This is a genomic window from Shinella sp. CPCC 101442, assembly GCF_024704725.1.
In the GTDB taxonomy this organism is placed as follows: Bacteria; Pseudomonadota; Alphaproteobacteria; order Rhizobiales; family Rhizobiaceae; genus Shinella.
Genome location: NZ_JALIQS010000001.1, coordinates 570,310 through 627,980, shown reverse-complemented (window position 1 = coordinate 627,980; position 57,671 = coordinate 570,310). Strand labels below are relative to the sequence as shown.

General features: G+C 64.6%; 49 protein-coding genes (2 of these 49 only partly in view). 27 read left to right on the top strand and 22 right to left on the bottom strand.

Going from position 1 to position 57,671, the window contains the following annotated elements:
- From MUO32_RS02880 to MUO32_RS02840, 9 genes are all read right to left on the bottom strand, one after another.
- Positions 1-970, bottom strand: the 5' portion of a protein-coding gene (locus MUO32_RS02880; RefSeq protein WP_257946720.1) for an extracellular solute-binding protein. It extends 47 nt beyond the left edge of the window; 970 of the gene's 1,017 nt are visible here — the first part of the coding sequence; it begins with the start codon at positions 968-970; the stop codon falls past the left edge of the window.
- A 19-nt stretch (positions 971-989) separates the two neighbouring features.
- On the bottom strand, positions 990-1,799 hold the full coding sequence (locus MUO32_RS02875) for an ABC transporter permease (RefSeq protein ID WP_257946719.1): 810 nt from the start codon (positions 1,797-1,799) through the stop codon (positions 990-992).
- Positions 1,796-2,725 (bottom strand): ABC transporter permease, encoded by a 930-nt coding sequence (locus MUO32_RS02870; RefSeq protein ID WP_257946718.1) that lies wholly within the window; start codon positions 2,723-2,725, stop codon positions 1,796-1,798. Before MUO32_RS02870 ends, MUO32_RS02875 begins: the two co-directional genes overlap by 4 nt.
- Positions 2,722-3,801, bottom strand: a complete 1,080-nt coding sequence (locus MUO32_RS02865) for an ABC transporter ATP-binding protein (protein ID WP_257946717.1) — start codon at positions 3,799-3,801, stop codon at positions 2,722-2,724. The genes MUO32_RS02870 and MUO32_RS02865 overlap by 4 nt, the downstream gene beginning before the upstream one ends.
- A 10-nt stretch (positions 3,802-3,811) precedes the next feature.
- A complete protein-coding gene (locus MUO32_RS02860) occupies positions 3,812-5,893 on the bottom strand; it encodes an FAD-dependent oxidoreductase (RefSeq protein ID WP_257946716.1) in 2,082 nt (693 codons plus the stop codon).
- 298 nt (positions 5,894-6,191) lie between these two features.
- The gene (locus MUO32_RS02855) at positions 6,192-7,673 is read right to left on the bottom strand and encodes an aldehyde dehydrogenase (protein ID WP_257946715.1); all 1,482 of its coding nucleotides are present in this window, start codon (positions 7,671-7,673) and stop codon (positions 6,192-6,194) included.
- A complete protein-coding gene (locus MUO32_RS02850; protein WP_257946714.1) occupies positions 7,670-8,629 on the bottom strand; it encodes a LysR family transcriptional regulator in 960 nt (319 codons plus the stop codon). The genes MUO32_RS02855 and MUO32_RS02850 overlap by 4 nt, the downstream gene beginning before the upstream one ends.
- A 153-nt stretch (positions 8,630-8,782) precedes the next feature.
- Positions 8,783-10,039 carry an NAD(P)/FAD-dependent oxidoreductase gene (locus MUO32_RS02845; RefSeq protein ID WP_257946713.1) on the bottom strand — a complete coding sequence of 419 codons (1,257 nt, stop codon included), beginning with the start codon at positions 10,037-10,039 and terminating at the stop codon, positions 8,783-8,785.
- 172 nt (positions 10,040-10,211) lie between these two features.
- Positions 10,212-10,796 (bottom strand): tyrosine phosphatase family protein, encoded by a 585-nt coding sequence (locus MUO32_RS02840; protein WP_257946712.1) that lies wholly within the window; start codon positions 10,794-10,796, stop codon positions 10,212-10,214.
- A 140-nt stretch (positions 10,797-10,936) separates the two neighbouring features.
- Here MUO32_RS02840 and MUO32_RS02835 point away from each other — a divergent pair, with 140 nt between their 5' ends.
- From MUO32_RS02835 to MUO32_RS02810, 6 genes are all read left to right on the top strand, one after another.
- Complete coding sequence (locus tag MUO32_RS02835; protein ID WP_257946711.1) at positions 10,937-11,842, top strand: SMP-30/gluconolactonase/LRE family protein; 906 nt, start codon at positions 10,937-10,939, stop codon at positions 11,840-11,842.
- A gap of 129 nt (positions 11,843-11,971) precedes the next feature.
- On the top strand, positions 11,972-13,228 hold the full coding sequence (locus MUO32_RS02830) for an efflux RND transporter periplasmic adaptor subunit (RefSeq protein WP_257946710.1): 1,257 nt from the start codon (positions 11,972-11,974) through the stop codon (positions 13,226-13,228).
- A 7-nt stretch (positions 13,229-13,235) separates the two neighbouring features.
- Positions 13,236-15,176 (top strand): MacB family efflux pump subunit, encoded by a 1,941-nt coding sequence (locus tag MUO32_RS02825; RefSeq protein ID WP_257946709.1) that lies wholly within the window; start codon positions 13,236-13,238, stop codon positions 15,174-15,176.
- Positions 15,177-15,245: 69 nt separating this feature from the next.
- Positions 15,246-17,117: a sigma-54-dependent Fis family transcriptional regulator gene (locus MUO32_RS02820; protein ID WP_257946708.1), complete on the top strand. Its 1,872-nt coding sequence runs from the start codon at positions 15,246-15,248 to the stop codon at positions 17,115-17,117.
- Between the two features lie 166 nt (positions 17,118-17,283).
- The gene (locus MUO32_RS02815) at positions 17,284-18,357 is read left to right on the top strand and encodes a 2,3-butanediol dehydrogenase (protein ID WP_257946707.1); all 1,074 of its coding nucleotides are present in this window, start codon (positions 17,284-17,286) and stop codon (positions 18,355-18,357) included.
- A 65-nt stretch (positions 18,358-18,422) separates the two neighbouring features.
- The gene (locus MUO32_RS02810; protein ID WP_257946706.1) at positions 18,423-20,222 is read left to right on the top strand and encodes an NAD(P)/FAD-dependent oxidoreductase; all 1,800 of its coding nucleotides are present in this window, start codon (positions 18,423-18,425) and stop codon (positions 20,220-20,222) included.
- A 51-nt stretch (positions 20,223-20,273) separates the two neighbouring features.
- On the opposite strand, the gene MUO32_RS02805 is transcribed toward MUO32_RS02810, so the two are convergent.
- The 4 genes from MUO32_RS02805 to MUO32_RS02790 all read right to left on the bottom strand — a co-directional run bounded on the left by MUO32_RS02805 (position 20,274) and on the right by MUO32_RS02790 (position 24,883).
- A complete protein-coding gene (locus MUO32_RS02805; protein WP_257946705.1) occupies positions 20,274-21,257 on the bottom strand; it encodes an ABC transporter permease in 984 nt (327 codons plus the stop codon).
- 11 nt (positions 21,258-21,268) lie between these two features.
- A complete protein-coding gene (locus MUO32_RS02800; RefSeq protein WP_257946704.1) occupies positions 21,269-22,279 on the bottom strand; it encodes an ABC transporter permease in 1,011 nt (336 codons plus the stop codon).
- A 1-nt stretch (position 22,280) separates the two neighbouring features.
- A complete protein-coding gene (locus tag MUO32_RS02795; RefSeq protein WP_257946703.1) occupies positions 22,281-23,771 on the bottom strand; it encodes a sugar ABC transporter ATP-binding protein in 1,491 nt (496 codons plus the stop codon).
- Between the two features lie 131 nt (positions 23,772-23,902).
- Entirely contained in the window at positions 23,903-24,883 is a 981-nt protein-coding gene (locus MUO32_RS02790) for an ABC transporter substrate-binding protein (RefSeq protein ID WP_257946702.1), read from the bottom strand.
- Positions 24,884-25,058: 175 nt separating this feature from the next.
- Between MUO32_RS02790 and MUO32_RS02785 the strand changes: the two genes are divergently transcribed.
- From MUO32_RS02785 to MUO32_RS02750, 8 genes are all read left to right on the top strand, one after another.
- Positions 25,059-26,138 (top strand): LacI family DNA-binding transcriptional regulator, encoded by a 1,080-nt coding sequence (locus tag MUO32_RS02785; RefSeq protein ID WP_308311242.1) that lies wholly within the window; start codon positions 25,059-25,061, stop codon positions 26,136-26,138.
- 162 nt (positions 26,139-26,300) lie between these two features.
- Entirely contained in the window at positions 26,301-26,810 is a 510-nt protein-coding gene (locus tag MUO32_RS02780) for an NUDIX hydrolase (protein ID WP_257946700.1), read from the top strand.
- Between the two features lie 336 nt (positions 26,811-27,146).
- Positions 27,147-28,106 carry a 3-oxoacyl-ACP synthase III family protein gene (locus tag MUO32_RS02775; RefSeq protein WP_257946699.1) on the top strand — a complete coding sequence of 320 codons (960 nt, stop codon included), beginning with the start codon at positions 27,147-27,149 and terminating at the stop codon, positions 28,104-28,106.
- A gap of 5 nt (positions 28,107-28,111) precedes the next feature.
- On the top strand, positions 28,112-29,092 hold the full coding sequence (locus tag MUO32_RS02770; protein ID WP_257946698.1) for an NAD(P)-dependent oxidoreductase: 981 nt from the start codon (positions 28,112-28,114) through the stop codon (positions 29,090-29,092).
- The gene (locus tag MUO32_RS02765; protein ID WP_257946697.1) at positions 29,089-29,910 is read left to right on the top strand and encodes an MBL fold metallo-hydrolase; all 822 of its coding nucleotides are present in this window, start codon (positions 29,089-29,091) and stop codon (positions 29,908-29,910) included. Before MUO32_RS02770 ends, MUO32_RS02765 begins: the two co-directional genes overlap by 4 nt.
- The gene (locus tag MUO32_RS02760; RefSeq protein WP_257946696.1) at positions 29,907-31,178 is read left to right on the top strand and encodes a CoF synthetase; all 1,272 of its coding nucleotides are present in this window, start codon (positions 29,907-29,909) and stop codon (positions 31,176-31,178) included. Before MUO32_RS02765 ends, MUO32_RS02760 begins: the two co-directional genes overlap by 4 nt.
- Entirely contained in the window at positions 31,175-32,296 is a 1,122-nt protein-coding gene (locus MUO32_RS02755; protein WP_257946695.1) for a GNAT family N-acetyltransferase, read from the top strand. Before MUO32_RS02760 ends, MUO32_RS02755 begins: the two co-directional genes overlap by 4 nt.
- On the top strand, positions 32,293-33,282 hold the full coding sequence (locus tag MUO32_RS02750) for a Rieske (2Fe-2S) protein (protein WP_257946694.1): 990 nt from the start codon (positions 32,293-32,295) through the stop codon (positions 33,280-33,282). Before MUO32_RS02755 ends, MUO32_RS02750 begins: the two co-directional genes overlap by 4 nt.
- Here the strand turns inward: MUO32_RS02750 and MUO32_RS02745 are convergent.
- Entirely contained in the window at positions 33,267-34,442 is a 1,176-nt protein-coding gene (locus MUO32_RS02745) for an ATP-grasp domain-containing protein (protein WP_257946693.1), read from the bottom strand. The two genes, MUO32_RS02750 and MUO32_RS02745, sit on opposite strands and share 16 nt — an antisense overlap.
- A gap of 51 nt (positions 34,443-34,493) precedes the next feature.
- Complete coding sequence (locus tag MUO32_RS02740; protein ID WP_257946692.1) at positions 34,494-35,396, bottom strand: LysR family transcriptional regulator; 903 nt, start codon at positions 35,394-35,396, stop codon at positions 34,494-34,496.
- Between the two features lie 180 nt (positions 35,397-35,576).
- Here MUO32_RS02740 and MUO32_RS02735 point away from each other — a divergent pair, with 180 nt between their 5' ends.
- The 3 genes from MUO32_RS02735 to MUO32_RS02725 all read left to right on the top strand — a co-directional run bounded on the left by MUO32_RS02735 (position 35,577) and on the right by MUO32_RS02725 (position 39,536).
- Positions 35,577-37,316, top strand: coding sequence for an amidohydrolase family protein (locus MUO32_RS02735; RefSeq protein WP_257946691.1), 1,740 nt, complete (start codon positions 35,577-35,579; stop codon positions 37,314-37,316).
- Positions 37,317-37,475: 159 nt separating this feature from the next.
- A complete protein-coding gene (locus MUO32_RS02730) occupies positions 37,476-38,186 on the top strand; it encodes a YitT family protein (RefSeq protein ID WP_257946690.1) in 711 nt (236 codons plus the stop codon).
- 153 nt (positions 38,187-38,339) lie between these two features.
- Positions 38,340-39,536, top strand: a complete 1,197-nt coding sequence (locus MUO32_RS02725) for an ROK family transcriptional regulator (RefSeq protein ID WP_257946689.1) — start codon at positions 38,340-38,342, stop codon at positions 39,534-39,536.
- A gap of 8 nt (positions 39,537-39,544) precedes the next feature.
- Here MUO32_RS02725 and MUO32_RS02720 read toward each other — a convergent pair whose 3' ends face one another.
- From MUO32_RS02720 to MUO32_RS02690, 7 genes are all read right to left on the bottom strand, one after another.
- Entirely contained in the window at positions 39,545-41,557 is a 2,013-nt protein-coding gene (locus tag MUO32_RS02720) for a beta-N-acetylhexosaminidase (RefSeq protein ID WP_374708595.1), read from the bottom strand.
- A 96-nt stretch (positions 41,558-41,653) separates the two neighbouring features.
- Positions 41,654-42,127: a GNAT family N-acetyltransferase gene (locus MUO32_RS02715; protein WP_257946688.1), complete on the bottom strand. Its 474-nt coding sequence runs from the start codon at positions 42,125-42,127 to the stop codon at positions 41,654-41,656.
- A gap of 11 nt (positions 42,128-42,138) precedes the next feature.
- Complete coding sequence (locus MUO32_RS02710) at positions 42,139-43,071, bottom strand: ABC transporter ATP-binding protein (protein WP_257946687.1); 933 nt, start codon at positions 43,069-43,071, stop codon at positions 42,139-42,141.
- Complete coding sequence (locus MUO32_RS02705) at positions 43,068-43,883, bottom strand: ABC transporter ATP-binding protein (RefSeq protein WP_257946686.1); 816 nt, start codon at positions 43,881-43,883, stop codon at positions 43,068-43,070. Before MUO32_RS02705 ends, MUO32_RS02710 begins: the two co-directional genes overlap by 4 nt.
- Positions 43,883-44,782, bottom strand: a complete 900-nt coding sequence (locus MUO32_RS02700; protein WP_257946685.1) for an ABC transporter permease — start codon at positions 44,780-44,782, stop codon at positions 43,883-43,885. Before MUO32_RS02700 ends, MUO32_RS02705 begins: the two co-directional genes overlap by 1 nt.
- Positions 44,779-45,762, bottom strand: coding sequence for an ABC transporter permease (locus MUO32_RS02695; protein ID WP_257946684.1), 984 nt, complete (start codon positions 45,760-45,762; stop codon positions 44,779-44,781). The genes MUO32_RS02700 and MUO32_RS02695 overlap by 4 nt, the downstream gene beginning before the upstream one ends.
- Positions 45,763-45,776: 14 nt before the next feature.
- Positions 45,777-47,477 carry an ABC transporter substrate-binding protein gene (locus tag MUO32_RS02690; RefSeq protein ID WP_374708580.1) on the bottom strand — a complete coding sequence of 567 codons (1,701 nt, stop codon included), beginning with the start codon at positions 47,475-47,477 and terminating at the stop codon, positions 45,777-45,779.
- Between the two features lie 310 nt (positions 47,478-47,787).
- On the opposite strand from MUO32_RS02690, the gene MUO32_RS02685 reads away from it, so the two are divergent.
- The 10 genes from MUO32_RS02685 to MUO32_RS02640 all read left to right on the top strand — a co-directional run.
- Positions 47,788-49,002 (top strand): ROK family transcriptional regulator, encoded by a 1,215-nt coding sequence (locus tag MUO32_RS02685; RefSeq protein WP_257946683.1) that lies wholly within the window; start codon positions 47,788-47,790, stop codon positions 49,000-49,002.
- Positions 48,999-50,252 (top strand): M20 family metallopeptidase, encoded by a 1,254-nt coding sequence (locus MUO32_RS02680; RefSeq protein ID WP_257946682.1) that lies wholly within the window; start codon positions 48,999-49,001, stop codon positions 50,250-50,252. The genes MUO32_RS02685 and MUO32_RS02680 overlap by 4 nt, the downstream gene beginning before the upstream one ends.
- A 38-nt stretch (positions 50,253-50,290) precedes the next feature.
- Entirely contained in the window at positions 50,291-51,346 is a 1,056-nt protein-coding gene (locus MUO32_RS02675) for a substrate-binding domain-containing protein (RefSeq protein WP_374708579.1), read from the top strand.
- A gap of 60 nt (positions 51,347-51,406) precedes the next feature.
- Positions 51,407-52,471: a substrate-binding domain-containing protein gene (locus MUO32_RS02670; RefSeq protein WP_257946680.1), complete on the top strand. Its 1,065-nt coding sequence runs from the start codon at positions 51,407-51,409 to the stop codon at positions 52,469-52,471.
- A gap of 59 nt (positions 52,472-52,530) precedes the next feature.
- Positions 52,531-53,523 (top strand): ABC transporter permease, encoded by a 993-nt coding sequence (locus tag MUO32_RS02665; protein ID WP_257946679.1) that lies wholly within the window; start codon positions 52,531-52,533, stop codon positions 53,521-53,523.
- A gap of 10 nt (positions 53,524-53,533) precedes the next feature.
- Entirely contained in the window at positions 53,534-54,733 is a 1,200-nt protein-coding gene (locus MUO32_RS02660) for an alanine racemase (protein ID WP_257946678.1), read from the top strand.
- A gap of 9 nt (positions 54,734-54,742) precedes the next feature.
- Positions 54,743-55,486: an ATP-binding cassette domain-containing protein gene (locus MUO32_RS02655; RefSeq protein ID WP_257946677.1), complete on the top strand. Its 744-nt coding sequence runs from the start codon at positions 54,743-54,745 to the stop codon at positions 55,484-55,486.
- Positions 55,487-55,545: 59 nt separating this feature from the next.
- A complete protein-coding gene (locus MUO32_RS02650) occupies positions 55,546-56,241 on the top strand; it encodes a YafY family protein (RefSeq protein WP_257946676.1) in 696 nt (231 codons plus the stop codon).
- A 65-nt stretch (positions 56,242-56,306) separates the two neighbouring features.
- The gene (locus MUO32_RS02645; RefSeq protein WP_257946675.1) at positions 56,307-56,675 is read left to right on the top strand and encodes a VOC family protein; all 369 of its coding nucleotides are present in this window, start codon (positions 56,307-56,309) and stop codon (positions 56,673-56,675) included.
- A gap of 84 nt (positions 56,676-56,759) precedes the next feature.
- Positions 56,760-57,671: the beginning of an FdhF/YdeP family oxidoreductase gene (locus MUO32_RS02640; RefSeq protein WP_257946674.1), read on the top strand. 1,383 nt of this gene lie beyond the right edge of the window; 912 of the gene's 2,295 nt are visible here — the first part of the coding sequence; the start codon lies at positions 56,760-56,762; its stop codon lies beyond the right edge, outside the window.

Genomic DNA, 57,671 nt, shown 5'->3' with positions numbered 1-57,671 from the left:
CGGCCGAGCAGGTGCGCGAGAAGGTGATCGGCACCTCTGGGTAGAGTTCCGGTGCCGTTTCCTTGGTGTTGACGACCTTCTCCTGGATCACCTTCATCGGCGAGGAGTGGGAATAGAAGTTCATCTGTTCCGTGGCGTTTTCCAGCGTCGACATGAACTCGACGAACTTCACCGCATTGTCGCGGTTCGGCGCGCCCTTCGGGACGACATAGCTGTCCATCCAGCCGACGAGACCCTCCTTGGTCATGGCGAGGCTGACAGGGGAGCCGGCCTTGCGGGCCCTGAGCGAGTCACCGTCCCACCAGAAATGCGCCGAGACCTCGCCGGAGGCGAGGCGGCTTGCGATATTGTCGGAAGAATAGGCGGCAACCGACGGCTTCTGCGCCATCAGGAGGTCCAGAACCTTCTTCATCTCCGCCTGGTCTTCCGAGCAGAAGGGCACGCCGAGATAGAGCTGGGCGGCGCCGATCACCTCGTCGGGGTAGGAGAGAAGAGCGATCTTGCCCTTCAGCTCGCCTTCCGGCTCGAAGAAATATTTGAAGCTGTCGGTCGGACCCTTGTACTGGTCGGTGTTCACCACGAAACCGGCGGTGCCATAGGCGAGCGGGATCGAATAGTCCTGCGTCTCGTCCCACCACTGATTGCGCCACTTCTCCTCGATGTTTTCATAGGCCTTCAGCTTGCTGGCCCCGAAGTTCTCGATGATGCCCTGGTCGATCATCACGCGCAGGAAGTGCTGCGAGGGGGTGGCGATGTCATAGCCGGAGGAGCCGGCCTGCAGCTTGGTCAGCAGGTCCTCGTTGGAGGTGAAGCTGTCGACGTTCACCTTGACGTCGTTCTCCTTGGAGAACTTTTCGATGAGGGCGGGCGAGATGGATTCGGCCCAGGCGTAGATATTCAGGTCTCCCGCGGCCTGCGCCCCGGTGGCGAAGCAGAGTGCGAGGGCCGTGGCTGCAAAATACGTCTTCATTTTATGTTCCTCTCTTTGATTATGGTTCGGCATTTTCACGGGTGCCACGCGCCGCAACGAGCAATGCTGCGGTGGCGAGGACGAGCGAGGCAAGGATCAGCAGCGTCGCGATGGCGTTCAGCTCTGGCGAGGTGCCGGCGCGGATCAGCGAGTAGATATAGACGGGCAGCGTCGTCGAGCCGCCGGTTGCCAGGAGATTCGACGTGATGAAGTCGTCCATCGAGATCAGGAAGGCGAGCATGGCGCCGGAGAAGACGCCGGGGAAGATCAATGGCAATGTCACGCGGCGGAACGTCGTCCAGCGGTCGGCATAGAGATCGGCACTCGCCTCTTCGAGGTCGAGCGACATGCCCTGCAGACGGGCACGGATCGGCAGGAAGGCGAAGGGTGTGCAGAAGGCCGAATGGGCGATGGTGAGCCGTACCATGCCGTTCTGGATGTCGATGAGCGAGAACAGGATGAGGGTCGCCACGGCCAGCACGATCTCCGGCAGCAACAGCGGCAGGTTGACCACCGTTTCGGAGAGTTTGCGGAAGCGGACATTCTTGCCGCGGATGATGGCAAGGGCGGCCGAGAGCGCGATGAGGGTGGAGACGGTGGTTGCGATCGCGGCGATGATCAGCGACGTCTCGAGCGCGTTCATCAGCGCCGCATTGTTCAGCGCCGAACCGTACCATTTCAGCGAAAAGCCGGTCCAGACGCCCGCGACCCGGTTGGCGTTGAAGGAATAGATGACGATGACGGCAAGCGGTGCGTAGAGATAGAGGAAGAAGAAGGCAGTCAGCGGCCCGAGGCCCGGATAGCGCTTGACGTCGTGGCGGATGCTCATGACATGGCCTCCCGGCGGGCGGCGCGCAGTGCCGTGGCGATCAGGAAGATCATGACGAGCGCCATCAGAGTCATGGCGATGGCTGCGCCGAAGGGCCAGTTGCGGCCGCCGCCGAATTGTAGCTGGATCAGCGAGCCCATCATCATCTGCTTGCCGCCGCCCATCAATGTCGGCTCAAGCACCGCGCCGAGTGCCGGCACGAAGACGAGGATGGCGCCGGCGGTGATGCCGGGCGCCGTCAGCGGCAGGATGACCCGGCGCAGCGTTACCCACCGATTGCCGTAAAGATCGTGCGAGGCTTCGATCAGCGTGCCGTCGAGCTTTTCGATGGAGGCGAAGACCGGCAGCACCATCAGCGGCATGGCGGTATAGACCATCGCCGTCAGCGTCGCCCCGTCGTTGAACATGAAGCTCATGCCAGGCTGAAAACCGAGGATTTCCAGCAGGTTCGGCAGGGTGCCGTCCTTGCCGAGAATGATCATCCAGGCATAGACACGCAGGATCATCGAGACCCAGAAGGGAAGCGTTACGAGATAGACGAGGATCGCCTTGCGGCCCGGCGGCTGGCGGGAGATGAAATAGGCGACCGGTACGGCGAAGGCGAGGCAGATCAGCGTCGTCGCGCCGGCAAGCAGGAAGGTCCTGATGATGATCAGCAGATATTGCGGGGTGAACTCCAGCTCGCCCGTCCAGCCCTCGTTGAAGAGGATCTGGGTGTAGCCGGCGAGGTTGAAATCCCAGGTGAAACCGCCGTAAGCGCCGCGGGTCGCCACCGAGACGGCGGCGATGATGAAGATCGGCAGGATCAGCGCGAAGCCCATCAGCAGCCGCGACGGCAGCAGGCCCCAGAAGGCGAGGTCATGCCAGAAGCGAGTGCGCGGGCGTCGCTCCGTTTCGGCGGTGGTGGGGAGGGCGCTCTCCGTCATGCGGCCAGAACCCGAGCCGAACCCGCGACGAAACCGACCGGAACGGTCGCACCGACCGGGATCGTATCCCCCTCGCGCGAGGCATTGCGGCGCGAGGCGCGCAACTGCGTGCCCGCGACATCGAGCGTATAGTGGGTGTAGCCGCCCATGTAGTTCTTGCTGGTGACGTGACCCTCGAAGGTGATACCATTGGCAATCCCCTGGGCCTGATTGCCGAGATTGATCTTTTCCGGACGGACGGACAGCGTCGCCCGGCCCTTCGCAGCGCTGCCGGTCGCCGGCACGGTGATGTCAAGGCCGAAGGGCGTGCGCACGGTCGCCTGGCCGCCAAGGGTTTCCAGCACCTCGACATCCAGAAAGTTCGTTTCGCCGACGAAATCGGCGACGAAGCGGTTGACCGGCTCCTCGTAAATTTCCGTCGGCGTGCCGATCTGCTGTACGTCGCCACCGCCGAGCACGGCGATGCGGTCCGACATGTCGAGCGCCTCTTCCTGGTCGTGCGTGACGAAGACGAAGGTGATGCCGGTGTCGCGCTGGAGCGTGCGTAGCTCGTCGCGCATCGCCTGCCGCAGCTTCAGGTCGAGGGCCGAGAGCGGCTCGTCGAGCAGCAGCACCTCCGGCTCGGGTGCGAGCGCGCGGGCGAGCGCGATGCGCTGGCGCTGGCCGCCGGAGAGCTGGGCGGGCTTGCGCGCCGCCATCGCCGACATGTGGACGCGTTCCAGCATTTCGCCGACTCGGTTCCTGATGCGCGCCTTCTCCCAGCCGAGGTTTTCGAGGCCATAGGCGACGTTCTGCTCCAGCGTCATGTGCGGGAAGAGCGCATAGCTCTGGAACACGGTGTTGACGCGGCGCTTGTGCGGCGGGATCGAAACCACCTCCTTGCCATTGAGCAGGAGGGAGCCCGTATCCGGGCTTTCGAAGCCGGCGAGCATGCGCAGCAGCGTGGTCTTGCCGCAGCCCGACGGGCCGAGCATCGTGAAGAACTCGTTGTTGCCGATGTCGAAGCTGACGGATTTCAGCGCCTGATAGGCCCCGAAGCTCTTCGAGACCGATTTCACTTCGATGGCCTTGTTCATCCGTCTCTCCTCACGCCGGCTCGAGTTGGGTGACTTCGCGGCGGAAGGGCAGGGCATCGCCGATATCCGGCGTGTCGAGTTCCCGTGCGTAGCGGTGGCCGGCATAGGTCGCCCAGGCGATCGGCGCGGGGGCTGCCGCATCGCCGATGATTTTTACGCTTTTGATCCCCGCATCCGCCCAGTCGGCCTGCCTGGCGAGAAGATCATTGTAGAGCGCATCCTCGGAGAGGCGCGAGGCAACCATGACAACCGCGTCGCAGCCGATGGCGCTGCGGCGGCCGGTATAGGTGCAGTTGGTCTCGACCTCGCCGGCGCGGATCGCGGTGACGCCGCGGTTGAGGCGGATGTCGACGCCGAGATCGTCGAGGCGCACATGGATCGCGCCCTGCTCCAGCGTGTTGCGCGTCCAGTCGGACACGTAGGCCGATGGCGTGACGAGGATGACCTTGGCGCCGGCTTTTGCCATCACCTCGGCCATGACGCCGCCCATGTAATAGTGGTCGTCGTCATAGACCACGACGGTTTTGCCGGCGAGGGTTTCGCCGTGCGCCTTCGCCATGATGTCGTCCGGCGTGAAGACGGTCATCGTCGGATCGATCGGCATGGGCACGACATGCTGGCGGGCGACGCCATCGCGGCGCCAGTGCGAGCCGGTGGCGATGGCGACATGCTCGAAACCGAAGGCCAGCACGTCTTCGGCGGTCAGCCGGCTGTCGAAATAGGTTTCCACATTGGTGCGCTGGGAAATCTGGTACTGGCGGTAATCGACCACGCGGCCCCAGGCCGAAAGACCGGGCAGCAGGCGTTCGCGCGCCACGCGGCCGCCGAGCGTCGTGGTGGCCTCGGCGAGCGTCACGTCATAACCACGCACGGAGAGCGCACGGGTGGCCTCCAGCCCGGCCGGACCGGCGCCGACGACGAGAACCGTCTGGCTGTCGCCCTTCGCATTCATGCGTTCCGGGTGCCAGCCCTTGCGCCACTCTTCCATGAAGGTTGGGTTCTGCGTGCAGCGGCTGATCGACATCGTCATGTCGCCGGTAATGCACATGTTGCAGCCGATGCACTCGCGGATGTCCTCGATACGGCCTTCCTCGATCTTCTTGGGCAGGAAGGGATCGGCAATCGAGGGGCGGGCGCAGCCGATGAAATCGAGCACGCCCTGGCGGATCATGCGCGCCATCACGTCCGGCGAGGTGAAACGGCCGACGCCGACGACGGGCCGGGTGGAGAGTTCGCGGATACCCTTGACCAGCAGCTCCTGCGCGCCTTCCTCCTTGAAGCGCGAGGGGCCGGAACAGTCTTCCCAGGCGCCGTGCGCCAGGTCCCAGAGGTCCGGCAGGTCGGCGTTCATCTCGACGAATTCGCGCACTTCGGCATTGGAGAAGCCGAGTTCGCCGATCGTCTCGTCGAGGCTGACGCGCATGGTGATCGCCGTCGTGTCGCCAACGGCGTCGCGGATATCGGCGACGACTTCACGGGCGAAGCGCGAGCGGTTTTCGAGGCTGCCACCGTATTCGTCGGTGCGCTGGTTGGTGGCGCGCGACAGGAAGTGCTGGAAGATCCCGAACCCGTGCGCGCCGTAAAGACAGATCAGGTCGAAGCCGGCGATCTTTGAGCGTTTCGCCGCGTTGACGAACCAGCGGCGCAGATCCTTGATCTCCGCCTTGTCGAGCGCGCGGGCCTGCACCGGATCGTTGGTGAAAGTGCGGATCGGCAGCGCCGAGGGCGCGAGCGGCACCTCCTTGGTATAAAAGTTCGGGCCGTTGATGCCGGAGTAGGCAAGCTGGATGCCGGCAAGTGCGCCATGCACCTTCATGGCATCAGACATGCGGCGAAGGCCGGGAATGTCCTTGTCTTCCCACAGGCGCAACTCGATGAAGGGGGTGATTTCCGAGGTGTGGTGCATCTCGGTCTGCTCGGTAAAGATGACCCCCCAGCCGCCTTCGGACTTGATGCCGCGCATGGCGGCAGCCGCGGATGGATCGCGATAGCCGCCGCCATTGCAATGCGGCACCTGGTAGAACCGGTTCTTCGCGACGTGCGGGCCGATCGCTACGGGTTCGAACAGGATATCGTATTTGGCGTCACGCATGGCAGTCCTCGGAGTTTCTGGGTCTATAGGATTGGGCAACGGGCTTCCGGTAAATGACGCGTTCCGGAAACATGGATTAGGTTCAGACTAATCAGAGTTCGCCGTGTGGTGGCGCGTGATTTCAATCTGGACGCGAAGGTGCGACCGGCATCCGACGGTCGAGAAATTCTCGTTTATTTTCAGCCGGTTGTGAAGGGTCAAACACCGATCCCCGTTCGCGCAAGAGGACGCATTAGGGGACCGGCGCTGTCGATGGTCGAAATCCGGGCGATGCGGTGTCGCCGGAGCGGGCAGGTGCCTAGTATTTCACCCACACGGTTTTGAGCGCGCAGTACTTGTCGAAGCTGTGAATCGACAGGTCGCGGCCGAAACCGGACTGTTTCATGCCGCCGAATGGCGTCATGGCCGACAGCGCATCGACCGTGTTGACCGAGACCGTGCCGGCATTCAGCCGGTCGGAAACGGAGAGCGCCCGCGACAGATCCCGCGTCCAGACCGAGGCGGCGAGGCCGTATTCGCTGTCATTGGCGATCCTCAACGCCTCCTCGTCGCTGTCGAACGGCGTGATGGCGAGCACGGGGCCGAAGATCTCTTCCCGCGCGATGCGGGCATTCGGCGCGACCTCGTTGAAGATCGTCGGCTGGATGTAGCAATCCGACCCGTCCCGCGTCTCGCGCGCGCCGCCATGCGCCAGCCGGGCTTCCGAGCGGCCGATCTCGATGTAATCAGCCACGCGGTCGGCATGCGCTTTCTCGACCAGCGGACCCATGCGGGTGGCAGGGTCGAGCGGATCGCCAAGCGGCCAGGCGGCCGTTGCCGCGATCAGCTTTGCGGTGAATTCCTCCTGCACGGAGCGGTGCACGAGCAAGCGGGAATTGGCGGAACAAACCTCGCCGGAGTTGAACAGGATGCCGAAGGCCGCCATCTCGGCCGCCTTGTCGAGGTCGGCATCGGCAAAGACGAGACTCGGCGACTTGCCGCCGGTCTCCAGCCAAACCTGCTTCATGTTGCTCTGCCCAGCATAGGTCATGAAGAGTTTGCCGACCTTGGTCGAGCCGGTAAACACCAGCGCATCGACATCCGGATGCAGGCCGAGCGCCCGGCCGGCATCCTCGCCAAAGCCGGGCACGACGTTGAGCACACCGTCCGGCAGCCCGGCCTCGGAGGCGAGTTCCGCCAGCATGAGGGCGGAGAGCGGCGATTGCTCCGCCGGCTTCAGCACGACGGAATTGCCGGTGGCGAGCGCCGGTGCGAGTTTCCACGTCGCCATGTCGAGGGGGAAATTCCACGGCACGACGGCGCCGATGACGCCGAGCGGCACGCGGCGGATCAAGGCGAGGTCACCACGCCCGGTGGGGGCGATTTCGTCATAGAGCTTGTCGATCGCCTCGGCATGCCACTGGAAGAAGTGGGCCGAGCCGGGCGCATCGATGGTCGAGCTGTCGCTGATCGGCTTGCCGACGTCGAGGGTTTCGAGAAGCGCCAGTTCCGGGATATTTTCGCGGATGAGGGTTGCGAGGCGCAGCAGCACCTCCTTGCGTTCGGCCGGTGACTTGCCCGACCAGCGGCCGTCGTTGAAGGCGCGGCGGGCGGAGGCGACGGCGGCGTCGATGTCTTCCGCGGTGCCGCGGGCCACGTCCGTCAACACCTGCGCATTGGCAGGGTTGATGGTTTCGAACCGCCCGCCCTTCGCCGCATCGCGGAACCGGCCGTCGATATAGACGCCGCTGCGAAATTTCAGGTTTTTGGCGCGGGCGCGCCAGTCGATGGTCGTGGTCATGAACTGCCTTTCCGTTCTGAATGGGCGTCGACGGAAACCGGCAGGTCCATGACCATGTCGCCGATCTTTTCGCCGCAGAAATCGATGAAGCGCCGCACGGTGAGCGCCGGGCTGGCGCCGCCCATGGCGAGGATGCCCATGCGCATGGGGCGCAGGTTGCCGGTCAGCGGCACGAAGGAGAGCCGGCCACCATCCAGCGCATAGGTGGAGACGGGGCGGATATTGGCGATGGAATAGCCGAAGCGATTGGCGACCATGGCGCGCATGACTGACATATCCCGCGTGCGCTCGACGATATGCGGCGTGAGACCTGCATCGCGGAAGAGCGAGAGGAAATAGGCGGAACTGTGCGGCAGGTCGAGCAGGATCATCGGGTGGCGCGCGAGGTCCTCCATCGTCACCTCCCGGCGCCCTGCGAGCGGGTGCTCCTCGTGCAGCACGGCATAGGGCGGCAGGACAGCGAGCTCATGGAAGGCGATGTCGGCGGGAATGTCGAGGTCGTAGGAAAGCGCGATGTCGAAGCGCGCCATGCGCAGCCCTTCGAGGATGCGCGCCTGATCACGCTCGTACTGGAAGAAATCGACATCCGGGTATTCATCGGAAAAGGCGCGGCGCAGCGCCGGGATGACGGCCTGCGCGAAGGTGACGAGACAGGCGACATGCAGCGGGCCGCGCACCTGTCCGGTGAGCTCGTTGGAGAGCGCATTGAGCTTGGCGGCTTCACCGAGAATCTGGCGCGCCTGATCGACGAAGGTATGGCCGGCCTGCGTCAGCGACAGTCCATGCGCATGGCGGCGCACGAAGAGCGTGATGCCGAATTCCTTTTCCAGCTGCGAGATCGCCGCCGAGACCGAGGGGGCGGAAACGTTCACCCGTTCGGCAGCCTCGGTGACGGAACCGTATTCCCCGACCGCGACGAGATATTCCAGTTGCCGGAGTGTGAAGCGCAAGGCCATGTCTGTTCCCCTGTTCAGGCCCCAATTAAGGAACAGATTTTCGCGCGCGGGAAGGGTGTGGCTCTCCGGGCTGTGGACGAGTTCGCTACCGCCGGGAATTTGGTCTCGCATCATGGCATGCTCGCCTCCTCCCACGCCTTGCGGTCTATGGCCTCAGGAGGCCGCGGCTGCGGCCTCGGCCTTTCCGCCGCTGCGGTGTTCGGCGATGTGGCCGGCGAGGTAGTCCGCATCGTGCCAGCAACCCCAGATGAAGGAGGAGGCGCGGCGCGAAAGCCAGGGCAGGCCGACGAAGAACAGGCCCGGCACCTTGGAGACGCCGCGCTCATGCACTGGCCGCCCCTTTTCGTCGAGCGCGTCGAGCTTCAGCCAGCCGTAATCGACCGCATAACCCGTCGCCCAGATGATGGAGGTAATGCCGGCCTCCTTGAGGTTCAGCTGGAGGATCGGGTCGGTGACGCAGGCCGGGTCCGGCTCCTTGCGGCGGGCCTCCGGCTCTTCCGGCAGGTCGAGATTGTTTTCTGCGGCATAGGCGTCGGCGCGGTCGAGCAGCGAAAGCTGGTTGGCATCGCCCCGCGCGATGTTGTCGGCGAGGTCGGGCGCGATCTGCAGCACGCCGTCCTTGAAGGTTTCCGCCCGGCCGAGCAGCACCATGCCGCGGTTGCCGAGGCGGCGGAAATCGACGGTGTTGCCGCCATAGGCGCCGCTGACGGCGATGGTGACATGCTCGGTGTTCGGGGCGGGCACCTTGAGGTCCCAGATGCCGAGAACGCCGAGCCACCAGCAGAAGTCCTTGCCGCGATAGCGCCGGGGCGGCCGATCATGCGGGCCGATGGAGAGATAGACACGTTTTCCCGTACGCAAAAGCTCGTCGGCGATCTGCGTGCCGGAGGATCCGGCGCCGACCACCAGCACCGCGCCTTCAGGCATCTGGGCAGGATTGCGGTAGGTGTTGGAATGGATCTGCGTGAGGCCCGCTTCCGCCGGCACGAGGGCCGGCATGACGGGGCGCTGGAAGGCGCCGGTGGCGGAAACGACATTCCTCGCCTCGATCACGCCTTCGGATGTTTCGACGCGAAAGCTGTCACCCTGCTTTGATACGCTCTCGACCGCGACGCCGGTGCGGATCGGCGCCTTGATCTTCTGCGCATAGGCGACGAAATAGTCGGCAACCTGTTCCTTCGGGGCGAAAGCGTCGTCCTCGAGGCCCGGAAAGGTCATGCCGGGGAAACGGTCGTGCCAGGCGGGGCCGTTGGCGACGAGGCTGTCCCAGCGCGCAGTGCGCCAGCTCTCGGCGATACGGTTCTTTTCCAGCACCAGATGGGGCACGCCGCGCTTGCCGAGATGCTCGCTCATGGCGACGCCGGCCTGGCCGGCGCCGATGACGAGCGTGTCCACTTTTTCCACTGACATGCCGGCTTCCTCTTGCTCTCCGGTGCTGCGGCCCTTGCGGCCGCGACATGGGAAAGGTGTAGAGGAAGCCCGTTTTACCCGACATAAGAGTTTGGTTCAGCGCTGATTAGGTGGCCGCTAAGCCGGACATGCTCCAGGGTTTTGTCTTGCCGCATTCTCCGGCTGGAGATGCTTAGTCGAGGATCGCCATATCGAGCTCTGCCTGGCGGCCGAGCTTGGTCATCCATTCGGTATATTGCGGCTGCTTGCGGATCTGCCTGCCGTAGTGGCGGCGCAGCGCTGCGGTGAGGTCGCCCTTGCGGCCGAGCTGCTCGTCGGCAAAGCCGATCATCTGCGAGTTCGGCCAGGCTTGCGGACGAATGACGGCGAGGCGGGTGAAGAGGTTCTCGGCCTCCTCGTCCGGATTGCCCTGCGCCATAAGGGTCAGCATGGCGGCCGTCGAGCGGGAGATGCCCATATGGCAGTGGACGAGCAGATGGCTCGGCGCTTCCCGCTCCTGGCGGTTCAGGAAATCCTGACCGAAGGCGAGGATCGATTCGACGTGATCGGGCCGCGGCCGCACGCGTTCGGGCAGGTCGGCGATGATGTCATGGAAACGCAGCGTCGTGCGCAGGTGCTTGCCGTAGCTTTGAAAAGCCTCGAGCTCGGGCAGTTCCGGATCGAGCAGCGAGAGCACGTGGGTTACGTTCCGGGCGCTCTGGCCGGGCAGCTCCTCGATGCCGCAAATGGTGAGCTCCGGAGAAAATACGACGTCCATTTCCAAATCCTTCAAATCAGCTGATACGCGGCACGATACAGTCAGCCTGTGGGGAAACGAAGGCGTTTCTTGGCCGATCTTGCCCGGCGCGTTTCGATCGTTATCCTGCGGCGGTCCGGTTTTAAAATGGGAGTAACGGGATGTCGTTTTTTGCTGCGGAAGAGCCCGAATTCTCGACCTTCGTGCTCGGCAATGCGCCGCTCAAGAAACTGGCCGGCGGCTTCGACTGGGTCGAGGGGCCGGTCTGGTTCGGCGATCACGATTGCCTCTTGTTTTCCGACATTCCCAACGACCGCATGCTGCGCTGGAGCCCCGCGTCGGGCATCACCACGTTCCGCGAGCCGTCGAACTTCTCGAACGGCAACACGCGCGACCGGGAAGGCCGGCTGGTGACCTGCGAGCACGGCACGCGCCGCGTCACCCGCACGGAACATGACGGCACGATCACCGTGATCGCCGACGGTTTCGAGGGCAAGCGGCTCAATTCGCCGAACGACGTGATTGTCGCGTCGGACGGCGCGGTCTGGTTCACCGACCCGCATTACGGCATCGCCTCCGATTACGAGGGTACGCGCGCAGAGCAGGAGTTGCCCTGCAACGTCTATCGCGTCGATGCCCTCTCGGGTGAAATCCGTGCTGTGCTCACCGATTTCAACTGCCCGAACGGCCTGGCCTTCAGTCCCGATGAAAGACGCCTCTACGTGGCGGATACGGGCCGCATGTTCCATGACGATCCACGCCATATCCGCGCCTTCGACGTCGGGGACGACGGGAGGCTGACGGGCGGCAAGGTCTTCCACACGATCTCGCCCGGCTGCGCGGATGGCATGCGGATCGATGCGGCGGGCAATCTCTGGTCTTCGGCGGGCGACGGCGTGCATTGCATTGCGCCGGACGGGCGGCCTCTCGGCCGCATTCTCGTGCCGGAAACCGTTTCCAACATCTGCTTCGGCGGCCGCCATGGCCATCGCCTGTTCATCACGGCGACGACGTCGCTTTATGCCGTCTCGCTGGCTGTTCGCGGTGCAATCCGGCCCGTTCTGTAAAGTCGCTCGGTTCGCAAAACGCAAACATTACAAAAATATAAGGAGGCGTTGGGCTTTCCCTCCGCTATGTGTGGCTCCACATGTGATGGAATGGGACGGATGAGGCATGGCCTCGCTACGGGAATGCCGATGACCAAAACCGTACGACCGAAAATGGATGAAAAGCCCGCCGATCAGGCCGGGCACACGAATGTCACCTTCATGCCCGGTGCGGTGCCACCCGCGCGCAGAAAGCGCCGCTCGCGCGCCTGGTTCTGGCTGCCGGTCATCGCCGTGCTCGCCGGCGCGGGCTATTACGGCTGGCGCGCCTATGCCCCGGCGGAGACCTCGACGGCTGTCATCACGCAGGCCGTCATGCGCGGCGATATCGAAAATGCAGTGACGGCGGTGGGCACGCTCGAGGCGGTGAAATCCGTCGATGCCGGCGCGCAGGTTTCCGGTCAGCTGAAGACGCTGCATGTGGTGATCGGCGATACCGTTAAGAAGGATCAGCTGCTCGCCGAGATGGACCCGGCGACCATCGAGAACCGTATCGAGATCAACCGCGCGGAACTGGCGAACCTCCAGGCGCAGCTCGACTCCAAGAAGGCGCAGCTTGCGCTGAAACAGGCCAACATTGCCCGTCAGCGCAACCTCGTGGCCGGCAATGCCGCCGCCAAGCAGGCGCTCGACCAGGCCATCGCGGACCTCGCCGCAGCAGAAGCCGATGTCAACGCCACGGAGGCGCAGATCCGCAAGCAGCAGGCGACGCTCGCCGGTGACGAGGTGGATCTCGGCTACACGAAAATCTATGCGCCGATGGCGGGCACGGTCGTCTCCAATCCCGTCAAGGAAGGCCAGACGCTGAATGCCGTGCAGAGCGCGCCGACCATCGTCACCATCGCCGACCTCTCGACGATGACCGTGCGGGCCGAGGTGTCGGAGGCCGATGTCAGCCGGCTGAAGGTGGGCATGGAAGCCTATTTCACCCTACTCGGCCAGCCGGGAAAACGCTTCACGGGAACGCTCCGGCAGATCGAGCCGACGCCGACGGTCGAGAACAATGTCGTTCTCTACAATGCGCTGTTCGACGTTCCGAACCCGGACGGCGAACTGATGATGTCGATGAGCGCGCAGGTCTTCTTCGTGCAGGCCGCCGCGCGCGACGTGCTGCTTGTGCCGGCCGGCGCGGTCGCGAGCAAGCAGGATGGGGCGGAAGTCACGGTCGTCACCGCTTCGGGCGCGACGGAAGTGCGCAAGGTCGAGACCGGTATCCGCAATCGCGTCAGCGTCGAGGTGAAGAGCGGGCTTGCGGAAGGCGACAAGGTCGTCGTCACCGCCGGTTCGGCGGGCGATGCGTCGGCGCGCAATTCGCGGCGCAACAACCGCATGCCGCCGATGTTCTGAGGCCGCCATGACCGCGCTCATTTCGCTCAAGGATGTGACAAAGACCTTTTTCAACGACGGGTTTGCCGTCGAGGTCCTGCATGGCGTGTCGCTCGACATCGAGGCGGGCGAGTTCGTCGCGATCATCGGCCAGTCCGGTTCCGGCAAGTCGACGCTGATGAACATCCTCGGCTGCCTCGACCAGCCGACCTCGGGCGAATATCGCATCGACGGCGAGCCGGTCTCGGATTTCGAGACGGACGAGCTGGCGGCGCTGCGCCGGCGCACCTTCGGTTTCGTCTTCCAGAGCTACAATCTCATCCCGACGGCGAGTGCCCGCGAAAATGTCGAGGTACCCGCGATCTATGCCGGTCTTTCGGCGCGCGACCGGCAGGAACGGGCGGAAATGCTGCTGTCCTCGCTGAAGCTCGGCGACAGGCTCGATCACCGGCCGAACCAGCTTTCCGGCGGCCAGCAGCAGCGTGTTTCCATCGCCCGCGCGCTGATGAATGGCGGCCGCGTCATCCTCGCCGACGAGCCGACGGGTGCGCTCGACAGCCAGAGCGGCGAGGAGGTGATGGCGCTTTTGCGCCGGATGCATGAGGATGGCCACACGATCATCCTCATCACCCATTCACGCGAGGTGGCGGAAGCCGCCGACCGGCTGATCGAGATTCGCGACGGCCGCATCATCTCCGACCGCTCCAAAAAGGCGCGTGCGCCTTCCGAGGCTGCGGCCGGGTTGCAGAAGGCGGTGAAGGAAGGCTCTGCGGCCATCGCCGATGTCTCCGAAGCCGTGAAGATGGCCATTCGCGCGCTGCACGCCAATCTCTTCCGCACCGTGCTGACGCTGCTCGGCATCGTCATCGGCGTCGGCTCCGTGGTGGCCATGCTGGCGATAGGCACGGGTGCGCAGAATTCCGTGCTCGACCGCATTTCCGCTATGGGTTCGAACGTTCTCCTGGTGCGGCCGAGCATGGCGAATTTCCGTGGTGGCGGCAGTGCCCCGGTGACGCTGATCCCGTCCGATGCCGACGCGATCCTCGAATTGCCGAACGTTTCCTTCGCGGTGCCGGAAATGACCAGCTCCGTGACACTGCGCTATGGCAACATAGACTATCAGACGACGGCGAACGGCACGGTTCCGGCCTTCACGCGGGCAAAGAACTGGAAAGTCGCCTCGGGTGAATTCATCAATGCCGACGACATGGACACCTACGCGCCCGTCGCCGTGCTCGGCCAGACGGTGGCGAAGACGCTGTTTCCCGATGGCGAAAGTCCGCTCGGCCACTATGTGCTGGTCAACAAGATCCCCTTCCAGGTCATCGGCGTGATGGCCGAGATGGGCGCGAGTGCCGGCGGCAACGACCAGGACGATATCATGCTGGTGCCGCTCACCACGGGCAGCATGCGGCTGTTCGGCCAGCGCAACGTGCGCACGATCACCGTGCAGGTCGAGGACGCCTCGGCAATCGATCTCACGCAGGATGCCATCCAGACCCTGCTCGACACGCGCCACAAGGCCGAGGACACGCAGATCACCAACATGTCCTCCGTGCGCGAGGCGTTCACCGAGACCTCCAACACGATGAAGCTCTTCCTGGGCTCGGTCGCCGCGATCTCGCTGCTGGTCGGCGGTATCGGGGTGATGAACATCATGCTGGTTTCCGTGCGCGAGCGCACCCGCGAGATCGGCGTGCGGATGGCGACGGGCGCACGGCGTCGCGATATTCTGCTGCAGTTTCTCATCGAGGCGCTGGTCGTCTCGGCGATCGGCGGGGCCATCGGCGTCGGGCTGGGTCTGTCCGTGGGCGCGCTGGCGAAGGTTTTTGGCATGCCGGTCAGCTTCACCCTCGGTCCCGTCGCACTCGCCTTCGCCTGTTCGTTCCTGACCGGTCTCGTCTTCGGCTACCTGCCGGCACGCAACGCCTCCCATCTGCAGCCGGCCGTCGCGCTCGGCGCGGACTGAGGTCTACGACTTCAGGACGATTGTCGCAGACCCCTTCCTGTGCGACCATGCCTGCGGGAGGATGACTGGATGGTGTCGACGCTGTCGCACATACGGGAGATCGAGCGCGTCGGCATGGGCGCGGTCAGTCCGCGCGATGCGCCCGTCGTCCAGTCCTGGCTGCGCTGCCTCAACGACTACAAGCTCGACCCGACAGTGGCGCAGGAAGCCTATATCGTCCCGGAACTGAAACTGCGCGAACACCGCGAGCAGGCGGAAGAACTGATCCGCATCGGCCGTTCGGGCCTGGAAACACTGTTCAACCAGATCGCCGAGCAGAACTATGTGCTGCTCCTGTCGGATGCGCGCGGCGTCACCGTCGATTTCATGGGCGACCCGACCTTCGACAACCAGCTGCGCCGCGCCGGCCTCTATCTCGGCTCCGAGTGGTCGGAGAACCGGGCGGGCACCTGCGCGGTCGGGGCCTGCCTCGTCTCGGGCGAGCCGGTCATTATCCATCAGGACGATCATTTCGATACCAGCCATATCGGCCTCACCTGCACCGCAGCCCCCGTCTTCGATACGCTTGGCGATCTGACGGCAGTGCTCGATATCTCCCAGCTTCGGTCGCCGACCGCCAAGGCCAGCCAGCAGCTGGCGCTGCATCTCGTCGCCTCCACCGCGCGGCGCATCGAGCTTGCCAATCTGATGACGCGCACCCGCAATGACTGGGTGCTGCGCCTTGCCCGCTCGCCGGAGTTTCTCGACGTGGACCCCGACGCGGCGATAGCGCTCGACGGCAGCGGTCGTATCACCGGCATGACCCATGGCGGCTTCGGCGCGCTCGCCCGCGCGATGAACCTGCGCGAGCTTTCGACACGGGATTTCCTCGGCCAGCCGATCTCGCAGGTCTTTGACATCGATATTGACGATTTGCCGCGCTTCATGCGCGGCCGGCCGAATGGCGAACGGCTGATCCAGGCCAAGAACGGACTGGTGCTCTTTGCCAGCGCCATCGCGCCGGCCGTCAATCTGCGCGCGCCTCCGATGCCGGAGCCGCGCCTGCCGCGCGCGCTGCGAGACCTGAGCGGGGGTGATGCCGCGATGGAGCGGGTGCAGGCACGCGCGGCAAAACTCGCCGCCCGCGATATCCCGATCCTCATTCAGGGCGAGACGGGCAGCGGCAAGGAGTTTCTTGCCCGCGCGATCCATGACAGCTGCGAAAGCCCGGGCAATTTCGTTGCGGTCAATTGCGCGGCGATCCCCGAACATCTCATCGAATCCGAGCTTTTCGGCTACGCGCCCGGCGCCTTCACCGGTGCCAGCCAGAAGGGCAAGCGCGGCCTGATCGAGGAGGCGAGCGGCGGCACGCTGTTCCTCGACGAGATCGGCGACATGCCGCTTTCCCTGCAAAGCCGGCTCTTGCGCGTGCTCTCGGAAAACGAGGTTCAGCCGGTTGGCGCGCTGAAGGCACGGCCGGTGCGCCTGCGCGTCCTTTCCGCCTCGCACCGCGACCTTGGGGAACTGGTGCAGGAAGGCCGCTTCCGGCAGGACCTCTATTATCGCCTCAACGCCGCAACGCTCAGCCTGCCGGCACTGCGCGAGCGGCAGGACCTCGGTTGGCTGATCGGCCAACTCCTCGGCCGCATCGAGACGGAAAACGGTGAGGCCTACCGCATCGACAAGGCGGCACGTGGCGCCCTGCTGACGCATGGCTGGCCGGGCAATCTGCGCGAGCTTTCCAATGCGCTGCGCGTCTCTGCCGCCCTTTCGGAGGGCGGTCTCATCACGCCGGACTGCCTGCCGGATCACCTTTTTGCCGAACCCGTTCTGGCGGCCTCCGGCGATGACGATGCCTTGCGTCAGGCGCTCAGCGAGTGCGGAGACAATGTCTCGGCGCTTGCCCGCAAACTCGGCGTCAACCGCTCCACCGTCCACCGCCGCCTCAAGCGCCTCAACTGACGCAACGCCTGCAACACCTGTTGCGGGCCACCTGTTGCATCTCTCGGGCCTTCTCAGCTCGGCGCTCTCTAATTGATTGACGAAATTGAACAAATTGATCCGGCGTCATTCTGGCACGACGCTTGCTGTCCTTCCTGTGCAAGAACAACACGAGGAGGAAATGCCAATGAAGGCTTTGCGCTTTCACGCTGCCAAGGATCTGCGCATCGAAACCGTCGACGCGCCGCCGTCGCCCGGGCCGGGTCAAGTGCTGGTCGAAAACCGCTTCTGCGGCATATGCGGAACGGACCTGCACGAATATGCCTATGGCCCGATCTTCGTGCCGAAGGAGCCGCACCCTTTTACCGGCGCATACGGGCCGCAAATCCTCGGCCATGAGTTCGGCGGCGTCGTCAAGGCTGTCGGCGAAGGCGTCAACCATGTGAAGCCGGGCGACCGGGTGTCGATCCAGCCGCTCATCATGCCCCGCCATGGCGACTACTATGCCGACCGCGGCCTGTTTCACCTGAGCGGCAACCTCGCGCTTGCCGGCCTTTCCTGGCATTCCGGCGGCATGGCTGAGGCGGCCCTTCTCAACGACTACAACGTCCAACCCATTCCCGATGAACTCAGCGACCAGGAGGCGGCGCTGATCGAGCCGACGGCGGTCGCGGTCTATGCCTGCGATCGCGGCGGCGTGACGGCGGGCAACAGCGTGCTCGTCACCGGCGCGGGGCCGATCGGCATTCTCGTCGCGATGGCGGCGCGGGCTGCCGGTGCCTCGCAGATCTTTCTCTCCGATCCCAACGATACAAGGCTTTCGCTGGCGCGCGAGGCGCTGGGCGAGGTGCGCACCATCAATCCGAAAACGGAAAAGGTCGGCGACGTCGTGCGCGCCGAGACGGAAGGCGGCGTCGGCTGCGACGTCGCCATCGAGTGCGTCGGCAACGAACATGCCTTGAAAAGCTGCGCGGATGCGGTTCGCAAGCAGGGCGTCGTCGTGCAGACGGGACTTCATCCCGGCGAGAACCCGCTCAACTGGTTCGACGTCACCTTCAAGGACATCGATATCCGCGGCTCCTGGGCCTATCCGACGCATTACTGGCCCCGCGTCGCCCGGCTGATCGCCAGCGGCCAGATCCCGGCGAGCCGGATCGTCACGAAATATGTCTCGCTTGGCGAGGCCGTTCCGGAGGGGTTCGACCAGTTGCTCGATCCCGCCGGAAAGCACCTGAAGATTCTGATCGACCTGTCCCGATAGGCCGATCCGTTCTGCGGGGCGGTTGAGGAGCCGCCCCGTTTCCAACTGAGCAGGAGGAGAAAACGATGCTCGACAAGACCCCCACAACCCGCGTCCAGGCGCTTCTCGATACGCTGGGCGCCGCCCTTGAATCCGGCCGCATCGAGGATGCCGTCCATCTCTTTGCCGAGGACTGCTACTGGCGCGACCTCGTCGCCTTCACCTGGAACCTCAAGACCGTCGAGGGCCGCGATCAGGTGCGCGACATGCTCCAGGCGCAGCTTGCCACGGCCAAACCGTCCAACTGGCGCGTCGCCGCCGGCGAGGAGGCGACGGAGGCCGATGGCGTGCTTGAGAGCTGGATTTCGTTCGAAACGGCGACCGGGCGCGGCTACGGCCTCGTGCGCTTCAAGAACGGCCTCGTCTGGACGCTGCTGACGGCGCTCGCCGAACTCAAGGGGCACGAGGAGAAATCCGGCTTCACGCGTCCGCTCGGCGCCAAACATGGCCAGAATCTCGGCGCGAAAACCTGGAAGGAGGAGCGCGAGCACGAGGAACGCACGCTCGGCTATGAAAAGCAGCCCTATGTCGTGATCATCGGCGGCGGGCAGGGCGGCATCGCGCTTGGTGCGCGGCTGCGCCAGCTCGGCGTGCCCGCCATCATCCTCGAAAAGAACGACCGGCCGGGCGACAGCTGGCGCAAGCGCTACAAGTCGCTCTGCCTGCACGATCCCGTCTGGTACGATCACCTGCCCTATATCGATTTCCCGAAGAACTGGCCGGTCTTCGCGCCGAAGGACAAGATCGGCGACTGGCTGGAATTCTACACCAAGGTCATGGAGCTGAACTACTGGACGCGCTCCACCGCAAGGTCGGCGAAGTGGGATGAGGCAACGAAGGAATGGACCATCGTCGTCGACCGCGACGGCGAGGAGGTGGTGCTGAAGCCGAAGCAGCTCGTCTTTGCGACGGGCATGTCCGGCAAGGCGAATATTCCTGATTTCAAGGGCCGCGCGCGCTTCCAGGGCGAGCAGCACCATTCCTCGCAGCATCCGGGACCGGACGGCTACAAGGGCAAGAAAGTGGCCGTCATCGGCTCGAACAACTCGGCCCATGACATCTGCGCTGCCCTCTACGAGGCGGGCGTCGACGTAACCATGATCCAGCGCTCGACGACACATATCGTGAAATCCGACACGCTGATGGATATCGGTCTCGGCTCGCTCTATTCCGAGCAGGCGCTGGCGAATGGCGTGACGACGGGCAAGGCCGACCTGATCTTCGCCTCGCTGCCCTACCGGATCATGCACGAGTTCCAGATCCCGCTCTACGACAAGATGCGCGAGCGCGACGCCGATTTCTACGCGGCGCTGGAGAAGGCCGGCTTCCAGCTCGACTGGGGTGCGGACGGTTCCGGCCTCTTCATGAAATATCTCCGTCGCGGCTCGGGCTACTACATCGATATCGGCGCCTCGCAGCTGATCATCGACGGCAAGGTGAAGCTTGCGGCGGGGCAGGTCGAGGAGATCACGGAGAACGCCATAAAGCTCTCGGGCGGCACGGAAATCCCCGCCGACGTGATCGTTTATGCGACGGGCTACGGCTCGATGAACGGCTGGGTCGCCGACCTCATCGACCAGGAAACGGCCGACAGGGTCGGCAAGGTCTGGGGTCTCGGATCGGATACGCCGAAGGATCCCGGCCCGTGGGAAGGCGAGCAGCGCAACATGTGGAAGCCGACGCAGCAGGAGGCGCTGTGGTTCCATGGCGGCAACCTGCACCAGTCGCGCCACTATTCGCAGTATCTCGCCTTGCAGCTGAAGGCCCGGCTCGAGGACATCCCCACGCCGGTCTATAGCCTCCAACCGGTTCACCACCGGAAATAGACCGGCACCTGGGCGGGCAGCTTCCTCCCGCTGCCCGCTCTTTCTTCTGGGCTAGATGGCGCGGTGCCGCGCCATCAGCTTGGCCTGCAGCACGACGACGACGAGCAGGAAGGCGCCGCGGATGACGGATTGCCAGTAGGCCGAGAGCGAAATCCAGCCCAGCCCGTTTTCGAAGTTCAGAATGTTGAAGACCATGGCGAGCAGAAGCGCGCCGGCAAGCGTCGCGCCGACCGAACCCGAGCCGCCCGTCAGCAACGTGCCGCCCACCACCACCGAGGCAATGGCGAAAAGTTCCCAGCCCACGCCCTCCGTCGGCTGGCCGGCGCCGAACTGCGAGGCGAGGATGACGCCGGCAAGACCGGCAAGCGTGCCCGAGGCGAGATAGACGGCGGCGAGCGTGCGCTCGACCTTCAGACCCATCAGCCCGGCCGTCGCCTCGCCGTCGCCGATGGCGAGGATATGCCGACCGACGGGCAGTTTTTCGAGCACCAGCCAGCCGAGCACATAGGCGGCGAGCCCGATCCAGGCGGGAATGGGAAAGCCCAGAAAATCGTCCTGGCCGATGACGGTGAAGCCGGTATCGTAGGAGACGGAGACGGATTGGTTGTTGGCGAGCAGGAGACCCGTTCCATAGGCGGCAAGCATGGTCGCGAGCGTGCCGATGAAAGGCTGGATGCGCATTCTGGTGATGATGAAGCCATTCAGCGCGCCCACGGCAAACCCCGCCGCCATGCCGCCGAAAAGCCCGGCCGCCCAGTGATAGGGCGAAAGCAGGGCTGCGACCACGCTTGCCATCGCCGCCGTCCCGCCGACCGAAAGGTCGATGCCGCCGGTGATGATGACGAAGGCCATGCCGAGCGCGATCAGCGCGAACATGGAGTTGTAGCGCAGGAAGCTCAGGATGTTGAAGGGCGACAGGAAGTTGTCGTAGCGCAGCGCCCCGAACAGGATGAGGCCGACGAGCGCGAGGATGACGCCGAAGCGGGCAAGATCGCCTGACGATTTGATGGCGAAGGGACGGAGGAGGGCCTGCATGTGTGTTTTCCTCAATGCTTGTCGGCGCGCTGCTGGATGAAGACGGCGAGCACGATCAGTCCGGCCTTGACGATGAGAGCGGCGGCATCCGGGACGCCATTGGCCAGCAGCGTGTAGCGGACGAGCTGGATGACGAAGGCGCCGAGCAGGGTGCCGACGATGTTGGCCCGTCCGCCGGTCAGAAGCGTACCGCCGACGGCAACGGCTGCGATGGCGTCGAGCTCCATGCCGAGGCCGACGAGATTGGCGTCGCTCGCCGAGTTGCGGGCGACCACGATGAGCCCGGCAAGGCCGGCAAGCGCGCCGCTGATCATGTAGACGAGCAGTTTGACGCGTTTGACGGGGATGCCCGTCAGCCGCGCGGCCTTCTCGTTGCCGCCGACCGCGATGATCTGGCGGCCGATGACGGTATAGCGGATCATCGCCGAGGCGAGGATGACGATGACGATCATCAGCATGACCTGCGCCGGAATGCCGGCGATGCGGCCCATGGCGATGAACTGGAAGCCCTCGTTCTTGAAGACCTGCAGGTTGCCGTTGGTCATGACCTGCGCGATGCCGCGGCCGGCGATGAAGAGCACGAGCGTCGCGATGATCGGCTGGATGGAAAACCGCGTGACGAGCAGCCCGTTGAACAGGCCGAAGAGGCTGGCGACGATCACCGGCAGAAGAAAGGCGAGCGCCACGGCAAAGGCCATGCTTTCGACCTGCCAGAACTGGCCCATGAAGATCATCGGCGCAAGCGCGCCCGATATCGCCATCAGCGAGCCGACCGAGAGGTCGATGCCGCCGGTGGCGATGACCAGCGTCATGCCGGTGGCGACGATGACGATGGTGGCGACCTGCGTGAGGTTCACATTGAGCGTCTGCCAGGACAGGAAATTCGGCGTTACCGCGATGTTGAAGGCGACGAGCGCCAGGAAGGCGACGAAGGTGCCGTAGCGGCTTGCCAGCGAAAACAGCCGGCTGCCGGAGGAGAGTGTGCCTGAGGGCTGCGGGGCAGGGGTCTCGATTGTCGCCATGTCATTCTACCTGATGGGCCATGGCGGAAAGCAGCGCCGCCTCGCTCAGATCCTTGCGCGGCAGGGTCGCGACCGACGTGCCGTCGCTGAGTACGGTCACGCGGTCGGCAGCGGCGAGCAGCTCTTCGAGCTCGGAGGAGATCATCAGCACGCTGAGGCCTTCGTCGGCGAGATTGCGCAGCAGTTTGAGGATTTCCGATTTCGCGCCGATGTCGATGCCGCGTGTCGGCTCGTCGATGATGAGGACACGCGGATCGGTGGCAAGCCAGCGCGCCAGCAGCACCTTCTGCTGGTTACCGCCGGAAAGCTCCTTGATCGGCTGGTCGGGCGAGGCGCATTTGACGCCGAGCGCGCGGATATAGCGCGTGACGATCTCGTCCTGCCTGACACGGTTGACGATGCCGGCCTTCTTCAGCTTTGGCAGAAGGGCGAGGGTCATGTTCTCGCGAATGCTCATGTCGGGCACGATGCCGTCGATCTTGCGGTCCTCGGAAACGAGCCCGATGCCATCGGCGATGGCGTCCGCCGGCTCGCGATAGGCGCGCTCGCGGCCATCCATGCGAATGACCCCGCGCTGCATCCTGTCGGCGCCGAAGATCAGGCGCGCCGTCTCCGTGCGACCGGAGCCGAGCAGGCCTGCGAGGCCCGATATCTCGCCCTCGCGCACGGTAAGGCTGACATCGCGCACACGCACCCCCGCGCCGGCGTTTTCGACCGCGAGGCGGACGGGGCGGTCGGGCACGTCCCGATCCGACGCCATCGCCTGGAAGGCGGCGAGCTCCTTGCCGAGCATATGGCGCACCAGCGCCATCTTGGGCATTTCGGCCATCGGGCTTTTCGCCACCGTCTGGCCGTCGCGCATGATCGTCACCCGGTCGCAGATCGCATAGAGTTCGTCGAGCCTGTGGCCGATGAAGATGACGGCGACGCCGGTGCGCTTCAGCGTGCGGATCGTCTCGAAGAGCACGGCGACCTCGCGCTCGTCGAGCGAGGAGGTCGGTTCGTCCATGATGACGAGGCGGGCGTTCTGCGTGACGGCGCGGGCGATCGCCACCATCTGCCGCGTCGCGGCATCGAAATGCGCAACGGGCCGGTCGACGTCGATGGCAAGGTTGAAGGTTTTCAGCACGGCCTCGGCGCCGCGGCGCATGGCGGCGTGGTCGATCAGGCCGAAGCGTCTAAGCTCGCGCGATAGGTAGATGTTCTCGGCCACCGAGCGCTGGGGGGCGAGGTTGATTTCCTGGTAGATCGTGGCGATGCCTGCACCTTGCGCCTCCGCCGGCATGGTGAAATCGACCGGTCGGCCGTCGAAGGTGATGTCGCCCGCGTCGCGGCGATAGACGCCCGTCAGGATCTTGATGAGCGTCGACTTGCCCGCACCGTTCTGGCCGACAAGCGCCATGACTTCCGCCGGCTCGACCTCGAGCGAAGCGGCTTTCAGCGCGGCGACGCCGGCAAATGCCTTGGAAACGCCCTGCATGGACAGAAGCATCGGGTTCCTCCTCTCCGCCCTTCGGGACGGGCCTCTCGAGCCTACACCCGAACGAACCAAAGGTCAGGCCCGTTCAAAAAACGGCCGAGACGGTTTTGCCGCCCCGGCCGCGAAGTGCTTGGGAGATGCGATCAGTAGGCGTTGGCGAGTTCGGCGGCCGCATTGGACGCGTCGTAGAACTTGTCTTCGTTGACTAGGGTCGGCTCGATCGCTTCGCCCTTGGCGTAGCGCTGCATCGTCTCGAATGCCTTGGGCCCGAAGCGCGGATTGCACTCGACGACCGCCGCGATCTTGCCGTCGACCACCGCCTGCACGGCTTCCTTGCCGCCGTCGATGGAGAGCACGAGCACATCCTTGCCCGGGACCTTGCCGGCGGCTTCGAGTGCGGCGATGGCGCCCATCGCCATTTCGTCGTTGTGGGCGTAGATGATATCCGCATCCGGATGGGCCTGAAGCAGCGCTTCGGCCACCTGGCGGCCCTTGTCGCGGGCGAAATCGCCGGTCTGCGAGGCAACGATCTCGAAGCCCCCGGCCGCCTGGATCGCCTCGTCAAAGCCCTTCTTGCGGTCGTTGGCCGGCGACGAGCCGGTCGTGCCTTCCAGCTCGATGATCTTCGACTTGCCATTGGCATTCTTGGCGAGCCATTCGGCGACGCGCTTGCCTTCCTCGACGAAGTTCGAGCCGATGAAGGTCAGATAGTCCTCGCCGGCCTTGGCAAGCGACGGATCGACCGAGCGGTCGAGCAGGATGACCGGAATGCCGGCCTTCTTGGCGGCCATGACGGCGGGGATCAGCGGCTTTTCCTCGCGCGGTGCGAGGAAGATGACGTCGACGCCCTGGGCGATCATCGAGTTGACGTCGGCGACCTGCTTTGCAGCCGAGCCGGCGGCATCCGTATAGACCAGCTGGTAGCCGAGCTTTTCAGCCTCGGCCTTCATGCTGTTGGTCTGGGCGATGCGCCAGGGATTGTTGGATTCGGTCTGCGCGAAGCCGACCTTGTAGGTGTCCTTCTGTGCCAGCTTGGGTACTTCGGCGATGGCGACGCCGGCAACGGCAAGCGCGCCGATGGCCGTTGCCGCAAGCATGAAGGTGCGACGGGAAATGGTGGTCATGAGCGGGTTCTCCTCCCAGGTTCTGGCCGGTGCTCCTCTACCGGACGTGAGCAATTTCCTGCTTCACATGTGCAAATCTTGCGCTAATAATATGAGCAGTCAAGAGCCAAAATTATGAGCACTTGCAAAAAATCCGCGTGCAGTGCAATGCACGTCCAGGGGCGAGGAACGACGCATGGCCAAGGGAAACGGGCGCAATTTGGACAAAGAGGGCAGCGGACGCCCGACAATGACGGATATCGCCCGCATTGCTGGCGTTTCCCAATCCAGTGTTTCGCTCGTGCTCAACGAAATGTCGGGGTCGCGCATTTCGCAGGAAACGCAGCAGAAGGTGCGCGAGGCCGCTCATAAAATAGGTTATAAATTACCTGCGACGCGCAGCCCGGTCGCTGCCGCGCCCACAGTCGAGAAGGACACGATCGCCTTCATCGTCGATGAAATCTCCACCAGCCCGCATCCGGTCGTCAGCCTCGACGGCATCCGCGACTACGCTTTCGAACAGGGACTGCTGGTCTCCGCCCATGCGACGCGCTCCAATCCGGACCTGGAGGAGGCTGTTCTGCGCTCCGTGCTGCGCGATCCGTCGATCGCCGGCGTCATCTATGCGACGATCTTCACGCGAAAGGTCTCGGTTCCCAAGGCGTTGAAATCCATCCCGACGGTGCTTCTCAACTGCTATTGCGAGCCCCGCCAGCATGTGGCGATCGTGCCGGGCGAGGTCGCTGGCGGTTTTACCGCGACGGCGCATCTGACGGCGCTCGGCCACAAACGCATCGGCTTCATCAACGGCGAGCCCTGGATGGATGCGGCGATGGATCGTCTCAAGGGCTACAAGCAGGCGCTTGCCACGGCCGATATCGCCTTCGATGCGAGCCTCGTGCGAGACGGCGACTGGCTGCCGCTGCGCGGCTACGAGGCGGGCCTCGACCTGCTCTCCATGGACAATCCGCCCACGGCGATCTTCTGCGGCAACGACCTGATGGCGATCGGTGTCATGGAGGCGGCGCAGGAGAAGGGGCTTCGCGTGCCGCAGGATGTCTCCGTCATGGGATACGACGACCAGGAGCTCGCCCGCTACACGCATCCGCCGCTCTCGACACTGGTGCTGCCCAATTACGAGATGGGCCAGAAGGCTGCCGAAATCCTGATCGACATGGCCATTCATGGCAAGCAGACGCGTGCCATGACCATCAAGGTCGATGGCCCGCTCGTCGTGCGCGAGACGACGGCGGCACAGCGTTCCGCGCGCGCCTGAAGGACTCGCACCACGCGCGGCGCCCGCGTTTTCGTCAGATTTCCCTTTGACATGCCGGCCTCGTTGCGGGATTCAGCAATCGGGGAGCCGTTGCGCCCGGCGCTTTGACAGGCCGGTGATTGCCGGACATGGTGCGCGACCGATGCCGCGAGACGAGGGATTTTGAAAAGCGCGAAGAAAGACAAGGTGCCGCGGCCCCGCAAGCCGAAAACCCTGCTGCAACAGCTCGCCGCCAAACCGGAGAAGCTGTTCTCGGGGGCATTTCGCCAGCAATATGCCGCCCTGTGCTTTCGCCGTCTACCGCAAGAGAGCGGCATCGAAATCCTCGTGGTGACCTCGCGCGACAGCGGACGCTGGATCATCCCCAAGGGCTGGCCGATGAAGGGAAGGAAACCCTACGAGGCGGCTGCCATCGAGGCACTCCAGGAGGCCGGCGTCTCCGGAAAAATCCGCAAGAAGCCGGTCGGCAGCTATACCTATCTGAAACTTCTCGACGATGGCGATGTTGCTCCCTGTGTTGTCGATATCTTCCAGATCGAAGTCACCGAGACCGCAGAGAAGTTCAAGGAGAAGGGCGAGCGGATCCTCGCCTGGGTCAACCCCGACGAGGCGGCGCGGCGTGTGCGCGAAATCGAACTGAAATCGCTGCTGGTAGAGTTCGAGCCCCGCTGAGGTCCGTTCACCCGCACGACGGTCGGGGAGGCGGTCCCGAAGGGGTGATTCCATCGTCACCCGGAATTCTCGCCGGTTGTTCTGCTTGAAGGGGTGAAGGATCCTCCGCCTCTCCGGTCTTTCATGGCCCCGGACGGCTTTGCCCGCACGCAGCAATGGCGCTATACGAAGGGGATGGCGCGATGATGCGTGTGGCTGCGTCGATTTTTTTGGGCGGCGGGACTGCATCGCGGGCACCTGAAACGTCCCCATCCCATGGGCCGGAGCCTGGCCTCGATCGAGTTGCGACCGGAGATGCGTGCCATTTTGTCTATCCGCATAGCAGGAACGGGGCACGTGGTGCCGGCACGGGTGGTTCTGTCGGAAGAGCTCGACTGCAAGCTTGGCTTTTCTGCCGGCCATCTGGAGAAGGTTTCCGGGGTTCGCAGCCGTTACGTCTGCGAGGCGGAAGACCAGATCGACCTTGCCGCCGCCGCCGCCCGCCTTGCGATGGAAAGGGCGACGGTCGCTGCGAGGGATATCGATCTCGTGCTCGGCGCCTGCGGTATCCCCTACCAGACCCTGCCGGCAACCGCTCCGCTCGTCATGCGCAGGCTCGGCATTCCCGACGGTGCGGCGGCTGCCTTTGACGTCAATGCCACCTGTCTCAGCTTCCTCTCGGCCCTCGAACTGGCCGCCGGTCGCATCGCTACCGGACAATCCCGCACGGCGCTTGTCTTTTCCGCGGACATTGCCTCGCGTGCGCTGCCCTGGAAAGAGCAGCCGGATGTCGCAGCGCTGTTCGGCGACGGCGCTGCCGCGGTGGTGCTGACGGCGGCGGAGGAGGGCGCGGGCGCAATCCGCGCCAGTCTGATGCGCACCTATCCGTCGGCCTATGAAGCCTGCGAGATCGGCGCCGGCGGCACGCGCTTCGATTTCGAGCGGAAGCCCGCGGAATTTACCGCTCACGCCGTCTTCCGCATGGATGGCAAGGAGCTCTTCCGCGTCACGCATCGCCATTTTCCCCGCTTCGTCGATGACTTGCTCGCGGCGGCCGGATGGTCGCCCGCCGATGTGGATCTCGTTGTGCCGCACCAGGCGAGCCCGCTGGCGCTGGAGCACATGATCGAGCAGACGGGCATGCGGGGCGAGCGTGTGGTCAACATCGCGGCGCGCTTCGGCAACCAGATCGCCGCCTCCATTCCAACCGCCCTCGACATCGCCTGGCGGGACGGTCGCATCAAGAGAGGAACGCGGCTTTTGCTGCTCGGCACGTCGGCCGGCGTCTCCTTTGGCGGCATGGCAATCGAGGTCTGATCCGGATGCGCGTGCTTGTCACCGGAGCGACGGGATTTCTAGGCGGCAGGCTGATCCGGCATCTCGGCGCCCGCGGCTTCGACACGCTCGCGCTGGGCAGGGATGAAAGGCGGTGCAACGCCCTCCGGGAAGCGGGTTTTGCGACCGTTCGCGCGGATCTTTCCCATCCCGTCCTGCATCTGGCGAGTGTTTTCAGCGAGGTGGACGCGGTCGTGCATTGCGCCGCGCTCTCGGCCCCCTGGGGTCCCCTTGCAGCCTTCCGCGCGGCCAATGTCGAGGGCACGCGAAACGCGCTCGATCTTGCCGACATGCTGGGTGCCCGCCGGTTCGTCAACATCTCTTCGCCGACGGTCTATTTCGAGATGAAGGACAAGACGGACGTTGCCGAAACCGCGCCGCTGCCGCGCCCGGTCAACGCCTATGCTCGCACCAAGGCGGAGGCCGAGCAACTGGTGCTTGCGCGCGAAACACTCGGTCCGGTCAACCTGCGGCCTCGCGGCATCTATGGCGCCGGGGAAGAGACGCTGCTGCCTCGTCTTGTCGCTGCCGCCCGGCGCGGTCCACTGCCGCTGCTGCGCGCCGGCGCCGCCGCTATCGACCTCACCCATGTCGATGACGTGGTGGCGGCCATCGAGGCGGCGCTGACGGCCGGACCGGCGATTTCAGGCGAGACCTTCAACATTTCGGGTGGCGAGATGGTGAAGGTGCGTGAGGTTGTCGAACATGTCTGCGGGAAACTCGCCGTTCTGCTGCGCTGGAAGACGGTGCCGTTCCGTCCGGCATTGATGGCCGTGCGGCTGGCGGAGCTGGCAAGTCTCGCACGCCCCACCCCACGGGAACCGCTGGTGACGCCCTATACGTTGGGTCTCTTCGCCTTCCGGCAGAGCCTGGATATTTCCAAGGCATGCCGGATGCTCGACTGGCAACCCCGGATTTCGCTCGGCCAAGGGCTCGCCATGACCCTCGACGGACGGCGGGTGCCATGAAACCGGTTTTCGCCAACAGCGCTTTCGTTACCGCGCCGGAGCGCCTGTTCCTGCGTGGCGGAACCTGGCGGCGGGTGCCGCTGAAGGTGCGCTACGGTATCTTCACGCATCCCGAGGCCGGGCTGGTGCTTGTCGATACCGGCTATGGGCCGCGGGTGACGCGAGGGCCGCGCAGCCCGTCGCTCCGTCTCTACAACACGGTCCTGCACCCGGAACTGGTGCTGGAGGGCCAGCCCGGAACCGTGCTGCGAAAACTCGGTTTCACGCCCCATGATGTCGGCACTGTCATCCTCACGCATTTCCACGCCGACCACGTCGCCGGCCTCGATCTCTTCCCGAAGGCCCGGATCATCGCAAAGGCCGAGGTGCTTGGGCGCATCCTGAAACAGCGCGCCTGGAAAAGCCTGGGCCACGGCATTTTCACCGAACTTCTGCCCGCCGATCTTGCTTCCCGGACGTTAGACGTCGACGGGATTTCTCCCAGGGAGGCTCCGCTCGGGCTTGGGGTCGGTCGCGACCTTTTTGGTGACGGCAGCGTGCTAGCCATCGATCTTCCCGGTCATGCGGAGGGCCATTTCGGCCTCTGTTTTACGGACCTGCCCAAGCCGCTCCTCTATGCCGTGGATGCACAATGGTGCACCGATGCGCTCGGGGACGAACGGCATCCCGGCTTCCCGGCAAACCTGATTGCGGACGACGCGTCTGCACTTGTCGAAAGCGCCCGACGCGTCCTCGCCTTCCGCCAGGTCGGCGGCGCGGTGCTTCTTTGCCACGATCCGGCGGCGAGCCCCTATGACTTCGCGCAGGAGACACCATGACGGGACGTCTCCGTATCGCCTCGGCTTTCGCGCAAACCCTGTGGACCTGCCGCGCCGGCCGTCCCCGCGCCGCATTCGAACGCTGGCAGGCCGGCATCCTTCGCAGCTGGCTCGAACGGGACCTGCCCGCCGTCGGTTTCTACCGCAATGCGCCGCCCCGGCTGGAGGCTCTGCCGGTCATCGACAAGGCCACCGTCATGGCGGATTTCGCCGCCTTCAACCGGGGGCGCATCTCCGCTGAAGAGGGCTGGCGCGCTTTCGAAACGACGGGCCGGATCGGCGAGGTCAGCATCGGCGCCAGCACCGGCACGAGCGGCAATCGCGCCCTCTACGCCATCACCGGGGCCGAGCAGGAGCGCTGGCTCGGCACCATCCTCGCCAAGGCGGTGCCGCGCTTTCTTGTCGAGCCAGAACGCGTTGCCGTCATCCTGCCCCAGAATTCCGCGCTTTACGACGGCGCCAACCGCTCGCGCCTGCTGCGGCTGGCATTCTTCGACCTGCGGCAGGGCTTCGAGCGCTGGCTGCCGGCGCTGGAAGCCTTCGCGCCGACCACGATCGTCGCGCCGCCACGGGTGCTGCGCCATCTTGCCGAACAATCCGAGCGGCTGCAGCCGCGCCGGCTTTTTGCCGGGGCGGAAACGCTGGATGCGGTGGACCGAACCGTCATTGAGGCGCGCTTCGGCGGCAAACTCGGGCAGATCTACATGGCGACGGAGGGGCTTTTCGCGGTGTCCTGCGCCGAGGGCCGGCTGCATCTGGCGGAAGACGCCAATTTCTTCGAGTTCGAGCCGGTTGCGGACAGGCTGGTCGCACCGCTGGTGACGGGCTTGCGCCGCCGGTTCCAGATCATGGCGCGCTACCGCATGAACGATCTCCTGCGCCTGTCGGAGCGTCCCTGCGCCTGCGGCTCGCCGCTGAGGGCGGTGGACGAGGTGGTGGGCCGGATGGACGACGCCTTTCTCTTCGACCGGGCCGATGGCGCCCAGCTTCTGGTGACGCCCGACGTGATGCGCAACGCCGTGCTCGACGCTGCCCGGGAGATCACCGATTTCCGCATCCTGCGGGAGGAGCGTGACAGGATCGTGCTCGTGCTGAAGCCGGAGTTGGCGGAGGAAAGCGCAAGGGTCGCGCTCCGTGCACTCGGACAGGTCTTCTCGCAGCGTGGGCTCTCCCCGGAGATTGTTCTGCGGCGGGAGGCGATGGCGTTCGAGGTGCATCGCAAGCTCCGGCGGGTGGAAAACCGGTTCCAGCCGGAGGGCGGGGCATGACGGTGCTGCCGGGAGAGAGCGAGCGGGTGCGCAACGAGCCGGAAGCCGTTCGCCGCTTCGTGGAGTTGTTCAACGCCCATCCCGTGTCCGATCTCATCGGCAACCTGACAACAAGGGTCGATGCCGTCGAGGTCGAGGGACGGCATTTGCCGGTGAGCGTCAATGACGGGACCGATGCGCCGACCTGCTATATCTGCTGTCCGAGCAGCGCCTATGTCGATTATGCCATCGACGAGACCCGCAACTTCGCGGCCGCCCCCCTCGTGCGCCGTGCGGCCCGCACGCTCATCCGCGCCTGCCGCCCGCTGGTGAAGGCAAGCGGTCTCGACCGGCAGGTGCAGGTGAACAACTGGCTGCTTTCCACCAATCCGGTGCCGACCATAGACCCCTCGGCCGCCGCGGCGCTTGTTGCCCGGCTGCGCGACCGGTTTCCCGACAGGGCCATCGTCATCCGTTCTCTCAACGAAACGGCCGATGGGCCAACCATCGCCAGTCTCGAGATGGCGGGTTTTCGCTTTCTTGCGGCGCGCCGCATCTATCTGTTTTCCGGCGAGACCGCGCGCGATACGCAAAACAGGCACTATGACCGCACGCTGCTCGGTCGCACACCCTATCGCTTCGCACCCGGCGAGAGTTTTACGGAAGTAGACTATGCGCGCGCCGCCGAACTCTACAAGCTGCTCTATCTCGACAAGTACACCCCGCTCAACCCGCATTATTCCGCGCTCTATATCCGTGAGATGCATCGGCGCGGCCTGTTCGACCTTGTCGGCTTCCGGGATGGCGAGGGGCGGCTGGTGGCGGTATCCGGCTTCTTCGCGAATGGCCGCACATTGACGCAGCCGATCGTCGGCTATGATACGAGCCTTCTGCTGAGGGACGGGCTCTATCGGCTGGTGATGGCGACGGGCCAGGCGATGGCGGCCGAGCGTGGCCTCTTCTTCAACATGAGCGCCGGTGCCGGCCGTTTCAAAAGCCTGCGCGGCGCGGTGCCGGTCATCGAGTACAACGCCGTCTATGTCGCCCATCTTCCGCTCAGGCAGCGCCTGGCGGTGCGGCTCATGGAAGGGCTGCTGCGGCGCATCGGCATTCCGCTCCTGGAGGCATTCGACCTATGACCTTTTCCCCCGATGGATGGCAGGCGGTTGCCATTGCGGCCGAGATCGGCAAGACGCCGCGGCGCATCCTGCTTTCCGGCCTGCCTGTCGTGTTGTTCCGCAGCGGAGAGGACATCGCCGCGCTGCACGACCGCTGTCCGCATCGGCATGTGGAATTGTCGAGGGGCAGGGTCGAAAACGGCGAGATCGAATGCCCCTATCACGGCTGGCGCTTCAACGCCGCCGGCACCTGTACGGCTATTCCGGGGTTGACCGGTGCGGTGCCGGGCTATCGTGTCCCGAGGTTGAAGACGGTCGTGAAGGAGGGCGTCGTCTTCGTCGCGCGGGGTGAGCCGGAAGGAGAACCCTATCTGCACTGTGCGGAGGGGCAGGAAATCATCCTGAAGCTCGTGGGGAGCAGCACGCGCTCGACGCTGGTCGATACGGCCGAAAACATCCTTGACGCCACGCACACGCATTTCACCCACAAGGGTCTTTTGCGTGGCCTGAGCAGCCAGCGCCAGCGTGTTCGCGTCGATGTGTCCGGCGGTCCCGACTGGGTCGAGGCGTGTTACACCGGGGAGGAGCGGCAACATGGCCTGATCAGCCGGCTGCTGGAGGGCGACCGGGTCAAGACGATCGGGCGCTTCCGTTCTCCCGGCATTGCGGAACTGGAATATTGGGGTGCGAAAGGCCTGGTGCTCGCCACGACCTTCCATCTCCGGCAGGCGGCGGAAAACCAGGTGGACGGCATCGGTTGCCTGATCGGCCCGCGCGGCGGGTTGCTCGATCACCTCAAATCCTATGCCTTCCGGCCGATGTTCCGCATCGCGCTGGAGCAGGATCGCCGGGTGCTGACTTCGGCAAGCCTGAATGCGGCCTATTGGCCCGAAGCCTCCCCCATCGTCGGCCCGCTCGATTTCCTGCGCCGCAGCATCGAGGCCATCGTGGCCGGCATCCTGCCGCCTGTCGCGGAACGGCCGGAGACGTTTTACATAGAACTTTGATCCGGCCCGTCCCATTCGATGTCGCGGGTGGAGGCGCGTTGCAGGGAGATCCGGTGGCGGAGAGCAAGGGCCACGATCTCGCCAAGCGCCCGCCACTGCGCCCGTTTCGGCGCCGGATCGTCGGGCCAGTCGAGAAGCTCGTCGGCGTCCTTGAGGTTGCGGAGGAAACCGCTGATCTGCCCCGCCCGCAATGCGGCCGGCAGGCCGTAGAGCCAAAGCGCCAGGCGGACGGTCTGCGGGCGTAGGACGTCCGGTTCGACCGTGCCGTCGCCCGCTGCGATTGCTGCCGCGAAGGCCTGCGGATTGCGGAAGAAATGCAGGCCGCTCGTGGCCCGGGGATTGCATTCCAGCGGCAGCACGGTGCCGTCTGGTCGGCGGATCAGGTCGAAGGACAGCTGACCCGTCCAGCCGGTGCCCGCGGCGAAGCGGGTGACGAAAGCCTTGGCCGCCCCGTTTTCGACCGGCACGAAATAGATGCCGGCACCTTTGCCGGCCCGGTAGACCGAGCGGTAGAGCGAGAAGGCCTGTAGACGCCCGCCATTTGCGATGGCGTAGACGCTGAGTTCCTCGCCTTCGAGGAATTCCTGGGCGACCCAGGGCGCCTGTGGCGTCGGGGCAAGTGCGTCCAGTTGTTCCGGCTGGGGGCGAAGCAGAACCCGGCTTGCGAAACGTGACCAGGCCGGCTTGAAGACCAGTTTTGGCGCCGATCCCCTGATGGCGGCGAGGTCGGCCCGACTTTTGATGAGCGTCGTTTGTGGTGCGGCAAGGCCGAGGTCATTGCAGAGTTCGATGAAATCGAACTTGTTGTGCGCGCGGCCGAGGAGGTCGATATCCGGGGCGAAGAGTTTTGCCGTGGGGCGCCGCTCGCGCCAGATGGCGGCAAGGTAAAAAACCTCCTCGCAGGTCGGCAGGACCAGCGCGATGCCTTCCCGTTTCACCAGAGCCTCGACGGCATCGCCGTATCTTTGCGGCTCGAAGCGCGGCGGCGGCAGGCGGACGTAGCTCGCGCAGGTGCTGCTGGCGGCGGAGAGGGGAGAGGCCGGCGTATCGGCCAGCACCACGCGCCAGCCCGCGCCATGGAACAGCCGTGCCAGATGCAGCGCGACCGGCGCTCGTGCACCGGTGATCAGGACGGATCTGGGCGGGATGGAGACTGGCATCGGATCCGGTTTTCGTAGGCCTTGTTCTATAGACGATTCTGCCGCGTTGGATCACTCCACCGCTGCCCTGAGTGCGCGCATGATCTCGTCGGCGAACATGGAGGCGGCGAGCGCGCGTCCGCGCTTTTCGCGCTGCACGAGGGAGAGCACGTTCTTGCCGAAGGTGCGGTCGCGTATCTGTACATAGGTGAGCAGGCCGTTGCGCTGTTCCTCGGCGATGTCGAACTTGCTGAGAAAGGCGATGCCGTCGCCGCTGGCGGCCAGGCACTTCATCGCCTCGATGGAATTGGTCAGGAAGGCCGGCTCCACGGCAAGCCCGGCCTCCGAAAAGGCATCGGCGACAATGCCGTGGATCAGCATCGACTTGTCGGCGAAGATCAGCGGGTAAGGTTCGCAGAAGGAAAGCGGCAGGGTCTCCATGCCGGCGAGCGGATGTTCCGGCGAGACGACCGCGCCGAGCCGCGTGTCCAACTTCCAGAGCGTTTCGATCTGCGGCATGACGGGCAGGTTGAAGGCGAGGCCGAGGTCCGCCTCGCCGTCGATGACCGCCTGCACGATATCGCGCACGAACATCACGCGGATGGAGATTTTTAGCCGGGGGTGGCGGGCGCAGAAGCTCGCGGCCGCCTTCGGCACAATGCCGCCGGCAAGGCCGTTCATGGTGGCGATGATCACCTCGCCGCTCTGCAAGGTCTTGATATCGCGGATCTCGGCCTCGACCTGACTGTATTCCTTGATCGTGCGGCGCACATGGGCCAGCAGGATTTCGCCCGCCGGCGTCAACCGCAGGCCGCGCGGCAGGCGCTCGAACAGCGGCTCGCCGATCGCCTCCTCCAATTGCAGCACATGCTTGTTGATGGCCGATGGCGCGACGTTCAGCCGTTCGCCGGCCGCGCGGATCGAGCCGAGCCGCGCCACCTCGTCGATATAGCGCAGCACGCGCGAGTGCAGCATGGTCGTCTCCCTCAACCGTTCTCGAAAAGCGTACGCTTTGCGCGTAAAATACTGCTTTTCGGAAGCGGTTCAATCGCGTTCTATGACTTTCGAGAAGCGCGGATGCAGGAGCCGCGCTTGCGGGGGCAACCCCGAACGATTGCCGGCCCGGCTGCGGGCCGAAGAGACCGGAGGACCATCATGAACCAGCATGTGACCATCGCGGAGGCCGCCCACTACGACAAGGTGCGGGCGATCTTCGCCATCCTGAACGGCGAGCGGGAGGCGGACCTGCTCCTGAAGAACCTGAACATCCTCGATGTTCACGGCGAGACCGTCTATCACGGCTCGATCCTCGTCTACGACAAGCGCATCATCGCGCTCAATCCGGACGAGAGCATCCTGAAGGTCAAGGAAGTCTTCGACGGCAAGGGGCTCTACGCCATTCCGGGCCTGATCGATGCCCATATCCATTTCGAATCCCAGCTCGCCCATCCGACGGCACTCGCCGAGGCCATGGTGCCCTGCGGCACGACGACGATCTATTCCGAATGCCTCGATCTCCTGAGCGCTGCCGGGGAAGAGGGCGTCGAGGCGGCGCAGAAGCTGTTCAAGGACTACGACAAGCTGCCCTATCGCCTCTATGCCTTCGCACCGGGCAAGAAGACGGCGGCCAATGTCACCGAGGCGGTCTTGAAGATGGAACCGGTGATCGGTCTCGGCGAGTTCGAGCACTTCACCTATTCCTCGGGCAATGACGACGATTTCCGCAAGGCGGCCTGGGTTCGTGCGCAGGGCGGCTTCATGAACGGTCACTGGGGCGTCACAGCGCTCTCCGACATGATCCTCAATTACCTGCCGGCCATCGGCTGCTCGAACAACCACGATGTCTGGAACGAGAAGGACCTCGAAAAGAGCGTCCGCTACGGCTTCCCGACCCATATCAAGTTCGGCGTCGGCAGCGCGGAGGTGATCAAGGTGCTGCTGCGCGCCATCGTCGATCGCAAATGGCCGACCGACAATTTTATGCTCTGCACGGACAACATCTCCATCGAGCGCCTGCTGACCATGGGCCATATGGACTGGATCATTTCGCTCTGCGCCGAGATGGGCATCAACCCGATCCATGCGATCAAGATGGCGACGCTCAACACGGCGCGCTCCTTCCATATGGAAGACAAGCTCGGCTCGCTGACACCAGGCCGCTTCGCCGATATCGTGCTGACCGACAGCCTGTCGAAGATCAACCCGCTCTATGTCTTCAAGGACGGAGAGCTGGTCGCCAAGGACCGCAAGCTGCTGACGAATGCCGAGATCGATTATTCCGGCATGTGCAAGAAGGGCGTTCCAGGCCTGGTCGACCTCGCTGCCGACCAGCTCGATATCGTGCCGCTGGAAATCTCTGACGATGGCAACGCGGCAAAAGTCTATCTGTTCGACGTCTATGGCCGCGGTCACGCAAAATTCTATCAGGAAGTCTGGGTGCCGCTGCGGGACGGTAAAGTGGTGCCGGAGGTCGATGGCATCAAATATTCGCGCCTTTCCGTCATCCAGCGTTATGTCGATGGCAAGCGCCACATCGTCAACGGTCTGTTCAAGGGCGTGTCGATCGATCGCGGCGCGGTCGCGACCTTCTGGCCGGCGCCAAAACCCTACTTCGTCGTGGTGGGGGAAGAGAGCGCGGAAATGTGCCACTGCGTCAAGCAGGTCGACAGCCATGCCGGCGCCTGCATCGTGACGGAGAACGGCCAGGAGAAGGCGGTGATGCCGCTCGAAATCTACGGCGTCATGGCGAACATGACTGTTTCCGAGCTGACGGCGGCGGCCAAATCCATCGATGCGGCGCTCGAGGCGATGGGCAACCGCAATGAGGGCGAGCCCGTGGTCAACAAGCTGCTCAGCCTGTTCATCTCGCTGCATCGCTTCCGGCTGATGCATTGACGGAAAGAACCGTGCCGGCAGGGGCCTCGTGCGCTTGCCGGTACCCAAAAGTTACGGATTGACCGGGAGAAGGAGTTCCGAGACATCCGCGAAAACGTTTTTGAGCGCGGCAGGCCGGGAGTGACGGGAGGCTCCGCGCAACGCCCTTGGGAGGAAACCATGGCACATAATGCGGCGGAAGCCGAAATCGTCGATACCGGCAGCCTCACCCGCCGCTGGATCATGTATGTTCTCGGCATCTACATCCTGACCTTCGGGGTCAGCCTGGCGATCCGCGCCGGCATCGGCATCTCACCGCAAAGCAGCCTGACGCGCACCATGACGCTCGTCTTTCCGCCGCTGAGCCAGGGCACCTACAATTTCATACTCGAGCTGATCATGCTCGCGCTGACCTATTTCGCCCTGCCGAAGGATTTCAAGCTCAAGAACTTTGCGTCGCTGATCCCGGCCTTCGTGCTGGCGGTGTTCCTCGATCTCAATCTCAAATTCACCGAGTTCGTGGTGCTGGAGGAATACTACCTGCGCGTCGCGCTGCTGGTTTTCGCCGATGCCGCGCTCGCCTTCGGCCTCTTCCTGATGATCCGCGCCAATCTGGTGCTGATGCCGATCGACATGTTCGTCAACACGATCTTCAAGCGCACCGGCTGGAAGTGGGGCAATATCAAGACGGGTTTCGACTGCACGCTTCTGGTGACGTCCGCCCTGATAGGCCTCGGTTTCCTTGGAGAAATCCACTTCATCCGCGAGGGCACGATCATCAATGCCATCCTCATCGGGCAATATATCCGGCTCTATTTCTTCCTCTTCAAGAAGCTGAACGCCAAGAAGGACGTGCCCGAGGCAGGCACGCTCGAAGCGACCGCGAAGTGAGATTGGACGAAAGAGATCGCAAGGCAGGGCGCCCCGCACGGGCGCCCTGCGGCGTTTTGCGGAGCAACCGGGCAAATCGCTGGCCATCCGGGCGAATCCCGCTTATGCCGGACGCTTGAGCGCGCTTGCGCATCCGGTGAACATATCGACGTCATGAAAGCCATTTCCGGCACCAATCTTGAACAGGCGAAAGCGCACAACCGGCGGGTCGTGATCGAGGCGATCCGCACCAACGGTCCGCTGTCGCGCGCGGCGATCGCCCGCCTGACGGCGCTGACCGCGCAGACCGTGTCGAACATCGTCGAAGAACTGGAAGGCTCGCAACTGCTGAAGCCCGATAGCCCGCAGAAGCTGGCGCGGGGCCAGCCGATCACGCCCTATTCGATCAATCCTGACGGCGCCTATTCGATCGGGCTGGAGTTGGAACGCGACCACGCAGCGGGCGTCCTGACCGACCTTTCGGGCACGATCCGTGCGCGCGTCACCCGCCCCATCGATCCGCCGACGCCGGAACAGGCGATCCCGATCCTCGCCGCGATCAGCGCGGAATTGCAGACGGCGTTTCCCTTCGACCGCAACCGCCTGCTCGGCGTCGGCATCGCCATGCCTGGGCGATACGCGGCGGAGGGCATCACCTCGCTCACCCCGATCGCGCTGCCGGGCTGGCAGCACTACGAGGTGGGGCCGGCGCTGGAGCGGCTCGTCGGCGTGCCGGTCCTGGTGGAGAACGATGCGACGGCGGCGGCGATCGGCGAACGGCTTTACGGCGTGGCGCGGGGCCTGAGCAGCTTCGTCTATCTCTTTCTCGGCGGCGGTATCGGCGCGGGCATGTTCCTCGACGGCCATCTCTATCGCGGCAGCCGGGCCAATGCCGGCGAGATCGGCCATATCGTCGTCGAGCCTGATGGACTGCCCTGCGTCTGCGGCAAGCGTGGCTGCCTCGACCGTTATGTCTCGCTCGGTGCGGCTTACGAGCATTTGAAGATCGACGATCCCGGCGCGTATGCCGTCGAAGCGCTCGATGCGATGATCGAGGAGGCCGGGCCGGCGCTGGACGGCTGGCTGGATGCGGCGGCGGAGCCGATGCGCCGGACCATCGATTTTCTCGAACTGGCCTTCGATCCGCAGACCATCGTGCTCGGCGGGCCGATGCCTGCGGGCCTGCTGGCGCGGCTTGCCGCGCGCATGGAACCGCTCTATCCGCCGGTCGATCCCGACGAGGAGCGGCGCATAGCCCGCATCATGATCGCGGCGACCGGCAAGGACACCTCCATTCTCGGCGCTGCCGCCCTGCCGGTCTTTTCCGAGACGAACCCGCAATTCGCCGTGTTGCAGAAGCCCATCGCGTAAGAGACGGCTTACGTTATGGGGAAGCCGTAGAGTACCGGCATCAGGCCGGCTGCGGCCTTGAAACGCTCCCAGGATTTGCGCTCCGGCGCTGTCCAGCCGGTTTCGGCGATGGCCGAAAGGCGTGGGAAGACGAGGCGATCGAAGACGGCGCGATCCTTCATCGGCTCCGACCAGATGCAGGCCTGTACGCCCCTGAGGTTGTATCTCTGCGCATCGCTCCAGCCAGCGACGGGGTCGAATTCATAGGTCATCTCCGGTGCCGACCAGCCGGCCCAGCTGGCGCCCGGCTCGTCCCAGTCGAGGCTGTTGGCCATGTCGAGATAGTAGGCCTGGCCGGGGCAGACGACCATGGAATAGCCTTCGCCTGCAAGGGCCGCCGATACCTCCATGTCCCGCCAGCCGCAGAGATAGGTCGCAGCCTTGTCGATGACATTGCCATGCGCCGCCTCCTCCCATCCGCCGGTAACACAGCCCTGCGACGCCAGGAATTTCTGGATGCGTTCGAGGAAGAGCGCCTGCAGGACGGCTGCACCGGATCCGTCGATGGCATCGGCGCCGTGCGTGTTTGTGATGACGTTCAGCCGGCGCGCATGGGCTTCGGCCATGGCCTCGCCGCCGATCGCGCGCAGCCTCGCCAGCGCTTCCGGCGAGCCGGACCAGGCACCGATCGGCACCTCGTCGGCGCCGACATGGATCGTCTTGAACGGAAAGAGCTCGATCAGCTCCTTGAAGATGGTCTCCAGCACCTCGTAGGTCTTTTCGCGGGCCGGGTTGAGGCAATTGTCCGGGAAACCCTGCACGGAATAGTAACTGCCCTGTTCCTCGGGGTCGCGCAGTTCCGGAATGGCCTGCTGCATGGCGAAACAATGGCCGGGCACGTCGATCTCCGGCACGATCTCGATGCCGATGGTCCCGGCATAGGCGACGATGCCGCGGATCGTCGCCTTCGTATAGAAACCGCCGCTCTTTTCCGGGCCGGTGCCAAGCAGCGGCGGTACGGGCAGGCCATGGCCGCGCCAGGCGCCGATCTCGGTCAGCGCAGGATAGGCGTCGATTTCGACACGCCAGGATTCGTCGTCTGAGAGATGCCAGTGGAAGCGGTTGAGCTTGTTCCAGGCGAGGATGGCGAGAAGTTTGCGGATCTCCGCCTCGCCGTAGAACTGGCGCGCCACGTCGAGATGCAGCCCGCGCCAGTCCATGGACGGCGCATCCGCAATCGTTCCCGCGACGGGGAAGCTGTAGGCGTCCGGAAAATGCCGCGCGCCGCGCCAGATCTGGCCGAGCGTGACGAGGCCGTAGAACAGGCCGGTGCGGCTGGAGGCGGCAATGGAGACCGCATCGGCGGCAAGGTCGATCTCGTAGGCCTCTTTCCCAAGGCCATCCTTCAGATGCAGGCGGATCGACAGCCCGCCTTCCGAGGCGGGGCGGACGATGCCTTCCACCGAGAAGAGGTCTTCCGTGAGTTGCGTGAAAGCGTCTGCGGCCGCACGGGCTTCGGCGTCATCGGCGAGCAGGGTGAAGCCGGCAGGCGCTGCGCGCCGGCCGGAGATGGCGACCTCCCTCGGCCATGGGATCACCGAAACGGGAACCGGCGGGCTGGCGGGAACGGGAAAGGCGGCGACGCCGCGCTTCGGTGGTGCGTTTCCGCCGACCCGGAGCGTCGGGCCGGTGCCGACGGAAAGCGTGCCGCCATCGGCAAGGGCAAGATACGCGCCGCGTGCGCCGTCCGTCCAGTGTTTGAAGGCCCAGCTGAGACCATGCACGGCCACCGTCCATGTGGCACCGGGGTCCAGCACGAAACCGTCCGGCGGTAGCAGTTCCGTGAAATTGGAAAGCCGCGTGCCGACCGAGCCGCCATCGACGCTTGCGGCCGGATCGACCCGGCCGGGGCCGCTGACGCAGAGGCGGAAGCCGGCAAGGGGCGTCTTCGAATGGTTGGTCAGCTTGAGCGTATAGGCAAGCGGGCGGTCGTCGGTGGCGGGTGTCCAGGAAGTTTCGAGGGCGAAGGCGGATATCGGCATGGCAGTCTCTGCGGTCTGGAGCATTTCCAGCCGAAGCGAGATCGCCTTGGCGTCGGATAATGCGGTTGAAACGAACACCGGAAATGCTTCAGGGGATCAGGTAACGTCGAGCAATCCGGCATAGATGCCGGGGGCGGAATTGGGGATCGGCATGGCGCCGACCGTCTTTTCGTAGAAGGCCGAGGGGCCGACATCGCCGATGATGGCGTAGGCGTAGCCCATGGTCTTCAGGTCGAAGAGGGATGCCAGCAGCAGGGCATGGCCGATGCCGAGCCCGCGTGCCTCTTCATCGACGCCTGTGGGGCCGAAGAAGCCGCGGGCGATCGACTCGTGGCAGGCGAAGCCGACGAGTTTTTGCGCACGCGTGGCGATGAAGCAGGTCGGCGGCTGGCGCGTCAGCGCCACGGCGGTTTCGCTCGCCCAGCCCTTGCCGAATTTTTCCGTGACCCATTCGGTCACCAGCCGTGCCTCCGGCGCGAGCGGCCGGCGGATCGTGACGCCGGCCTGCGCCATTCTGGCGTCGAGGTCGGGCTTCGGCGTCAGGAGCGAGAGATTGACGAGATAATCCAAGCTGAAATCCTCTAGTTTTGTGCCGCGAGCGCGCGGACGAAATGGTTTTTCCCGACCTGTTCGACCGCAGTCGATGTCGGCCGGCTCAGCGCGCGGACCTTTTCCGCCCGTTCGAGGAAGCGCGCGCTTTCGCCGATGATAAACGGTCTCGCCCCGTCAGGCACGGCCGAAAGCAGGAGTTGGGTATAGGGATGGCGTGCATCGGCAATCACCGCCTCCGTATCGCCCCACTCCACCATCTGGCCGGCGAACATCACCACGATCTCCTCCGCCACATGGGCTGCGGTGGCAATGTCGTGGGTGATGTAGAACAGCGCCAGGCTGCGCTCGCGCTTGATGCGGGCGAGCAGTTCCAGGATGCCGAGCCGGATCGAGACGTCGAGCATCGAGGTCGGCTCGTCGGCGACCAGCACGCGCGGTTGCACGGCGAGCGCGCGGGCGATGTTGACGCGCTGGCGCTGGCCGCCGGAAAGCTCGTGCGGGTATTTTTGCCGTGTCACCGCCGGGTCGAGGCCGACATCGGCAAGCAGCGTGGAAACCGCTTCGGCGACGCCGGCTTTACCCTCTGCATGGCGATGCAGGAGGACCGGGCGGGAGAGGTGGTGATCGATGGAAAAGACGGGGTTCAGCGAGGAGAAGGGGTCCTGAAAGACCATCTGGACGTCGCGGCGGTAGGCCCGTTCCTCCTCACGCGTGCCCGTCGCGGTGGCGTCACGGCCACGGAAGGAGAGGCGGCCCGATGTCGGCCGGTCCATACGGGCGATGATGCGGGCACAGGTCGTCTTGCCGCAGCCGGATTCGCCGACCAGCGCCAGCGCCCGGCCTGGCGTCAGCGAGAGCGAAATACCGCGCAGCGCTTGCACGGCACCAAAACTGCGCTCGATGTTTTCCAGACGGATGACCGGCTCCACCGCGGGCAGGGAAAGGTTTGGGGCGAGGTTCATGCCACACCTCCCGCCAGTTCCGGCCGACCCGGCAGCTGTGGAATGGCGTTCCACAACCGGCGGGTATAATCATGCGCCGGAGCGCCGCTCACCTGCCTGACTTCGCCGACCTCGACCAGCTCGCCCTTCAGCATGACGCCGATGCGATGGCAGAGCTGCGCCATCAGGTGCAGGTCATGGGTGATGAACAGCACGGAAAAACCGTGGCTGCGTTGCAGGTCGATCACCTGTTCGAGGATTTCCCGCTGCACCACCACGTCGAGCGCGGTCGTCGGCTCGTCCATGATGATCAGTTCCGGCTGCAGGGCGAGGCAGATGGCGATGACGATGCGCTGGCGCATGCCGCCGGAAAATTGGTGCGGATAGTCGGAAAGCCGGCCGGTGGGAATGCCGACCAGCTTGAACATGGCTTCCGCCCGTTCGCGCGATTGCGCGCGCGTCGCGCCGGTATGCCGGTGCAGCACGTCATGGAATTGCGCCTCGACACGCATCAGCGGGTTCAGCGAGTTCATGGCGCTCTGGAACACCATGCCGACGCGCCGCCAGCGTACTTTCTGCATTTCGCCTTCCGGCAGTTTCAGGAGATCGCGGCCGTCGAGCAGGATTTCACCGCCGGCAATCCAGGCGGGCGACTTGGCAAGGCGGGTGATGGCAAAGGCGATGGTGCTCTTGCCGCAGCCCGATTCCCCGGCAAGCCCGAAGATCTCGCCGCGGCCGATATCGAAGGAGACGTTCTTCACGGCACGGAAGGCGCCCTTGTCGAGGAGATAGTCGACCTCGAGATTGCGGATTTGCAGCAGCGTGTCGCTCATCATGCGCCTCCAAGGCTTCTGTTGCGCTGGCGGTTGAGGCGCAGCCACCGCGTCAAAGCGGGGCCGGAGCGCAGCTGCGGATTGGCGATCTCGTCGAAGGTGAAGTTGACGAGCGCAAGGCCGAGACCGATCAGCGCGATGCCGGTGGCGGGTGCGCCGATATCCCACCAGGCGCCGAGGATGATCGCGGAAGAGTTCTGCGCATTGTAGAGCATCGTGCCCCAGGTCACCTGCAACGGATCGCCGAAACCGAGATATTCGAGCGTCGTCTGAGCGACGACCGCATAGATGATGCTGCCGACGAGATTGATGCCGATCAGCGGCAAAAGGTTCGGCAGGAGCTCGACGAAGAGCACGCGCCAGGCCGGCTCGCCGATCATGCGCGCGGCGATGACGAAATCGCGGTTGCGCAACGCCATGGTCTGCGAGCGCGTCATGCGCGCACCCCAGGGCCAGGAGGTCAGCGCGATGATCGCCATGATGGCGAGCGGCCCGACCGTGCCGGCAAAGGAGGCGAGCAGGATGAGCAGGGGTATGTTGGGGATGACGAGCACGGCATTGGTGGCGAGGTCAAGGGCGGCATCGGTGCGCCCGCCGGCATAGCCGGCGACCAGGCCGATGGCCGTGCCGACAATGGTGATGGCGATGCCCGTTGCGAAGCCGACAGCGAGCGACGTGCGGGAGCCCCAGACGAACTGGGTATAGACGTCGCGGCCCATCTTCGTCGTGCCGAAGACATGCTCGACGGTCGGCGGCTGGTGCGAGCGGCCGACACGGGCGCTCGGCGCGCCGGGCGCGATGATGGGGGCGAAGAGCGCCATCAGGCATAGCGCTGCGATGATGATCAGGCCGGCGACGGCCTTCTTCTGCTGGAGGAGGATTTTGAGGCCGGATATCATGCGGAACCGTCCTTCAGTCTCGGGTCGATGACGCCGTAGACGATATCGACGAGAAGATTGGCGCCGAGCGTGGCGAGCGTCATCAGCAGCAGCTGGCCCTGGATGACGGGATAGTCGCGCGCGACGCTGGCGGTGAAGAGGGTGAGGCCGAGGCCCGGATAGTTGAAGACGATCTCGGTGACGATCGACCCGCCGAAGACTGCGCCGAGCATCAAAGCGAGGTTGGTGAGGACGGGCAACATGGCGTTGCGCGCGCCGTAGCCGAGCATGACGGTCGCCGCCGTCAGCCCCTTGGCGCGGCCCATCGTGACATAGTCTTCGCCGAGCACCGAGATCATCGACGAGCGCATGGTCGTCTGGAATTCGCCGATGAGATAGGGCGAGAGCGTCAGAACGGGCAGGATGGCGTGGTAGAAGACGCTGCCGGCGAAGGTGAAGTTGATGCCGGGGTCGAGGTTTGGATCATAGGCATAGCCGACCGGGAACCAGCGTAGCGACACGCCGAAGACGAAGAGGGCCGTCAGCGCGATGATGACGGGCGGCACGGCGATCATGACCACCGAAAACGGTGAGACGACCGTGTCGAACCGCCCGCCGCGCCGCCAGGCGGCGATGGCGCCGAGCAGGGTGCCGACGACGAGCGAGAAGGTGATTGCCGTCACGACGAGGAACAGCGTCCAGAGCGTCGAACGGGCGAGCACCTCGGTCACGGTCTGCGGATAATATTTGACGGAGACGCCGAGATCGAGCGTCGCCAGTCCCTTGAGATAGTCGAGGAACTGGGCGGCGATCGGCGCCTCGACGGCGCCGAACCTGGCTTTGATCGCCTCGACGGCGGCGGGCGTCGCGCGGGGACCGAGCTGGGCGATCATCGCATCGACGGGGGACCCCGGCATGAGCCGGGGGACCGTGAAGTTCATGACGATCGCAAAGCCGAGCGCCACCGCATAGACGCCGAGGCGCCGGGAGGAGATGTACATCCCGCGATCCCGCCTTATTCCACCGGCTTCAGACGGAGCAGGTGCACGAGGCGCATGCGGTTGTTGTCATGGTTTTCCGGGTTCATGACGGGCTCCTTGTCCGTCACCCAGCCGGTGAAGCGCTTGGTGGAGAACTGATACCAGGTCGGACCGTTGAAGACCGGCACCATCGGCAGGTCGTCGGCGACGATCACCTGGATGTCGCTGAAGAGTTTCTTGTGCTCCTCGTCCGTCGTCACCTTGCGATAGGCATCGAACAGAGCATCGAGCTTCGGGTTGGAGTAGCGCGACGGCGCGGTGGTGATGCGGCCGGCAAAGGCCGTCGACATCGACTGGTAGTAGCCGCGGAACGGCGTCGAGCCGTCGGCGCGCGACTGGAACGCCACGTCGAAGCTGCCTTCGAGCAATTGCTTTTGCCATTGCTCGTATTCCGGCGTCGCGACCGAGGCGTTGAGGCCGGCGGCACGCAGGCCCTCGGCGGCAATCTGCGCGGTATCGATCCAGTCGGTCCAGCCGTTCGGGATGATGATGGTGAAGGAAAGCGGCTTGCCGCTCTTCGTCTTGCGCATGCCGTCGTCGCCCTTGGCGTAGCCGGCCTCGTCGAGCAGCTTGCCGGCCTTTTCGACGTCGAAGGTCATCCATTCGTCCTTGGCGCCTTCCGCGTCCGGATTGCGCCAGGCCTCGAAGCGCGGCGGCAGGCCGCTCGCATGCAGGTTCACCTTGGGATAGCCGAAGCTCGCGATATCGACCATGGCCGTGCGATCCATGGCAAGGCTGAAGGCGCGGCGGAAATTCAGGTCGTTGAAGGCTTCCTTCTTGGCCTCGTCGCTGCTCTTCAGGTTCATCTGGAAGGCGACGGTTTCGGCGGGCGGCTGCCAATACCCGTTGTGCTCGGGGTCGAGCGCCACGAAGGTCTTGTCGATCTGCGGCAGGAAGGAGCCGATCCAGTCGAGATTGCCTTCCGGCAGCAGCGCCAGCATCTGGTCGTTGCCGGCGATCTGCGGCAGTTTCAGGCAATCGACATGCAGCGAGGCGGCGTCCCAGTAGTTCGGGTTGCGGCACTGTTCGTAGACCTGCGGCGTGAAGCGGCGGATTTCGGTCATCGGGCCGGAACCGACCGGCTTGTCGTTCTTGAAGGCGACGGGATCGGCGACATCCTTCCAGATATGCTCCGGCACGACCGCGAGGTCGGAGATCGATTCCGGGAACTGGCTGTTGACGCCCTTCAGGTGGATGACCACCTCGGTCGGCGAGGGCGCCTCGACGGAGGCCACGGTCTCGCCGAGGCCGGCGGTATCGACGGCCGGGTTCTTCAGCATCAGGTCGATCGTGTATTTGACGTCCGCAGAAGTCAGCGGCTGGCCGTCGGACCATTTGACGTCGGGACGCATCGTGTAGGTGATCGACTGCATGTCGTCGGAAAACTTGAAGTCCGTGGCAAGGCGGAAGACCGGCTTGCCGCCGTCATCGGGATTGAAGATCACCAGCGGCTCATAGATGAAATCCATCGTGCTCTGGCGGCGCCCACCGAGGTCGAACGGGTTGAAATTCTGAACCCAGCTCGTCTGTTCCTCGATGTGCATGGTGAGCACCGCCTCGGCCTTCGCCGATGTCGCGAAGGCGCCGCTTGAAACAATCGAAGCCCCGAATGCTGCCGCCGACAGCAGCAGCGTACGCCGGGTCAATGACAGGTAATTCTTTGTATTGATTGGCATTTCATTCCCCTTTTAGCTCTTGTTTTTAAGAGTCAATCAATTTGATTTAATCAAAGTCTGATTTTTGTGCATCCGTCAATCGGGGTCGGGAAAAATTTGTTTGGGCATGTCGGGGCGCCGATTTTTCAGTGTGGCAGGCTGCCGATAGCGACAGACAAGTTGCTGGCAGAGGGAAGGCCGGAGCCGCGGCGGAAGCCGTGGGCGGTCACCGTCAATCGTTGCCGCCCCGCTTCATTTTTTCACGCGGCCCTTGACGAAAATTCGAAACCGTTATTTAGTTCGGTGACAGAACGAATTAAATGAGGCGGATGTGAGCGAGACCCTTCGGATATCCCGGAAATTCTCCCAGCGGGCGGTCATGGAAACGATCGTGCAGGGCGGTCCCATCTCGCGGGCATCGATCTCCAAGCTGACGGGCCTTTCCAAGCAGACGATCTCGGAAATCGTGCGCCAGCTCGAAATCGAGGGCTGGGTGCGCGAGACCGGCCGCACCAGCGGCCATATCGGCCGCACCGCCGTGACGTATGAGCTGGTGCCGGATGCCGCCTATATCGCTGCGGTCGATCTCGGTGGCACCAAGGTGCGTGTCGCCATCGCCGATCTCACCTGCCAGGTCTTCGCCGAGGATGTCGCGCCGACCGATCCGCGCGGCGGCCAGGCGGTCGTCGACCAGATCGTCGACATGTGTTTTCGCGCGGCCGATACGCAGGGTATTGCCCGCGAGCGTATCCGCCTTGCCGTCATCGGCGCGCCCGGTGCGCCCGATGACAGGACCGGCCGCATCTTGCTCGCGCCGAACATTCCCCATCTCGACACGATGAACGTCGCCGCCGCCTTCGAAGAGGGTTTCGGTTTCGACGTCATGCTGGAAAACGACGTCAACCTCGCTGTTCTCGGCGAGAACTGGCTCGGGCAGGGGCAGGGCATCGACAATCTTGCCTACATAGCGCTCGGCACGGGTATCGGCGGCGGCTTGATGGTCGGCGGCAATCTTGTGCGCGGGGCGAGCCATGCGGCGGGCGAACTCGGCTTTCTACCCTTCGGCGCCGATCCCTTCGAGCCGGAATCGCTGCATTACGGCGCCTTCGAACGCGTCGTCGCCTCCGCCGGCATCATCGACCGGTTTCGCGCGGCAAGCGGCAAGACCCTCTCGGTGCCGGCAATCTTCGATCTCGCCACGGAAGGCGATGTGGATGCGCTGAAGGTGCTCGACGACACCGCGCGCCTGCTTTCGCGCGGCATCGGTGCCATCGCTGTCATCGCCAACCCCCAGAAGGTCATTCTCGGCGGCTCCATCGGCCTGCGCCCGGAAATGCTGGAGCGGGTCAAGATTTTCCTGCCGCAGTGCTTCCCCTATCCGATCGATGTCGAGGCCAGCGCCTTGGGCGCACGTGCCGCCCTGGTCGGCGCTGCCGCCATCGGACTTGGCCACCTGCACAACACGCTGTTCGGCGCCGATACGCCCGACAGCCGCATTTCGCTGCCGCCGGCCAGCACGGTCGCCCTTCGGGAGGTCGCCCAATGACGGCGGCCCTCACCGAGCGTCTGCGCGCCGCTCTCGACAGTGACGATGCCATCGCACTGCTGCGCGGTGCTATAGGATGCAACAGCGTGACGGGCAATGAGGCGACCGTTGTCGCCTATCTCGAAGCGCAGATGCGCTCGCGCGGCGTCGAAGCCGTCGAGACCGCCGACTTTCTGCCCGGCCGCCCGAATGTCTGGGGTGAGCGCAAGGGTGCGTCCGGCGGTCGTCGGCTTCTCTTTATCGGCCATACGGACACCGTCCATGTCGAAGGCTGGCGCGAGCATTGGGCCGGCACCGAGCGCGAAGACCCTTTTGGCGCGCCGATCATTGACGGCGCGATCTGGGGGCGTGGGGCAGGGGACCTGAAGGCCGGCATCTGCACCGCGCTTGCAGCGCTCTCCCTGCTGGACAAAGTCGGCATCCGGCTTGCCGGCGACCTCGGCTTTGCCTTTGTCGGCGACGAGGAGAGCGGCGAGCCCGGCTCCGGCGTCTCGGCCGGTGTGAAGGACTATGTCGAGCGTATCGAAAGCGGCGCCGTCGCCCGTCCCGACTTCACCGTCTATGTCGAACCGACCCGTCTTGCCGTCTATCCGGCGCAGATCGGCTTCTTCATCGCCGACATCACCATCACGGGAAAATCCGCCTATTTCGGCGTGCCGGAACTGGGCAAGGACGCGCTGAAGGCAAGCCATGCTGTCATGTCCGCCCTCTGGCGCCATTCCGACGCGGTGTCCGCCCGCGCCGAACACGACCTGATCGGCCGTGGCTTTCTGCTCATCACCGGGCTGCAAGGCGGTGGCTTCATCGCGGTCCCGGAGACCTGCAAGCTTTCGCTCATCCGCAAGCTGCTGCCGGGTGAATCGCTCGATACCGCGGCGGCCGAGATGGAGGCCGTCATTCGCGGCGCCGTCGAAGACCCCGAGATCCGCGTCGAGATCGCCTATCCCGCCGGCCGCGACCATGCGCTCGGCGGTACGGCGGCGGAGATCGCGGCTGACAGTCCCGAAGTGGCGCTGCTGTCGGAAGCGGTTGCAGCCGCCATGCCAGGCCGGGGCATCGTCGAGGGTGCGCCCTTCTGGTCGGAATCGCCGTTCTTCGTCAACCGGCTCGGCGTGCCCACGGTCTATTGCGCGCCCGGCGACATCCGGAACTGCCACACATTCGAGGAGCATGTCGATATCGAGGAATATCTCGCCGGCATCGTCGCCTTCGCAAGTTTCATGGCCCGCTATTGCGGCGTGATCGACTGAGTGAACGAACAATCAAAAGAGGGAACGACATCATGTTCATGCGGAAATTTCTGAATGCCACCATGCTGGCGGGCCTGCTGCTTTCGACGGCGCCCGCGCTTGCCCAGACCGTTGGTCCGTCCGGCGAAGCGGCGACCCCGAGCGCGGAGGTCAACCTCTCGGATGCGGATATCGCGGCGCTGAAGGACAAGGGCTACAAGGCGGCGCTGCTCTGGCACACCTCTTCCGACTTCGTGAACGCCGTGACGGCGGGCGCCAAGGACGAGTTCGCCCGCGCGGGCGTCGAGGTCGTGGTGCAGACGGATGCCGGTTTCGATGCCGCCCGCCAGCGCTCGGATATCGAAACGGCGCTTGCCGCCAAGCCGAATGTCATTCTCGCGCTGCCGCTTGATCCGGTAACCTCGGCCGAAGCCTTCCGTCAGGCCGTCACCGACGGCAGCAAGCTCGTCTTCCTGTCCAACCTGCCGGCCGACTACAAACACGGCAAGGACTATGCGGCTATCGTCACCGACGATCTCTTCCAGATGGGCAAGCAGGCGGCCGATGCTCTGGCCAAGGCGATGGGCGGCAAGGGCAAGGTCGGCTGGATCTTCCACGACGCGACCTATTACGTGACCAACCAGCGCGACAACGCCTTCAAGTCGACCATCGAGAAGGATTATCCGGATATCAAGATCGTCGCCGAGCAGGGCATCACCGATCCGGCCCGCGCGGAAGAGCTCGCCAGCGCCATGCTGCTGAAGCATCCCGATCTCGACGGCATCTACGTTACCTGGGCGGAACCGGCGGACGGGGTGCTCGCCGCCCTTCGCGCGGCCGGCAACACCAGCACGAAGATCGTCACGCTCGATCTGGCCGAACCTGTCGGCCTCGACATGGTCAAGGGTGGCGCGGTCGTCGCGCTCGTGGCGGACAAGGCCTACGAGCTCGGCCGCACCATGGCCGCAACGGGCCTGAAGTCGCTGCTCGGCCAGGAAACGCCCGCCTTCATCGTCGCGCCTGCGCTCACCGTCACCAGGGAAAATGTGGCGGAAGGCTGGAAACTGTCGCTCAACCGCGACGCACCGCAGAGCATTCTCGACGTCGTGAAATAGTCATAAGCGGGCGCGCGTAACGCGCGCCCTCCCGTCACCGGTTCCAATGGAGGAAGAACCATGCCCAGACTTCTCGGACTGTCGGCACTCGCCGCCGCATGCCTTATTATGACCAGCGTTTTCGCCGCCGATGGCGCGACCGTCGGCCCGCATGGTGAAAAGCCGACCCCGGCGGCATCCATCACGCTGACGGACGCGGAGATCGCCCAGATCAAGGACGGCAAACATTCCGCCGCCCTCGTCTGGCACGAGATGAGCGAATATACCGCCGCCGTCGATCGCGGCGCAAAGGATGAATTTGCCGCGCTCGGCATCGAGGTCGTCGCGCAGACGGACGCCGGCTTCGACGCCGCCCGCCAGCAGGCCGATGTTGAGACGGTGCTTGCCAAGAAGCCCACCATCATTCTGTCGCTGCCGGTCGACCCGGCAACCGCCGCCGCCGTCTATGATTCTGCCCGCAAGGCCGATGTGAAACTCGCCTTCGTCGACAATTCGCCCGCCGGCTACGAACACGGCAAGGACTACGTGACGATCGTCTCCGACGACCTCTTCCAGATGGGCAGCAAGGCGGCGGATGCCATGGCCGCGGCGCTCGGCAAGAAGGGCAAGCTCGGCTACATCTTCCACGACGCCGATTTCTACGTGACCAACCAGCGCGACCAGGCCTTCAAGAAGACGATCGAGCAGGATTATCCCGATATGTCGATCGTCGCCGAGGCCGGCATGGCCGATCCGGCGCGCGCCGAGGAGATCGCCCAGGGCCTGCTGACCCAGAACCCGGATCTCGACGGTATCTACGTCACCTGGGCCGAGCCGGCGCTGAGCCTGCTTTCCAGCCTGAAGGCTGCCGGTAACACGAAGACGAAGATCGTCACGCTCGACCTCAACGAGCCGGCGGCGCTCGACATGGTCAAGGGCGGCAACTTCGCGGCGATCGTCGCGGATGAGGCTTACAATATCGGCCGCACCGCTGCGCGCGCCGCAGCCGCCTCGCTGATCGGCAAGGAGGCAGCGCCCTTTCTCGTCGTGAATTCGCTTGCCGTCACCAAGGACAGCGTGCTCGACGGCTGGGAAGCCTCCCTCAACAAGGATGCGCCCGAAAGCATCGTCGAAGCCCTGAAGTAAGCCCCGTGGCGGGAGCTTGGCTCCCGCCGAAAGACCCGGCTCCCGTGAGGATGATCGCCATGTCCCAACCCAAGCAGGCGGCCACGCCGCTGTCGACGCCGATGGAGAGACCGTCTCTTCTGAAGCGCATCAATCTCCAGCAATATGTCGTCTATCTCGGCTTCCTGGCGATCTTCCTGTTCTTTGCCATCGTGCTGCGCGACAGCGGCTTCCTGACGGTGCGCAACCTCTCCAATATCGTGCTGCAGACGGCGCCCGCGACGATCATGGCGATCGGCCTCGTCTTCGTGCTTTCGGCTGGCGAGATCGACCTGTCCATCGGCTCCATCGTCGCCGTCTCGGCGCTCGCCGCCGCTGTCACCATCAATGCCTATGGCATGGTGGCGGGTATCGCCGTCGGGCTCGGCGCGGGCCTTGCGATCGGTCTCGTCAACGGCGTGCTCGTCGCCTATGTGCGCCTGCCGTCCTTCCTGGTGACGCTGGCCACGATGGGGCTCTTTGCCGGCGTGGCGCGTTCGCTCACCGACCTGCGCTCCATCCCCGTCACCGACAGCACCTTCACCGGCTTCTTCGGCTCCGGCGCGCTGCTCGGCATTCCCTCGCTGGTCTGGTGGACGGTCATCGCCATCCTTATCGGCCACATCGTCTATCGCGAGACCCGTTTCGGCGCACATGTTCTGGCGACCGGCGACAACAACCGTGCGGCCAGCGTCTCCGGCATCAGCGTGCCGCGCATCCGCCTGGCCGTCATGATGCTCTCGGGTGGCCTCGCGGCCCTTGCAGGCCTGCTCTATGCCGGCCGCCTGCAGGCGGCGAAATACACGCTCGGCGAAACCGACCTGATGACGGTCATCGCCGCCGTCATTGTCGGCGGCACGCTGCTCAACGGCGGAAAGGGCTCTGTCGTCGGCGCGCTGGTCGGCTCGCTGATGATGGGCATGCTCAACAACGGCCTCATCCTGATGGGCCTGTCCGTTTCCGACCAGATGATCGTTCGCGGTCTCATCATCCTCGCCGCAGTCGCCGTGTCGCTGCGCGAAAAAGCCCGCTGAGGAGGATTTCATGTTTCTCGACGTTCTGCGCCGCCGCAACCCCGCCTTCATCGAAGCGGCCATGGCGCTGCACCAGCAAGGCCTGATCCCCGCCAATGCCTATGTGCTCGATCTCGATGCCGTCGAGGCCAATGCCCGCGTGATCAAGGCCGAGGCCGACAGACACGGCCTGAAAACCTTCGCCATGACCAAGCAGGTCGGTCGTGCGAGCTCCTTCTGCGCCGCCGTGCAGCGCGGCGGCATCGACCGCGCCGTCGCCGTCGACATGGCCTGCGCCCGCGCGACCCACAAGGCCGGCCTCAAGGTCGGCCATCTCGGCCATCTCCAGCAGGTCGCGCGTCACGAGGCGAAGGCTGCGGCCGAGCGCTTCCGGCCGGACTACTGGACCGTCTTCAACGATACGAAGGCGCAGGAAGCAGCCGCCGGAGCGAAAGCCGCCGGCTACGTGCAGAACCTGCTGGCCCGCATCCGCGCCGAGGGTGACACCTTCTACCGCGGCCACGAGGGCGGTTTTGACGCGGCGGATGTCGCGGCCGTTGCCGACCGTCTCGATTCGCTCGAGGGCGGTCGCTTCGCCGGCATCACCACCTTCCCGGTGCTGCTCTTCGACCATGCCAGCCGCAAGGTGCTGCCGACGCCCAACCTCGCGACGCTGACCAGGGCCGCCGAAGCGCTGGCGAAGGCCGGACGCCGCGACATCGAGGTGAATGCCCCCGGCACGACCTCGTCGGTCCTGCTGGCCGCACTCGCCGAAGCCGGCGCCACGCAGTGCGAACCGGGCAACGGCCTGCATGGAACGACGGCGTTGCATGTGATGGAAGACCTGCCGGAACTGCCCGCCGTGCTCTATCTCACCGAGGTCTCGCATCTCTCGGGCGGCAAGGCCTACTGTTTCGGCGGCGGCTTCTATATCGATCCGATTTTTTCGGATTACGATGTGAAGGCCATCGTCGGCCGCGAGCCGACCGTTGCGGCCAGCGCGCTGCGCAGCGTCGAGGTGCCGCCACCCTCGGCCATCGACTATTACGCGATGATCGATGCGCAAGGTCCCGCCGCGCCGCAGCCGGGGGATACCGCCGTCTTCGGTTTTCGCGGGCAGGCTTTCGTCACGCGCGCCTTCGTCGTCGGCGTCTCCGGTATCTCGAAGGGCGCGCCGAAAGCGGAGACCATCGAAAACAGTTTCGGCGAAACCGCCGCTTGGCCGGTCTAGGAGTTTACGATGCAGACTTCATCTTCCGAACCCGTCCTTGTCCTCAAGGACATCCGCAAGAGTTTTGGCGCCGTCACGGCCATCGAGAATTTTTCGCTAGATATCCGCCCCGGCGAGATCGTGGCGCTCGTCGGCGACAACGGCGCCGGCAAGTCGACATTGATCAAGATCATCTCCGGCGTCTACGCGCCGAGCTCGGGCTCGATCACCATCGAGGGCGAGACGGTATCGATGGCAAGCGCCAGCATGGCGCGCGCGCATGGCATCGAAGTGGTCTACCAGGACCTCGCGCTCGCCGACCAGCAGCCCGTCTACATGAACATGTTTCTCGGCCGCGAGCCGGTGAACCGCTTCGGCCTGCTCGACCGGCGCACCATGATCGCGGAGACGGAAAAACTGGTGAAAGAACTCGACGTGCGCATCCCCTCCGCGCACGCGACGATCCGCGACCTCTCCGGCGGCCAGCGGCAGGGCGTGGCGATTGCGCGTGCGACGCGCTGGGCAAGCAAATTGATCCTGCTCGACGAGCCGACGGCGGCCCTCGGCGTTGCCGAAACCGCCAAGGTGGAAGCCATCGTCCAGTCGCTGAAATCGCGCAATATCGGCGTCCTGATCATCAGCCACAGCCTGGACCAGGTGTTCAAGCTCTCCGACCGCATTTGCGTGCTGCGCCGCGGCAAGCAGATCGGCCTCCGCAACACGGCCGAGACGAACAAGAACGAGATCGTCTCGATGATCACCGGCCTCAACTGAGACCCTACTGACGCCTGCTGCCACTTTCTGGCGGCAGGTCTCTTCTATAGATTGACGCCATGTCCCGATCCGAGCGTCTTTTCGATCTTCTGCAAGTCTTGCGCCGCCATCGCCTGCCGGTCAGCGGCAAGGCGCTGGCGCAGGAGACGGGCGTCAGCCTGCGCACCCTCTACCGCGACATCGCCAGCCTTCAGGCGCAGGGCGCCGATATCGAGGGCGAACCGGGTGTCGGCTATGTGCTCAAGCCGGGCTTCCTCCTGCCGCCGCTGATGTTTTCCGCCGAGGAAATCGAGGCGCTGGTGCTCGGCACGCGCTGGGTCGCCGACCGGGCGGACAGCCATCTCAGCGGTGCCGCCCGCAATGCGCTGGCGAGAATTGCCGCCGTGTTGCCGACAGACCTGCGCAATGAACTCGATACTTCGCCGCTTCTCGTCGGGCCGGGTGCAAAACTGCCTGACGACAGCATCGACGTCGCGCTGCTGCGCAAAGCGATCCGCATGGAGCGCAAGCTCGCAATGACCTATCGCAACGGCGCGGGAGAAGCGTCGGCGCGCATCATCTGGCCGTTCGCGCTGTCCTTCTTCGATCACGCCCGTGTCGTCATCGGCTGGTGTGAGCTGCGTGAATGTTTCCGCCATTTCCGCACCGACCGTATCGAGACGGCGGAGATGCTGGACGAACGTTATCCAAGGCGGCGGCAGGCCATGCTTCGGGCGTGGCGGGAGGCCGAGGGAATTCCGATCCGTGGCGCATGATGCTGCCAGAAACTGACAGTGTCGGATGTTAGTTTTCTCCTATCCAACCAAGACAGGAGAACATCATGTCCAACAGCATTCTTCTTTATGTGACCGATGTAGCGGCAAGCACCCGCTATTACGAACGCATTCTCGGCCAGAAGCCGGTGGAGGCAAGTCCGACCTTCGCCATCTTCTTCCTGAAATCAGGCCTTGGTCTCGGCCTGTGGGGTCGGGGTGGCGTCGAACCGGCATCGTCGGTTCCGGGCGGGGGATCTGAAATCGGCTTCAAGGTCGACAGCGCCAGCGATGTCGATCGATGGCATGCCGCGTGGAGCGCCAACGGCGCCGCCATCCTGATGCCGCCATCGGAGCTGGACTTCGGCCGCAGCTTCGTCGCCACCGACCCCGACGGGCACCGCCTGCGCGTCTACGCTGTCACGGACGGGGCTTGATGGCAGTGTTTCGATAGTTGTTTTCTATCAAGCCATACGATCCGTCCCCTTGATACGCGGGGGCGGATGGCAAATACAGGAGGCATGAACACACCTTTTATCGGAAAGAAGTCCTCCGCGGCCGGCGGCTGGGGGGCGTTGAAGAGTTGTGGCAAGCAGCTTCTGCAAAGCGGCATGCCGATCTCCGGCGCGCGCACCCTCCTCAAGGCCAACCAACCCGATGGTTTCGATTGCCCCGGCTGCGCCTGGGGCGATCCGGAGCACGGCTCCTCCTTCGAATTCTGCGAGAACGGGGTGAAGGCGGTTGCCTGGGAAGCGACGGAAAAGCGGGCCTCGCCGGCCTTCTTCGCCGCGCATACCCTGTCTGAACTGCGCAAGCTGACGGATTATGAGCTGGAGCTGCACGGCCGGCTGACCCATCCGATGCGCTATGATGCGGCAAGCGACAAATACCTGCCCGTTGCCTGGGCGGATGCCTTTGCGGAAATCGGCACGATCCTCAAAAGTCTCGCCAATCCTGATCGGGCCGAGTTCTACACCTCCGGCCGCGCCAGCAATGAAGCGGCCTATCTCTACCAGTTGTTCGTTCGCCTCTACGGCACCAACAATTTTCCCGATTGCTCGAACATGTGCCACGAGGCGAGCGGCGTCGGGCTTCGCCAGTCGGTCGGCGTCGGCAAGGGCACGGTCCTGCTGGAGGATTTCGAGGAGGCGGATGCGATCTTCGTGATCGGGCAGAATCCCGGCACCAACCATCCGCGCATGCTGGGCGACCTGCGCCGGGCGGCCCTGCGCGGCGCGCGCATCGTCGTCTTCAATCCCATCCGCGAGCGCGGCCTCGAGCGGTTTTCCGATCCGCAGGACAAGATCGAGATGCTGCGCGGCGGTGCGACCGACATTGCCAGCCACTATTTCCAGCCGCAGCTCGGCGGCGACATGGCGGCCGTGCGCGGCATGGCCAAGGCATTGTTTGCCGTCGAGGATGCGGCCGTGGCG

Bases quoted from the DNA above. Each gene is read 5' to 3' on its own strand.
- MUO32_RS02675 (WP_374708579.1), top strand. From the start codon at position 50,291: ATGCGGAAATTTCTGAATGCCACCATGCTGGCGGGCCTGCTGCTTTCG.
- MUO32_RS02665 (WP_257946679.1), top strand. From the start codon at position 52,531: ATGTCCCAACCCAAGCAGGCGGCCACGCCGCTGTCGACGCCGATGGAG.
- MUO32_RS02735 (WP_257946691.1), top strand. From the start codon at position 35,577: ATGAACCAGCATGTGACCATCGCGGAGGCCGCCCACTACGACAAGGTG.
- MUO32_RS02730 (WP_257946690.1), top strand. From the start codon at position 37,476: ATGGCACATAATGCGGCGGAAGCCGAAATCGTCGATACCGGCAGCCTC.
- MUO32_RS02725 (WP_257946689.1), top strand. From the start codon at position 38,340: ATGAAAGCCATTTCCGGCACCAATCTTGAACAGGCGAAAGCGCACAAC.
- MUO32_RS02670 (WP_257946680.1), top strand. From the start codon at position 51,407: ATGCCCAGACTTCTCGGACTGTCGGCACTCGCCGCCGCATGCCTTATT.
- MUO32_RS02740 (WP_257946692.1), bottom strand. From the start codon at position 35,396: ATGCTGCACTCGCGCGTGCTGCGCTATATCGACGAGGTGGCGCGGCTC.
- MUO32_RS02800 (WP_257946704.1), bottom strand. From the start codon at position 22,279: ATGGCGACAATCGAGACCCCTGCCCCGCAGCCCTCAGGCACACTCTCC.
- MUO32_RS02865 (WP_257946717.1), bottom strand. From the start codon at position 3,801: ATGAACAAGGCCATCGAAGTGAAATCGGTCTCGAAGAGCTTCGGGGCC.
- MUO32_RS02720 (WP_374708595.1), bottom strand. From the start codon at position 41,557: ATGCCGATATCCGCCTTCGCCCTCGAAACTTCCTGGACACCCGCCACC.
- MUO32_RS02870 (WP_257946718.1), bottom strand. From the start codon at position 2,725: ATGACGGAGAGCGCCCTCCCCACCACCGCCGAAACGGAGCGACGCCCG.
- MUO32_RS02770 (WP_257946698.1), top strand. From the start codon at position 28,112: ATGCGCGTGCTTGTCACCGGAGCGACGGGATTTCTAGGCGGCAGGCTG.
- MUO32_RS02835 (WP_257946711.1), top strand. From the start codon at position 10,937: ATGTCGTTTTTTGCTGCGGAAGAGCCCGAATTCTCGACCTTCGTGCTC.
- MUO32_RS02805 (WP_257946705.1), bottom strand. From the start codon at position 21,257: ATGCAGGCCCTCCTCCGTCCCTTCGCCATCAAATCGTCAGGCGATCTT.
- MUO32_RS02855 (WP_257946715.1), bottom strand. From the start codon at position 7,673: ATGACCACGACCATCGACTGGCGCGCCCGCGCCAAAAACCTGAAATTT.
- MUO32_RS02750 (WP_257946694.1), top strand. From the start codon at position 32,293: ATGACCTTTTCCCCCGATGGATGGCAGGCGGTTGCCATTGCGGCCGAG.
- MUO32_RS02695 (WP_257946684.1), bottom strand. From the start codon at position 45,762: ATGTACATCTCCTCCCGGCGCCTCGGCGTCTATGCGGTGGCGCTCGGC.
- MUO32_RS02850 (WP_257946714.1), bottom strand. From the start codon at position 8,629: ATGGCCTTGCGCTTCACACTCCGGCAACTGGAATATCTCGTCGCGGTC.
- MUO32_RS02825 (WP_257946709.1), top strand. From the start codon at position 13,236: ATGACCGCGCTCATTTCGCTCAAGGATGTGACAAAGACCTTTTTCAAC.
- MUO32_RS02745 (WP_257946693.1), bottom strand. From the start codon at position 34,442: ATGCCAGTCTCCATCCCGCCCAGATCCGTCCTGATCACCGGTGCACGA.
- MUO32_RS02815 (WP_257946707.1), top strand. From the start codon at position 17,284: ATGAAGGCTTTGCGCTTTCACGCTGCCAAGGATCTGCGCATCGAAACC.
- MUO32_RS02680 (WP_257946682.1), top strand. From the start codon at position 48,999: ATGACGGCGGCCCTCACCGAGCGTCTGCGCGCCGCTCTCGACAGTGAC.
- MUO32_RS02710 (WP_257946687.1), bottom strand. From the start codon at position 43,071: ATGAACCTCGCCCCAAACCTTTCCCTGCCCGCGGTGGAGCCGGTCATC.
- MUO32_RS02650 (WP_257946676.1), top strand. From the start codon at position 55,546: ATGTCCCGATCCGAGCGTCTTTTCGATCTTCTGCAAGTCTTGCGCCGC.
- MUO32_RS02875 (WP_257946719.1), bottom strand. From the start codon at position 1,799: ATGAGCATCCGCCACGACGTCAAGCGCTATCCGGGCCTCGGGCCGCTG.
- MUO32_RS02795 (WP_257946703.1), bottom strand. From the start codon at position 23,771: ATGCTTCTGTCCATGCAGGGCGTTTCCAAGGCATTTGCCGGCGTCGCC.
- MUO32_RS02765 (WP_257946697.1), top strand. From the start codon at position 29,089: ATGAAACCGGTTTTCGCCAACAGCGCTTTCGTTACCGCGCCGGAGCGC.
- MUO32_RS02860 (WP_257946716.1), bottom strand. From the start codon at position 5,893: ATGCGTGACGCCAAATACGATATCCTGTTCGAACCCGTAGCGATCGGC.
- MUO32_RS02840 (WP_257946712.1), bottom strand. From the start codon at position 10,796: ATGGACGTCGTATTTTCTCCGGAGCTCACCATTTGCGGCATCGAGGAG.
- MUO32_RS02660 (WP_257946678.1), top strand. From the start codon at position 53,534: ATGTTTCTCGACGTTCTGCGCCGCCGCAACCCCGCCTTCATCGAAGCG.
- MUO32_RS02845 (WP_257946713.1), bottom strand. From the start codon at position 10,039: ATGTCAGTGGAAAAAGTGGACACGCTCGTCATCGGCGCCGGCCAGGCC.
- MUO32_RS02690 (WP_374708580.1), bottom strand. From the start codon at position 47,477: ATGCCAATCAATACAAAGAATTACCTGTCATTGACCCGGCGTACGCTG.
- MUO32_RS02810 (WP_257946706.1), top strand. From the start codon at position 18,423: ATGCTCGACAAGACCCCCACAACCCGCGTCCAGGCGCTTCTCGATACG.
- MUO32_RS02705 (WP_257946686.1), bottom strand. From the start codon at position 43,883: ATGAGCGACACGCTGCTGCAAATCCGCAATCTCGAGGTCGACTATCTC.
- MUO32_RS02820 (WP_257946708.1), top strand. From the start codon at position 15,246: ATGGTGTCGACGCTGTCGCACATACGGGAGATCGAGCGCGTCGGCATG.
- MUO32_RS02700 (WP_257946685.1), bottom strand. From the start codon at position 44,782: ATGATATCCGGCCTCAAAATCCTCCTCCAGCAGAAGAAGGCCGTCGCC.
- MUO32_RS02785 (WP_308311242.1), top strand. From the start codon at position 25,059: ATGGCCAAGGGAAACGGGCGCAATTTGGACAAAGAGGGCAGCGGACGC.
- MUO32_RS02790 (WP_257946702.1), bottom strand. From the start codon at position 24,883: ATGACCACCATTTCCCGTCGCACCTTCATGCTTGCGGCAACGGCCATC.
- MUO32_RS02645 (WP_257946675.1), top strand. From the start codon at position 56,307: ATGTCCAACAGCATTCTTCTTTATGTGACCGATGTAGCGGCAAGCACC.
- MUO32_RS02830 (WP_257946710.1), top strand. From the start codon at position 11,972: ATGACCAAAACCGTACGACCGAAAATGGATGAAAAGCCCGCCGATCAG.
- MUO32_RS02760 (WP_257946696.1), top strand. From the start codon at position 29,907: ATGACGGGACGTCTCCGTATCGCCTCGGCTTTCGCGCAAACCCTGTGG.
- MUO32_RS02655 (WP_257946677.1), top strand. From the start codon at position 54,743: ATGCAGACTTCATCTTCCGAACCCGTCCTTGTCCTCAAGGACATCCGC.
- MUO32_RS02755 (WP_257946695.1), top strand. From the start codon at position 31,175: ATGACGGTGCTGCCGGGAGAGAGCGAGCGGGTGCGCAACGAGCCGGAA.